This is a genomic window from Bacillus sp. AG4(2022) (assembly GCF_031844465.1).
GTDB lineage: Bacteria > Bacillota > Bacilli > Bacillales > Cytobacillaceae > Bacillus_AB > Bacillus_AB infantis.
This window is the reverse complement of the sequence record NZ_JAUZVH010000006.1, coordinates 288358-344748: the sequence shown is the minus strand read 5'-3', so window position 1 is coordinate 344748 and position 56391 is coordinate 288358. Positions and strand designations below refer to the sequence as shown.

At 46.7% G+C, this 56391-nt stretch carries 60 protein-coding genes, 1 pseudogene and 3 riboswitches (2 of these 64 cut by a window edge); of the genes and pseudogenes, 12 read left to right on the top strand and 49 right to left on the bottom strand.

The features are described from left to right. On the bottom strand, window positions 1-173 hold the 5' portion of the coding sequence (locus Q9R36_RS17965) for a DUF309 domain-containing protein (protein WP_022544336.1). 205 nt of this gene lie to the left of the window's left edge; 173 of the gene's 378 nt are visible here — the first part of the coding sequence; it begins with the start codon at window positions 171-173; its stop codon lies off the left edge, out of view. 216 nt (window positions 174-389) lie between these two features. Here Q9R36_RS17965 and Q9R36_RS17960 point away from each other — a divergent pair, with 216 nt between their 5' ends. Both Q9R36_RS17960 and Q9R36_RS17955 read left to right on the top strand, forming a co-directional pair. Continuing rightward, window positions 390-869 carry a divergent PAP2 family protein gene (locus Q9R36_RS17960; protein WP_009791424.1) on the top strand — a complete coding sequence of 160 codons (480 nt, stop codon included), beginning with the start codon at window positions 390-392 and terminating at the stop codon, window positions 867-869. 10 nt (window positions 870-879) lie between these two features. Beyond that, window positions 880-1656, top strand: a complete 777-nt coding sequence (locus Q9R36_RS17955) for a cobalamin-binding protein (protein WP_129613961.1) — start codon at window positions 880-882, stop codon at window positions 1654-1656. A 301-nt stretch (window positions 1657-1957) separates the two neighbouring features. Here the strand turns inward: Q9R36_RS17955 and Q9R36_RS17950 are convergent, their stop codons facing one another. From Q9R36_RS17950 to Q9R36_RS17930, 5 genes are all read right to left on the bottom strand, one after another. Beyond that, window positions 1958-2668 (bottom strand): 3D domain-containing protein, encoded by a 711-nt coding sequence (locus tag Q9R36_RS17950; protein ID WP_101549585.1) that lies wholly within the window; start codon window positions 2666-2668, stop codon window positions 1958-1960. Window positions 2669-3003: 335 nt separating this feature from the next. Beyond that, window positions 3004-3327 (bottom strand): YuiB family protein, encoded by a 324-nt coding sequence (locus tag Q9R36_RS17945; protein WP_022544338.1) that lies wholly within the window; start codon window positions 3325-3327, stop codon window positions 3004-3006. A 158-nt stretch (window positions 3328-3485) separates the two neighbouring features. Then, complete coding sequence (locus tag Q9R36_RS17940) at window positions 3486-3611, bottom strand: YuiA family protein (RefSeq protein ID WP_022544339.1); 126 nt, start codon at window positions 3609-3611, stop codon at window positions 3486-3488. Window positions 3612-3764: 153 nt separating this feature from the next. Further along, complete coding sequence (locus tag Q9R36_RS17935; RefSeq protein WP_022544340.1) at window positions 3765-4250, bottom strand: NUDIX domain-containing protein; 486 nt, start codon at window positions 4248-4250, stop codon at window positions 3765-3767. A 108-nt stretch (window positions 4251-4358) separates the two neighbouring features. Further along, the gene (locus Q9R36_RS17930) at window positions 4359-5576 is read right to left on the bottom strand and encodes an NAD(P)/FAD-dependent oxidoreductase (protein ID WP_311225648.1); all 1218 of its coding nucleotides are present in this window, start codon (window positions 5574-5576) and stop codon (window positions 4359-4361) included. A 356-nt stretch (window positions 5577-5932) separates the two neighbouring features. Here Q9R36_RS17930 and Q9R36_RS17925 point away from each other — a divergent pair, with 356 nt between their 5' ends. Beyond that, window positions 5933-6931 (top strand): NAD(P)/FAD-dependent oxidoreductase, encoded by a 999-nt coding sequence (locus Q9R36_RS17925; protein ID WP_022544341.1) that lies wholly within the window; start codon window positions 5933-5935, stop codon window positions 6929-6931. Window positions 6932-6983: 52 nt separating this feature from the next. On the opposite strand, the gene Q9R36_RS17920 is transcribed toward Q9R36_RS17925, so the two are convergent. The 3 genes from Q9R36_RS17920 to Q9R36_RS17910 all read right to left on the bottom strand — a co-directional run bounded on the left by Q9R36_RS17920 (window position 6984) and on the right by Q9R36_RS17910 (window position 8485). Next, window positions 6984-7220: a hypothetical protein gene (locus Q9R36_RS17920; protein ID WP_022544342.1), complete on the bottom strand. Its 237-nt coding sequence runs from the start codon at window positions 7218-7220 to the stop codon at window positions 6984-6986. A 110-nt stretch (window positions 7221-7330) separates the two neighbouring features. Further along, complete coding sequence (locus tag Q9R36_RS17915; RefSeq protein ID WP_129613960.1) at window positions 7331-8017, bottom strand: hypothetical protein; 687 nt, start codon at window positions 8015-8017, stop codon at window positions 7331-7333. 102 nt (window positions 8018-8119) lie between these two features. After that, the gene (locus Q9R36_RS17910) at window positions 8120-8485 is read right to left on the bottom strand and encodes a HesB/IscA family protein (RefSeq protein WP_009791435.1); all 366 of its coding nucleotides are present in this window, start codon (window positions 8483-8485) and stop codon (window positions 8120-8122) included. A 194-nt stretch (window positions 8486-8679) separates the two neighbouring features. Here Q9R36_RS17910 and Q9R36_RS17905 point away from each other — a divergent pair, with 194 nt between their 5' ends. After that, window positions 8680-9372, top strand: a complete 693-nt coding sequence (locus tag Q9R36_RS17905) for a DUF2225 domain-containing protein (RefSeq protein WP_311225647.1) — start codon at window positions 8680-8682, stop codon at window positions 9370-9372. Between the two features lie 232 nt (window positions 9373-9604). Here Q9R36_RS17905 and Q9R36_RS17900 read toward each other — a convergent pair whose 3' ends face one another. Beyond that, window positions 9605-9844 (bottom strand): YuzB family protein, encoded by a 240-nt coding sequence (locus Q9R36_RS17900; protein WP_009791437.1) that lies wholly within the window; start codon window positions 9842-9844, stop codon window positions 9605-9607. A gap of 343 nt (window positions 9845-10187) precedes the next feature. On the opposite strand from Q9R36_RS17900, the gene Q9R36_RS17895 reads away from it, so the two are divergent. Continuing rightward, a complete protein-coding gene (locus Q9R36_RS17895) occupies window positions 10188-11255 on the top strand; it encodes an NAD(P)/FAD-dependent oxidoreductase (RefSeq protein ID WP_009791438.1) in 1068 nt (355 codons plus the stop codon). 1281 nt (window positions 11256-12536) lie between these two features. On the opposite strand, the gene Q9R36_RS17890 is transcribed toward Q9R36_RS17895, so the two are convergent. Next, a complete protein-coding gene (locus Q9R36_RS17890; RefSeq protein ID WP_022544344.1) occupies window positions 12537-12866 on the bottom strand; it encodes a YuzD family protein in 330 nt (109 codons plus the stop codon). A 168-nt stretch (window positions 12867-13034) separates the two neighbouring features. Between Q9R36_RS17890 and Q9R36_RS17885 the strand changes: the two are divergent. Next, window positions 13035-13247: pseudogene (locus Q9R36_RS17885) on the top strand (NifU family protein); the annotation flags it as partial. A gap of 72 nt (window positions 13248-13319) precedes the next feature. Here Q9R36_RS17885 and thrB read toward each other — a convergent pair. The 5 genes from thrB to yutH all read right to left on the bottom strand — a co-directional run bounded on the left by thrB (window position 13320) and on the right by yutH (window position 20222). Next, entirely contained in the window at window positions 13320-14237 is a 918-nt protein-coding gene (gene thrB / locus Q9R36_RS17880; protein WP_009791441.1) for a homoserine kinase, read from the bottom strand. Continuing rightward, the gene (gene thrC, locus Q9R36_RS17875) at window positions 14234-15295 is read right to left on the bottom strand and encodes a threonine synthase (RefSeq protein WP_009791442.1); all 1062 of its coding nucleotides are present in this window, start codon (window positions 15293-15295) and stop codon (window positions 14234-14236) included. The genes thrB and thrC overlap by 4 nt, the downstream gene beginning before the upstream one ends. Beyond that, the gene (locus Q9R36_RS17870; RefSeq protein ID WP_311225646.1) at window positions 15295-16590 is read right to left on the bottom strand and encodes a homoserine dehydrogenase; all 1296 of its coding nucleotides are present in this window, start codon (window positions 16588-16590) and stop codon (window positions 15295-15297) included. Before Q9R36_RS17870 ends, thrC begins: the two co-directional genes overlap by 1 nt. A 1549-nt stretch (window positions 16591-18139) precedes the next feature. Then, window positions 18140-19108 carry a 2-hydroxyacid dehydrogenase gene (locus tag Q9R36_RS17865; protein WP_170939609.1) on the bottom strand — a complete coding sequence of 323 codons (969 nt, stop codon included), beginning with the start codon at window positions 19106-19108 and terminating at the stop codon, window positions 18140-18142. Between the two features lie 109 nt (window positions 19109-19217). Next, entirely contained in the window at window positions 19218-20222 is a 1005-nt protein-coding gene (gene yutH, locus Q9R36_RS17860; RefSeq protein WP_094769845.1) for a spore coat putative kinase YutH, read from the bottom strand. Window positions 20223-20420: 198 nt separating this feature from the next. On the opposite strand from yutH, the gene Q9R36_RS17855 reads away from it, so the two are divergent. Continuing rightward, window positions 20421-20927, top strand: a complete 507-nt coding sequence (locus Q9R36_RS17855) for a phosphatidylglycerophosphatase A family protein (RefSeq protein WP_009791447.1) — start codon at window positions 20421-20423, stop codon at window positions 20925-20927. 848 nt (window positions 20928-21775) lie between these two features. Continuing rightward, on the top strand, window positions 21776-22378 hold the full coding sequence (locus Q9R36_RS17850) for a kinase (RefSeq protein WP_311225645.1): 603 nt from the start codon (window positions 21776-21778) through the stop codon (window positions 22376-22378). Window positions 22379-22534: 156 nt separating this feature from the next. On the opposite strand, the gene Q9R36_RS17845 is transcribed toward Q9R36_RS17850, so the two are convergent. The 5 genes from Q9R36_RS17845 to Q9R36_RS17825 all read right to left on the bottom strand — a co-directional run bounded on the left by Q9R36_RS17845 (window position 22535) and on the right by Q9R36_RS17825 (window position 27594). Next, a complete protein-coding gene (locus Q9R36_RS17845; RefSeq protein ID WP_311225644.1) occupies window positions 22535-23416 on the bottom strand; it encodes a peptidylprolyl isomerase in 882 nt (293 codons plus the stop codon). A 56-nt stretch (window positions 23417-23472) separates the two neighbouring features. Further along, window positions 23473-24702 carry a S1C family serine protease gene (locus Q9R36_RS17840; RefSeq protein ID WP_311225643.1) on the bottom strand — a complete coding sequence of 410 codons (1230 nt, stop codon included), beginning with the start codon at window positions 24700-24702 and terminating at the stop codon, window positions 23473-23475. A gap of 166 nt (window positions 24703-24868) precedes the next feature. Further along, window positions 24869-25633, bottom strand: a complete 765-nt coding sequence (locus Q9R36_RS17835) for a TIGR01457 family HAD-type hydrolase (protein WP_022544346.1) — start codon at window positions 25631-25633, stop codon at window positions 24869-24871. Between the two features lie 193 nt (window positions 25634-25826). Next, the gene (locus Q9R36_RS17830) at window positions 25827-26264 is read right to left on the bottom strand and encodes a DUF86 domain-containing protein (RefSeq protein WP_101549564.1); all 438 of its coding nucleotides are present in this window, start codon (window positions 26262-26264) and stop codon (window positions 25827-25829) included. A 25-nt stretch (window positions 26265-26289) separates the two neighbouring features. Then, window positions 26290-27594, bottom strand: a complete 1305-nt coding sequence (locus tag Q9R36_RS17825; protein WP_311225642.1) for an EAL domain-containing protein — start codon at window positions 27592-27594, stop codon at window positions 26290-26292. Window positions 27595-27761: 167 nt separating this feature from the next. Between Q9R36_RS17825 and Q9R36_RS17820 the strand changes: the two genes are divergently transcribed. Both Q9R36_RS17820 and Q9R36_RS17815 read left to right on the top strand, forming a co-directional pair. Then, window positions 27762-28028 (top strand): DUF3055 domain-containing protein, encoded by a 267-nt coding sequence (locus tag Q9R36_RS17820; protein WP_009791456.1) that lies wholly within the window; start codon window positions 27762-27764, stop codon window positions 28026-28028. A gap of 69 nt (window positions 28029-28097) precedes the next feature. Beyond that, window positions 28098-28388 carry a hypothetical protein gene (locus Q9R36_RS17815; RefSeq protein ID WP_009791457.1) on the top strand — a complete coding sequence of 97 codons (291 nt, stop codon included), beginning with the start codon at window positions 28098-28100 and terminating at the stop codon, window positions 28386-28388. Between the two features lie 30 nt (window positions 28389-28418). On the opposite strand, the gene Q9R36_RS17810 is transcribed toward Q9R36_RS17815, so the two are convergent. Beyond that, the gene (locus Q9R36_RS17810) at window positions 28419-28694 is read right to left on the bottom strand and encodes a YutD family protein (RefSeq protein WP_009791458.1); all 276 of its coding nucleotides are present in this window, start codon (window positions 28692-28694) and stop codon (window positions 28419-28421) included. 126 nt (window positions 28695-28820) lie between these two features. Between Q9R36_RS17810 and Q9R36_RS17805 the strand changes: the two genes are divergently transcribed. Continuing rightward, window positions 28821-29519, top strand: a complete 699-nt coding sequence (locus Q9R36_RS17805) for a YhcN/YlaJ family sporulation lipoprotein (RefSeq protein ID WP_009791459.1) — start codon at window positions 28821-28823, stop codon at window positions 29517-29519. Between the two features lie 66 nt (window positions 29520-29585). Here the strand turns inward: Q9R36_RS17805 and lipA are convergent, their stop codons facing one another. Beyond that, window positions 29586-30524 carry a lipoyl synthase gene (gene lipA, locus Q9R36_RS17800; RefSeq protein ID WP_022544347.1) on the bottom strand — a complete coding sequence of 313 codons (939 nt, stop codon included), beginning with the start codon at window positions 30522-30524 and terminating at the stop codon, window positions 29586-29588. Between the two features lie 170 nt (window positions 30525-30694). Between lipA and Q9R36_RS17795 the strand changes: the two genes are divergently transcribed. Continuing rightward, entirely contained in the window at window positions 30695-31687 is a 993-nt protein-coding gene (locus Q9R36_RS17795; RefSeq protein ID WP_129613954.1) for a M23 family metallopeptidase, read from the top strand. A 65-nt stretch (window positions 31688-31752) separates the two neighbouring features. On the opposite strand, the gene Q9R36_RS17790 is transcribed toward Q9R36_RS17795, so the two are convergent. From Q9R36_RS17790 to Q9R36_RS17665, 26 genes are all read right to left on the bottom strand, one after another. Continuing rightward, a complete protein-coding gene (locus Q9R36_RS17790) occupies window positions 31753-31857 on the bottom strand; it encodes a methionine/alanine import family NSS transporter small subunit (protein ID WP_022544349.1) in 105 nt (34 codons plus the stop codon). Then, window positions 31857-33368, bottom strand: coding sequence for a sodium-dependent transporter (locus Q9R36_RS17785; RefSeq protein WP_035401234.1), 1512 nt, complete (start codon window positions 33366-33368; stop codon window positions 31857-31859). The genes Q9R36_RS17790 and Q9R36_RS17785 overlap by 1 nt, the downstream gene beginning before the upstream one ends. 330 nt (window positions 33369-33698) lie before the next feature. Then, window positions 33699-35273 carry a Na+/H+ antiporter NhaC family protein gene (locus tag Q9R36_RS17780; RefSeq protein WP_094769837.1) on the bottom strand — a complete coding sequence of 525 codons (1575 nt, stop codon included), beginning with the start codon at window positions 35271-35273 and terminating at the stop codon, window positions 33699-33701. Between the two features lie 143 nt (window positions 35274-35416). Next, a riboswitch (Lysine riboswitch) is annotated at window positions 35417-35621 on the bottom strand. A gap of 65 nt (window positions 35622-35686) precedes the next feature. Continuing rightward, complete coding sequence (yunB, locus tag Q9R36_RS17775) at window positions 35687-36436, bottom strand: sporulation protein YunB (RefSeq protein WP_101549560.1); 750 nt, start codon at window positions 36434-36436, stop codon at window positions 35687-35689. A gap of 60 nt (window positions 36437-36496) precedes the next feature. After that, window positions 36497-37603 (bottom strand): HD-GYP domain-containing protein, encoded by a 1107-nt coding sequence (locus Q9R36_RS17770; protein ID WP_009791470.1) that lies wholly within the window; start codon window positions 37601-37603, stop codon window positions 36497-36499. A 183-nt stretch (window positions 37604-37786) separates the two neighbouring features. Beyond that, the gene (locus Q9R36_RS17765; protein WP_129613953.1) at window positions 37787-38089 is read right to left on the bottom strand and encodes a YunC family protein; all 303 of its coding nucleotides are present in this window, start codon (window positions 38087-38089) and stop codon (window positions 37787-37789) included. 63 nt (window positions 38090-38152) lie between these two features. Continuing rightward, window positions 38153-39505: a bifunctional metallophosphatase/5'-nucleotidase gene (locus Q9R36_RS17760; protein ID WP_311225641.1), complete on the bottom strand. Its 1353-nt coding sequence runs from the start codon at window positions 39503-39505 to the stop codon at window positions 38153-38155. A gap of 75 nt (window positions 39506-39580) precedes the next feature. Then, window positions 39581-40426, bottom strand: coding sequence for a DUF72 domain-containing protein (locus Q9R36_RS17755; RefSeq protein ID WP_311225640.1), 846 nt, complete (start codon window positions 40424-40426; stop codon window positions 39581-39583). A 175-nt stretch (window positions 40427-40601) separates the two neighbouring features. After that, complete coding sequence (gene sufB, locus Q9R36_RS17750; protein ID WP_009791475.1) at window positions 40602-41999, bottom strand: Fe-S cluster assembly protein SufB; 1398 nt, start codon at window positions 41997-41999, stop codon at window positions 40602-40604. Between the two features lie 52 nt (window positions 42000-42051). Further along, a complete protein-coding gene (sufU, locus tag Q9R36_RS17745; RefSeq protein ID WP_311225639.1) occupies window positions 42052-42495 on the bottom strand; it encodes a Fe-S cluster assembly sulfur transfer protein SufU in 444 nt (147 codons plus the stop codon). Next, a complete protein-coding gene (locus tag Q9R36_RS17740; RefSeq protein ID WP_009791477.1) occupies window positions 42485-43714 on the bottom strand; it encodes a cysteine desulfurase in 1230 nt (409 codons plus the stop codon). The genes sufU and Q9R36_RS17740 overlap by 11 nt, the downstream gene beginning before the upstream one ends. After that, on the bottom strand, window positions 43714-45024 hold the full coding sequence (sufD, locus tag Q9R36_RS17735) for a Fe-S cluster assembly protein SufD (RefSeq protein ID WP_311225638.1): 1311 nt from the start codon (window positions 45022-45024) through the stop codon (window positions 43714-43716). The genes Q9R36_RS17740 and sufD overlap by 1 nt, the downstream gene beginning before the upstream one ends. A 17-nt stretch (window positions 45025-45041) precedes the next feature. Further along, complete coding sequence (gene sufC / locus Q9R36_RS17730; RefSeq protein ID WP_009791479.1) at window positions 45042-45827, bottom strand: Fe-S cluster assembly ATPase SufC; 786 nt, start codon at window positions 45825-45827, stop codon at window positions 45042-45044. Window positions 45828-46236: 409 nt separating this feature from the next. Then, complete coding sequence (locus tag Q9R36_RS17725) at window positions 46237-46389, bottom strand: YuzK family famiily protein (protein WP_009791480.1); 153 nt, start codon at window positions 46387-46389, stop codon at window positions 46237-46239. 309 nt (window positions 46390-46698) lie between these two features. Beyond that, window positions 46699-47076, bottom strand: a complete 378-nt coding sequence (locus Q9R36_RS17720; RefSeq protein WP_022544352.1) for a carboxymuconolactone decarboxylase family protein — start codon at window positions 47074-47076, stop codon at window positions 46699-46701. A 137-nt stretch (window positions 47077-47213) separates the two neighbouring features. Further along, window positions 47214-48062 carry a MetQ/NlpA family ABC transporter substrate-binding protein gene (locus tag Q9R36_RS17715; RefSeq protein ID WP_009791483.1) on the bottom strand — a complete coding sequence of 283 codons (849 nt, stop codon included), beginning with the start codon at window positions 48060-48062 and terminating at the stop codon, window positions 47214-47216. Window positions 48063-48077: 15 nt separating this feature from the next. Further along, window positions 48078-48746 (bottom strand): methionine ABC transporter permease, encoded by a 669-nt coding sequence (locus tag Q9R36_RS17710; RefSeq protein WP_009791484.1) that lies wholly within the window; start codon window positions 48744-48746, stop codon window positions 48078-48080. After that, window positions 48739-49764: a methionine ABC transporter ATP-binding protein gene (locus tag Q9R36_RS17705; RefSeq protein ID WP_009791485.1), complete on the bottom strand. Its 1026-nt coding sequence runs from the start codon at window positions 49762-49764 to the stop codon at window positions 48739-48741. Before Q9R36_RS17705 ends, Q9R36_RS17710 begins: the two co-directional genes overlap by 8 nt. A 193-nt stretch (window positions 49765-49957) precedes the next feature. After that, a riboswitch (SAM riboswitch) is annotated at window positions 49958-50065 on the bottom strand. 127 nt (window positions 50066-50192) lie between these two features. Beyond that, on the bottom strand, window positions 50193-51509 hold the full coding sequence (locus Q9R36_RS17700) for an O-acetylhomoserine aminocarboxypropyltransferase/cysteine synthase family protein (RefSeq protein WP_094769831.1): 1317 nt from the start codon (window positions 51507-51509) through the stop codon (window positions 50193-50195). 96 nt (window positions 51510-51605) lie between these two features. Beyond that, window positions 51606-51705, bottom strand: a riboswitch (SAM riboswitch). Window positions 51706-51858: 153 nt separating this feature from the next. After that, a complete protein-coding gene (locus Q9R36_RS17695) occupies window positions 51859-53127 on the bottom strand; it encodes an MFS transporter (RefSeq protein WP_094769830.1) in 1269 nt (422 codons plus the stop codon). A gap of 225 nt (window positions 53128-53352) precedes the next feature. Next, window positions 53353-53670 (bottom strand): thioredoxin family protein, encoded by a 318-nt coding sequence (locus Q9R36_RS17690; protein WP_371931670.1) that lies wholly within the window; start codon window positions 53668-53670, stop codon window positions 53353-53355. Beyond that, a complete protein-coding gene (locus Q9R36_RS17685; RefSeq protein WP_022544356.1) occupies window positions 53670-54026 on the bottom strand; it encodes a toprim domain-containing protein in 357 nt (118 codons plus the stop codon). The genes Q9R36_RS17690 and Q9R36_RS17685 overlap by 1 nt, the downstream gene beginning before the upstream one ends. Before the next feature lie 224 nt (window positions 54027-54250). After that, window positions 54251-54490: a YusG family protein gene (locus Q9R36_RS17680; RefSeq protein WP_009791492.1), complete on the bottom strand. Its 240-nt coding sequence runs from the start codon at window positions 54488-54490 to the stop codon at window positions 54251-54253. Between the two features lie 144 nt (window positions 54491-54634). Beyond that, window positions 54635-55021 carry a glycine cleavage system protein GcvH gene (gcvH, locus tag Q9R36_RS17675; protein WP_009791493.1) on the bottom strand — a complete coding sequence of 129 codons (387 nt, stop codon included), beginning with the start codon at window positions 55019-55021 and terminating at the stop codon, window positions 54635-54637. 72 nt (window positions 55022-55093) lie between these two features. Further along, window positions 55094-55450 (bottom strand): arsenate reductase family protein, encoded by a 357-nt coding sequence (locus Q9R36_RS17670; RefSeq protein WP_009791494.1) that lies wholly within the window; start codon window positions 55448-55450, stop codon window positions 55094-55096. A 207-nt stretch (window positions 55451-55657) separates the two neighbouring features. Continuing rightward, window positions 55658-56391 carry the end of an acyl-CoA dehydrogenase family protein gene (locus Q9R36_RS17665; RefSeq protein ID WP_009791496.1) on the bottom strand. 1051 nt of this gene lie beyond the right edge of the window, so only the last 734 of its 1785 coding nucleotides appear in the window; the start codon falls outside the window, past its right edge; the stop codon is at window positions 55658-55660.

Here is a 56391-nt window from a genome sequence, read left to right as displayed (position 1 = left end):
TTTACATTGCCGTACTCGTAATGGTAGATGGCCACACTCATTTGCAGCAGCCCTTTGAAGAACAGATTGGCTTTATCTTCCATCCACATTTCCTCCAAAAGGTCATGGCAAGTGTAATAGTCGCCTTCATTGAAACAGATGAAGAACTCATAATATTCTTTGGGATAAAGCATGCAATCACCCCTGCACAGAATGTATTCATACTCCTGGTTATCCATATCATATCAGATGTACATAAATTACAGTATTCAACTTCCGCCCCGGCGGGTATAAAAAACAAAAGGGCACTCCGCCCTGCAGCTGAGGCATAATGGAAGTTCCAGCTCCACTTGCTTCCTGTCAGCCCAGGCAGCTGCAAAACAGCAAAAAAATGAAAAGGTGGTTTCCCGATGGATTTATTGCTCAACTTCCCTTTATGGTCTGCACTGGCCGCAATCTTTTTTGCACAGTTTGTAAAGGTGCCCATTCAGTATATTGCGACGAGGAGACTGGACTGGTCACTCTTGACAAGCACGGGAGGCATGCCCAGCTCCCACTCGGCCGCCGTCACTGCCCTTTCCACGGGAGTCGCCCTGGAAACCGGGATGGATTCTGCTGTATTCGCGGTGGCGGCTGTATTTGCCATCATCACGATGTTTGATGCAACCGGTGTAAGAAGGCAGGCAGGTGAACAGGCCATTGTCCTGAATCAGCTTGTGAACGATTTTAATAAATTCGTCGAAGAAGCGAAAGTATGGCAGAAAAAGGCCGAAAAAGAAAAACAGAAAGAACTGAAGGAGCTCCTCGGCCACAAACCGATTGAAGTGTTTTTCGGGGGCCTGACAGGGATTGCTTTGACCCTTGTTCTCGATATGCTAGTTAATCTATAAGGAGACTTTTATGAGAATAGTATCTATCTGTCCCAGCAACACAGAAATTATCGCTTACCTCGGGCTGACACATCTTCTGGTCGGAATCGATGACTATTCTGACTGGCCGGAGGAAGTGCTTCATCTGCCAAGGCTCGGACCTGATTTGTCAATTGATATGGATAAGGTTGAAGCGCTGAAGCCTGATCTCGTACTGGCATCCTTGAGCGTGCCGGGGATGGAGAAAAATATCGGGGAATTAAGGAATAGGAACCTGCCTTTCATTACCCTTAATCCCCAAAGCCTTGAGGATATTGCACGGGACCTGGGTACAGCAGCCGAGGCTGCCGGATATCCTGGATTGGGTGAAAAGGCAGCCGGCGAATTCAGGACGAAAATTAAAAGCCTGCAGGAAAAATCGGCAGGCGCCGGGTACAAACCCTCCCTCTACTGGGAATGGTGGCCAAAGCCGGTTTTCACCCCTGGAAGCATCAACTGGCTCACTGAAATCAGCGAGCTTGCCGGCGCCGTCAATCTGTTCAGGGATGTGGAACTCGCCAGCGTCCAGACAGATTGGGATGACGTCCTCCGCCGCCAGCCTGATTATATCTGCCTTGCATGGGTAGGCGTCCGCAAAGAAAAGATAAAGCCGGAGATTGTCGTGAAAAGGCCAGGATGGAAGGAACTTGAGGCAGTCAAACATGAAAGAATCCTCGTACTGGAGGAAGAACTGTATTGCCGCCCTTCCCCCCGCCTGATTGAAGGCGCTGAAAGGCTCGCCCGTATACTGCATCCGGAATGCTTTTAGCGATAAAAAGAGGGAGGCCGTTTGATCCGGCCTCCCTCTTTCTTGGTTTTATTTTCTTTTTGGCTTTTATTTGCGACTTTTTTTGATTTATTTGCGACTTTCCGGATTTATTTGCGACTGCCTCAAATTCGGACTTTCAATTCCTCGTTCCTCTACTGAACAAGGCTTATCAGCTTTGCTTGATCCAGCTCCGGCGTCTAGGGCCTCGAGTCATAAGCCACTTTAGGATTGAAGGCAAAGACCGCCTTCTATCCTAAAGCGTCTTATGCTTGTCTGCCTCGGGCAAGCGCCTCCGCTTTTCCTATTCCTCCACAGCCCTGTACTGGTGGCGGAATACCTGCATGGATTCGTTTTCGTTAAGGGCGCTTAGTTCCTCTTCAGTCAGGCTTCCGTCTCCCTCTTCAATCACATAAACATCAAGCGTTTTTTTGCCCCAGCTGCTGTAGACGTCTTCGACGGTTTCATAATATAGATCAAGTTTATTACCTTTGATGGCGCCGCCTTTGTCAGCTACGACCCCGTATCCATAACCCGGTATGAACAGGATGGTGCCGATCGGGAAAACGTTCAGGTCTGCTGCTACTGTAGAGTACAGATCTCGTTTTACCTTGACCCCAGAGTATGTAATGCCAAAGGACGGGTGCCCCGGATTCTTTCCTGTTGATTCATAATAGGCCGTATAGCCGGTCGCCACTACAGATTTGGCGGGATATTCTGACCAATTGAATGCTTCTTCCAAGGACTGTGGCTCGGCAGTAACCGCCTCCGCTGAGGAAATCAGCTCATTCGCTTCCAGCCTCGGAAGATATTTGTAGGCAAGTCCCATTGTTTTATATGTATGGTCTGAGAAAGCATAATCTTCCATTTCAGCTGCTGCCCCGCCGCCTTCGTACTGATAGGACTCAAGGGTTTTCGCGCCTACTCCGGATATGGATTGAAAGGTGGTAAGCAGTGCCCCTAAAAATAAAACTGACATGATGATGCGCTTTGTCCATTTTTTTAGTCTATTCATATAATAATTCACTCCTCCCAAGTTAATCATTTCCCAACTTTAGAAAAAGTATTCCTGGGAGGATTGGAATTAAGGCAATACCGCGGCTTCTGTATTAGAAGTAAAATTCATATAAAGCCTGCTGTATCAAGGTTTTAGTACAGGAAGGGTATTTCCTAAAAAAAAATTATAAAATTTATGATTCTGAAGTTTTTCAGTCGCCTATCTCAGCCTTTTGTTATATTTTTTAATAGTAGGGTCTGTTTGTATTCTGTATTGATTTTAGACTCATTCATATGAAAAGGTGTGTTTCACAGAACAAAAAAAAACACTCCCAATATGGGAATGCTTTTACATTAAAACATTCTGTAGCCTTTGCTTCTCAGCAGTTTAATAGTAATACCTGCTGCAACTGCACCAGCCATCCCGCTGCTTAAAATCAGGACATCAGCCATGGCGAGCTCTGACAAAAGCCTTCCCAGCTCAGGAAATGCTTCACCGCTGTTGGTGAAATATTCTATGAAACGGACCTGGTCAACAATCAGGATAGCGATGATTGGATAAATAATGGCCATGATCCAGGACATTCTAAGCAGCATATTCAATATAAAACCGATTCCAAAAAATAAAACGAAAAATAGCAGCATTGAAATTGGCAACACAAAAATAGTCATCTGCACAGGCAGTACCCCCTTAAAACATCACTTTTAAGTGTACTGAATGGCCGAAAGGTAGTCAATTTTAATTTTGTGAACACTTTTTAACAACTATAACTGTTCAGCCCTTGCCGAAGGAAAATCCAGCCACGGAAAAACCCTGCAGTCAGCAGGGTTTTATTTTATCCTTTCTTTTTGCCGGAACCGTTGCAGCAGGTGCATGTTTCAGAGCCGCCTAATAAAAGCTGGAAATAGCCCTTCCCTGAACAATAGTCGCATTCTTTGGTTTCATAAGTCATTGCTGCCATCCTGCTCATCCCCTTTAGACACTGAATTTTCTGATAATATATCAAGGATTGAGGAAAATGGAAAGCTTCATATTAGCCGGAAAAGCCCTTCTGTAAACGCATACATGTTAGATTATCTTACAATATCTAATGAATTCTAATAATTTCTGAAAATTATAAAAATAGTTTATATGCGGAGTATCCGAAGTGGTCGCCAGGGTTTACGCCGTCTATCAGCTGTTTGGCAGCCCCTTCATTAAGTTCTGTCAAATACTTGAGGAGGATCGAGGCATCTTCATGGACCGCTGCTTCTCCAGGGTCCATAAACTGCACATCCATCAGCTCGCTTTCCTGGACAGTGATGCTTTGGCCTTTTTCAGGCGCCATAAGAAAAAGGATCATATTGTCGCTGACCTCGCCGCGGATCACACCAGTCCTCAGCCCTATCATGCCGACCGGCCTGCTTGCAATGCCCGTTTCTTCCTTTACTTCCCTTACAGCTGCTTCATCGGCAGTCTCCCCTGGATTAACAAAGCCTGCAGGCAGCGACCATTTGCCCTTCAGCCCGCCGTATTTTTTCTTAACTAAAAGCCACTTTCCCTCCGGTGAAATAACCAGGCCTGAAACAGCAAGCCACACTTTGCCACGTTTGCTCTCCATTACGTTTATGACCTCCATGCATAATGATCTTTCTATTGTAGCAGAGCTCTGCTTCTAATTGGTTTTTGGACACAAAAATACCGGGGAAATGATCCCCGGCAGTTTTTATTAAAAGATATTGAATTTGCCTTTTTTCAGGACAAGTCCAGGTCCGCCAATCATGAAGAGGGCACGGTTGTCGATCATCTTCTTCATGAAGGAAGCCTTTGATCCTACCAATTTCTTGCCGAAAGCCACACCAATGGCATCGTCTTCGCCCAATGAACATACTGTACCTTTGATATCAGGAGTGAAGGTCTCAAGCTCACCCTTGTTGCGGATCAGTGCAACGATATTGCGCGCGCATACCTCTCCCTGCTGCATGGCGATTTGGGCAGTAGGAGGATAAGGACGGTTGATTTCTTCATTGATGATCAATGAGCAGTCGCCGATGATGAATAGATCTTCATGGCCAGGAGCCCTTAGGTCAGGCTGAACCTTTACACGTCCGCGCATCGCTTCAATGCCGGAATTTTCGATGATGGAGTTCCCGCGAACACCTGCAGCCCAGACGACAGTGCCTGCTTTGATGTGCTCAACTTCTTCGTCGCCTTTTCCGACCGTGATTCCATCTTCATTGCATTCTTTGATGGCAGTGCCAATCAGGAATTGAACACCCTTTTTCTCCAGGTGGGAGACTGCATAGTTGACAAGCTCAGGGTCAAAGCCAGGAAGGACCGTAGGAGCAGCTTCAACACAGATGATCTTAACCTTGCTGTAGTCCACATCATATTCCTTGCACAGCTCAGGCACTCTGTTTGCCAGCTCGCCAAGGAATTCAATGCCTGTGAAGCCGGCGCCTCCGACTACAATTGTCAGCCTTTCATCCTTTTTCTCTTCTTCAGTATTGTAAGTGGCAAATTGATATTCAATATGCTCGCGGATCTGTCTTGCAGCATTCACATTTATAATAGAGAAAGCATGTACATCCAGGCCTTTGATGCCGAATGTTTCCGGCTCAGCACCAAGTGAAACGACCAAGTAGTCATAGGTTACTTCGCCTTCCTCGAGGATGACCTTCTTTTCTTCAGTTTTAATTTCAACAGCAGTACCCTGGACAAATTCGATTTTGTTTCGGTCAATGACATTTTTAACATCATAGCGAACTCGATCGTGATGAAGAGTACCTGCAGAAGCTTCGTGCAGCCAAGTCGTTTCATAGTGATAGTCATTCTTGTTCACTAATACGATTTCTGCTTCATTCACTCCAACCTGCTTTTGCAAACGTGTTGCCACCATCAATCCGCCGTAGCCGGCACCTAGAATTACTATTTTTGGCTTTTTCAAAGCGTATCACTTCCACCTTTATTAGTATTTTCGAAAACTCTTCTGCTTTTTCTTATCTTCCACTGCTTTATGAGTTTTTATTTTATAAGTACAAGAAAAAGTTTGTGATATTCTTCACGAAGCAGAGCAAAAAAATGTCCGAAATTTGTCACAAAGTTTATGTCTATAATACATAATATTCTTTTTTTCGCGGTTTTTCAAGGTTAAAAGCAGAATATATCCTATTGAGAAAATTAAGATTTTTACGCAATTTTTCTCATTATTCCAACAACTTTCAGTTCTGCTATGTGAGGTTTTTCATTATTTATGATATGATGAAGGCTAGAAATGTTACTACATATGTTGAGGTGATTAGTGTGAAGGAAGATCAGACAATCTATGATATAACGATTATCGGCGGAGGGCCTGTCGGGCTGTTCACTGCTTTTTACGGCGGCATGAGGCAGGCCTCTGTTAAAATAATTGAAAGCCTTCCCCAGCTTGGCGGGCAGCTGTCAGCTCTTTATCCGGAGAAATACATATATGATGTAGCCGGTTTCCCCAAAGTGCGGGCACAGGAGCTCGTCGATAATTTAAAAGAGCAGATGAAGAAATTCGAACCTACGGTATCGCTTGAGCAGTCGGTTGAAAAGCTCGAAAAACAGCCGGACGGCATTTTCAAGCTAACCACCAACAGCGAAATCCACTATACAAAGACGGTCATCATCACGGCCGGAAATGGCGCATTCCAGCCGCGCCGCCTTGAGCTTGACTCGGCTCCGCAATATGAAGGCAAGAACCTGCACTACTTCATTGATGACCTGAATCATTTCTCCGGGAAGAAAGTGGTTGTATTCGGAGGAGGCGATTCAGCAGTAGACTGGGCCTTGATGCTTGAGCCTATCGCAGAGAACGTAAAGATCATCCACCGCCGCGACAAGTTCCGCGCCCACGAGCACAGTGTAGAAAACCTTCACAATTCCAAGGTTGAAATCAAGACTCCGTTTGTTCCTGCCGAACTGATCGGCAATGAGGAGGGCATTTCCCAGGTGATCATCCAGGATGCCAAAGGGGAAGAAAAAGAAGCCATCGATGTTGATGCCGTCATCGTCAACTACGGCTTTGTTTCATCGCTTGGCCCGATCAAAGAGTGGGGCCTGGAAATTGAAAAAAATAATATTGTCGTCAACAGCAAAATGGAGACAAATATCCCGGGCATTTACGCAGCCGGCGATATTTGCACCTATGACGGCAAAGTGAAGCTGATTGCTTCCGGTTTCGGAGAAGCGCCGACTGCAGTGAACAATGCTAAGGCCCTTATTGATCCTAAAGCACGGGTGCAGCCTCTGCACAGCACGTCCATGTTTGATAAATAATCAATAAAATGGCCCCGCCGGAGAGAAACTCCGGCGGGGCCGCTTTTATTTCTTACCAATAGTGTCTGCGTTTTCTGCGGCGGTCTGTTTCTGCCCCGGCTACGTCATCAGCCAGGCAGCGCCTTACAGCCCTGCAAAATTCCTCACTGTCAATAAAGGCCTCAACCCTTACCTTAAAGTCATCATCGCGTTTCTTGTGATGACAGTCAGATGCACCAGCCACATCATCCTGCTTCCAGTGCCTGTTGCCCGATAAGCCTGCTACATTGTCATTATACCAGCAGCCCATAGATTCACCCCCTCTGCAGCAAGATATGTTTCATCTTATGCATGAGGGAGACAAGCCGGCAGTGCGAACATCCTTTTTCTGAAAAAATGGATGCTGCCCGGCAGCCCAATTTAGTACAATCCTGACCCTTCGAGGATTTCCCCTCCTGTTCTATCTACAGCAAACCATGCGGAAGCATCCCCATCTTCCTTCGGGCGGCTCCACGCTGCCACAAAATGGACCTGGCAAAGTTCACCCTTTCTTATTTCCGGGATTGGAACTGCAATCGCATTTGGCAAATACCTGACGATTTGGAGCTGTGAAATTTCATCTTCAGCATAGAATGAGTCCGGCATCATATCCTTTATTCTTGACCTTTGAACTAAGGCAGCCCCATCCTCTGTGCCAAGAGTGAGCTTCCATTCCCCATACTCCCAGGTCATCGCCTCGAGCCTTTCTCCGCTGTCCGGCCACCCGGCGCTTCCTATTGGTTCCATCTCTGCTTGAAATATACAGTCCCTTAAATTATGACAAGCTCTCAGCCTCCAGACGGCAGCAGCTGCTTTTTCTATTTTCATATGTGATGGAATCCTGATGTCAGGTTCGCAGAGGAGAAGCTCGGCTATGTAATCCTTATGTGAATATCTCAGCAAGAGTTCTCCATTTTCCAGCCTATAGCAGGAAGGTTTGCTATGGCACCTGGATGGGACTTGGCCATTGATTCGGAGGTCAAATGCAATGGCTCCTGCCGGCGTCTGGATAATCGGGCTGCACCCAAACTCGCTCTCAGACTCCTGCGTATTTTGAAAAAGCTTCATTTTTTAACCCCCCCTTCTCTTTTTCCATGTAAAAAACGCTTCCTGATATGCTCGATTGAGGTCAGGAAGCGTTCTGTAAGGTATATGATGACAATTAAGGAATCAGCAATTTTCAGGTGTCCCTGCATTCTTGGCCGTTCTAAACGAAGAACCGCAGCCGCAGGAAGCAATGGCATTAGGGTTGTCGATCGTGAATCCGCCGCCCATCATGGATTGCTTATAGTCGATCTTTGTGCCGTTAAGGATGGCAGCATCTTCCTTGCTTACAAGGATTTGCAGGCCATGGAGCTCGAACTGGGCATCGTTTTCTTCAACTTCATGCGCAAAGCCCATGCCGTATGACAACCCGCTGCAGCCCCCGCCTTTTACTGCAACACGCAGGAATGCATTTTCCTCTTCATTTTGCTTCATCATATCTTTAATTTGAAAAGCCGCAGCTTCAGTAATTTCAACAATTTGGTTTTCCATTTTACATCCTCCTTAATCTTGAGGTTTATACTCTTATATATAGTATATACAGACTTTGAGCGGGACTCAACTGAGCAGGCTTCAATTTTAGGGCCCTTTTATCAAATCCGCTCCCGAATTAGAACTTATTACCTAAAACACCCTGTTGTTTATGGTATAATAAACCTGCTATTTTATAATGGAAGGTGAGAAAATTGGCCATACTGGAGCCATTGTATGAAAAAAGCTGCAGCTGCCCTGTATGCAAGAACAACTTTACAAGCCAGAAGGTTCGTTCCCGCTTCGTAAAAATCAAAGGCTATGACACTGATTTTCTTCCTTTTTATGACTCAGATGAAAGCAATCCGATATTCTATTATATACAAGTATGTCCTCAATGCGGCTTTTCGTTTTCCGAGGAATTCAGCCCATATTTCCCCCCGGGTTCAAAGGAACAGATCGATGAAAAGATCACGAGCCAATGGAAGCCCAGGGACTTCGGCAGGAAGAGGAGCAGGAATGAAGCAATCCAGACATACAAGCTGGCTGTCTACTCAGCACTTTTGAAGAAGGAAAAGCATGTGTCCATCGCGGGATTGTATATGCGGCTTGCCTGGCTGTACAGAAATGGCGGCGATAAGACACAGGAACAGCGCTTTATGAAATTGGCTGCCCATGAATATGTGGAATCCTATTCAAGCGGTGATTACCAGGGCACGCAGATCTCTGAAACCAGACTTCTATACCTCATTGCAGAACTTTCAAGGAAAATAGGCAGCGATGGGCAGGCAATCAAGTTTTTCTCCAAGGTAATCGAACAGCAAAGCCGTTCGCTTGAGCCGGGGATCATTGATATGGCAAGAGAACGCTGGCATGAAATGAGGGAAAGCAGAAGGCAGACCTGCTGATGTCTGCTCCTTCAAGAACAAAAGCGCAGGCGCCTTGATCACCCCCGACAAGCATAAGACGAACCTCCCGGAAAGGCATTCTTTGCCTTTTTGGGAGGTTTGGCTTATGACCACGAGGGGGTAGGCGGTGGAGCTGGACGTGGATCAAGCATTGAAAAGTATCCACAAGTCTTCCAATTTATAAATTCCTTAACTATAAGAAAAAGGCCGCATCGATATGCGGCCTTTTATATTAAAACATCGGATTTTCATCCAGGAATTGATATATGTTTTCCACCAGTTCCTCCGGCGTCTCTCCTGTTACAACCTCACCGTTCACCAGGGCATATAAAGAGCTTGCACATTTTCCGCAGTACCCAAGGCAGCCATACTCAATCACATCCAGATCCGGGTCCTTTTCAAGGATTTCCAGGGCCTTCTGCGCACCGCTTGCCAGGTTGCTGATGCAAAATTCTATGATTGGCTGAATCACATCTATTCACCTCTCTACTAATTGTTAATGTACTTGGTTTCAGGCAAAAACGCAAGCAAAGGCATACTGTCATATACACAGTAAGCGCTGGATTATCATTATTGGATGATTGAAGGGCGTATAATGTCGACTTTTGCCTGGATTATTCAGATATGTGTTGTGATTTAGCTATAATTTCGTTATACTTTTTATGTTGTTTCATGAATATTCTTGTGAATTAATATTCTAATTATTTTGCTAATATAATAATGTAAACGTTTAATTCTTATTCTGTCATTGTGTTCTATTATTTTAATATATTACTATAGCTGCTTACATACTGGACAAAAGGGGAAATTTGGTTATGAAAAATCTTGTCATACTTGGCGGAGGATATGGCGGCATGAGAGCTCTTGCCCGTCTGCTGCCAAACTCATTGCCGGAAGATACAAGCATTACACTGATTGACCGGGTACCTTACCACTGCCTTAAAACTGAATATTATGCACTAGCAGCAGGAACGATCTCTGATCAGCATGTCCGGGTTGCTTTCCCTGAGCATCCGCGCCTTAAGATTAAATATGGAGAAATCTCGGGGATCGACCTTGAAAAACAGCAGGTAAACCTGGCAAATGAAACTCCTGTTTCCTATGATGACCTTATCATTGGACTTGGATGCGAGGATAAGTACCATAATGTCCCTGGGGCAGATGTACACACCTACAGCATCCAGACAATCGAAAAATCACGCCGCACTTATGAAACATTGAACAATCTGTCGCCGGGGTCTGTCGTTGCCATCGTTGGGGCAGGACTGAGCGGCGTTGAACTGGCATCCGAGCTGAATGAAAGCCGGCCGGATCTGAAAGTGAAGCTGTTTGACAGGGGAAATCATATTCTTTCCGCTTTCCCTGAAAGATTAAGCACTTATGTAGAAAATTGGTTTGACAATCACGGAGTGGAAATCATCAACAATTCCAACATTACCCGTGTAGAAGAAAACATCCTTTATAACCATGACGAGCCCCTTCAGTGCGATGCCATTGTATGGACAGCAGGCATTCAGCCAAGCAAGGTTGTCCGTGACCTGCCGGTGGAAAAAGATGCACAGGGCCGTGTCGTGCTTACCAAGCACCATAACATTCCCGGCAATGAGCATGTGTATGTTGTAGGAGACTGCGCAAGCCTGCCGCATGCACCAAGTGCACAGCTTGCCGAAGGCCAGGCAGAACAAATTGTCCAGATCCTCCTGAAGCGCTGGAAAGGCGAAGAGCTGCCAGAATCCCTGCCGGTCATCAAGCTGAAAGGCGTCCTTGGCTCACTCGGCAAAAAGCATGGCTTCGGCCTTGTCGCCGAAAGACCGATCACAGGCCGCGTCGCCAGACTGCTTAAATCCGGAATTTTATGGATGTACAAATATCATAATGGCTGATCAAGCAAAGCAAAGGAGTACGGATGGAAGATCCGTACTCCTTTTTAATTTAAATGTGAATGTATAACTGACCTTATTTATAGATCTGAAAAATGCCACAGAGTGCATAATCTCTGTCATTCAATTCAAAGCCGATTGAATGAAGTGTGCCTGGAACGGAAATCAAAAGACACCATTTAGGAGGATACTCATTCAGATGGATTAGAGGATTGCCCAAAATTTTGGAGACCTGTTGATTGCAGTGGAAGGCACGAAGACTCCTGCGGGATTGAAGCGGCAATGCTGAGACCCCGCAGGAGCTTGCTCTGAGGAGGCTCAGCGCCGCCCCGCGGAAAGCGGAGTGCCTGGAAGATTTAACAATTAATAACGAAGAGACGTTAAGATAAGCGACCTTCCCCTTTTATTTGAATGACCTAATTAGGAAAGGGGAATTGCCCAATTAATTTTCAGAACCTGGTGATTGGAGTGCAAGGCACGCAGACTCCTGCGGGATTGAAGCGGCAGAGCTGAGACCCCGCAGGAGCTTGCTCTGAGGAGGCTCAGCGCCGCCCCGCGGAAAGCGAAGTGCCTGGAACGGAAATTAAAAGACACCATTTAGGAGGATATCTCATTCAGATGGATTAGAGGATTGCCCAAAAATTTTAGAGACCTGTTGATTGCAGTGGAAGGCACGAAGACTCCTGCGGGATTGAAGCGGCAATGCTGAGACCCCGCAGGAGCTTGCTCTGAGGAGGCTCAGCGTCGCCCCGCGGAAAGCGGAGTGCCTGGAAGATTTAACAATTAATAACGAAGAGACGTTAAGATAAGCGACCTTCCCCTTTTATTTGAATGACCTAATTAGGAAAGGGGAAATGCCCAATTAATTTTCAGAACCTGGTGATTGGAGTGCAAGGCACGCAGACTCCTGCGGGATTGAAGCGGCAGAGCTGAGACCCCGCAGGAACTTGCTCTGAGGAGGCTCAGCGCCGCCCCGCGGAAAGCGGAGTGCCTGGAACGGAAATCACCAGTCCCCATTTAGGAGGATATCTCATTCAGATGGATTAGAGAATTGCCCAAAATTTTAGAGACCTGTTGATTGCAGTGGAAGGCACGCAGACTCCTGCGGGACTGCAGCGGCAATGCTGAGACCCCGCAGGAGCTTGCTCTGAGGAGGCTCAGCGTCGCCCCGCGGAAAGCGGAGTGCCTGGAACGGAGATCAACAGCCCCCATTCAATACCATTTTTCGTATTTTCAAACAAAAAAGCGAGCCAGATTCAGAAATCCCGGCTCGCTTTTTCCTATTCATGAAGCTGGCGTGTAACCGCAGTCCTCCATCTTGGCAAAAATCGTTTTCAGCTTCGGATTGCCCTCACCGACCACTTCATCGCCGATCAAAACGACCGGATAAAACATATCCTCCTCAATCACCCGCATCGCAAAGTCCCTCTTTGCCTCATCATCAGGAGGATTATGTATATCCACATAACTGATGGAAAAAGGCTGATCAGCAAACTTCCGGCTGACCGCAGCCTCCAGCCATTCATACGTCTCTTTAGATGATGGCAGATTCACACAGCTTGGGCATAACTGCTCTGCCCCGTATACAACGATTTCAACTGACCTTCTGTCCATTTTTTCCACCCCTTTATGTCTATTTTAACTGATGGAAGTTTAATATTCATATAGAAAAAAAATTAACGATTATTGGATTTGGGGATTGGGGAATAGATTTTTGGCTCGACAGTGATTATAATAAGAGTAGGAAAGGAGTCGATTTTAATGGAACAAGATATCATTTCAGATGTTCAGGAAGTATTAGATAAATTGCGTCCGTTTCTTCTTCGGGATGGAGGAGACTGTGAATTGGTTGATGTAGAAGATGGCATTGTTAAGCTTCGTTTACTTGGAGCTTGCGGCAGCTGCCCTAGTTCAACCATTACTTTAAAAGCAGGGATTGAACGTGCTCTTTTAGAAGAAGTTCCTGGAGTTGTCGAAGTAGAACAGGTATTCTAAGAAATTCCAATAATAAAGCGATCACGCCTCGGGCGGATCGCTTTTTTTTATGGGAATCTCAGCTCTTGCATATTAACGGCCTGAAACTGCATGCCGGGATACTGTACTGCCCTTTTGATCAATGGATAAGCGCAGCACATCCATCTGCGGCAGTATCCTGCTGAGAGCATCTGCAGCTTGATCTCCCTTTTCAGGGGCAATGAAGCAAACCACTGCAGGCCCCGCTCCGCTCAAGGCGGTTCCGAAGACGCCAAGAGCTGCTGCTTTCTCTTCAATCATGTCAAGATGGGGAACAAGCTTCCTCCTGTAGGGCTGGTGATACAAATCTTTCTGCATCATCTTCCCAGCCAGCTCATAATTGCCCTGAAGAAGAGCAGCAATGAGTAGATTGGCCGCAGCGCCGGCCTGAACCGACTCCTGGTGGGTCAAGCTTGCCGGAAGAGCCCCCCTCGATTCTTTTGTCAGCAGCTCCTCCTGGGGAACGACTGCCAGCACCTCAATGCCAAGATGTTGGAAAGCGGCTGCCAGCACCTCTTCCCCTGTCTGATAACCAATCACCAGCCCGCCAAAGAGAGAGGCCCCCACATTGTCCGGATGCCCCTCCATCCGCCCTGCGATGGACAGCTTTTCATGCCGGGAAAGCCCTAAGCCGCATAACGAGTCAGCCAGTTCAATACCGGCGACAATGGCTGCTCCGCTTGAACCAAGCCCCCTGGCCAGGGGAATGTCGCTTTTCACCCTTAAAATACAGGGCGGGAGATCCGCTGAATAATGTTCGGCTGCCTTCTTTGCAGCCTGGACAATCAGATGCCGGCTGTCCCTTGGGAAGCCCTCCAGGCAGCTGCTTTCCGGCACGACCTCCCATTGGCCGGCACGCTCTGCTTCAACCGTCAAATATAGACTCAGGGCAAGGCCGACAGAATCAAAGCCAGGCCCAAGATTGGCCGTACTTGCCGGCACCCTGATGGTAAGCATCTCTCCCTCCATCATGTATGCACGGCTCCCCTGATATGGCCCGCAACCGCTTCAAGCTCGTTTGGAAGAAGGATCGGCTTCACAAGGCTTGTATCGATTGCGGTGTTCGGATCTTTCAGCCCGTTCCCTGTAAGAACTGCAACAACTCTGCTGCCATGCGGTATTTCCCCTTGGCGCAGCTTTTTATAGATGCCGGCCAGCGATGCACAGGAAGCCGGCTCTGCAAAAATGCCCTCTGAAGCTGCAAGCTTGCGGTATGCCCCAAGGATTTCCGTATCGCTGACTTCATCGATTTTCCCTTCTGACTCGTCCCTCGCATCCACGGCCAGCTGCCAGCTCGCCGGGTTTCCGATCCTGATGGCGGTAGCGATTGTTTCGGGCTCTGCAAAGATTCTGTCATGGACAATGGCCGCCGCCCCTTCCGCCTCAAAGCCAAACATCCTTGGAAGGCCGGTCTGTTTTGCGCGGTTGTACTCTTTAAAGCCTTTCCAGTAGGCACTGATATTTCCGGCATTGCCTACAGGGATTGCGAGAATATCAGGGGCACTCCCAAGCTGGTCGCAAATCTCGAAGGCAGCCGTTTTCTGCCCTTCCAGCCTGTATGGATTGACAGAATTCACAAGAGTGACAGGCTCCGTTTCGCTGATGCTGCGGACCATGGCAAGAGCCTCGTCAAAATTGCCTTCAATTGATATAATTTCCGCTCCGTACATGATTGCCTGTGCAAGCTTACCCATGGCAATCTTGCCTTCAGGAATGACAACTATGCATCTCATCCCGGCCCTTGCCGCATATGCTGCCGCTGCGGCAGATGTATTCCCTGTTGATGCACAAATGACCGTACTGCTGCCGGCTTCCTTTGCTTTGGCAACAGCCATGACCATGCCGCGGTCCTTGAATGAGCCGGTCGGATTGCTGCCCTCCGTTTTCACATACAGTTCGATGCCCCATTCCTGGGATATCCGGTTCAGCTTGATCAGCGGTGTATTGCCTTCATTTAGGGAGAGCATCGGTGTTTCATCATTCACCGGCAGATATTCCTTGTAGGCAGACAAAAGTCCTTCCCATCGCATCAGCTTCCACTCCCCTCTACTCTGTATGAGCTCTCAATCGTTTTTACAGCAGGCAGGTCCTCTAAGCTGGACAGGATGTCCTCATAATCCTTCAAAGAAGATTGATGGGTGACGAGGACGATTTCGGCCAGCCCCTTTTCTTCCACAGGCAGCTGCAGGATTTTTTCAAGACTGACGGAATGCTTGGAAAAAATAGATGTCAATTCGCCAAAGACACCCACTTCATCTTTAACATGAAGCCGCAGGAAGTATTTAGAGTATATTTCGGACGGGTCTTTAAGCTTCTTCGGATACTGCGGGCTGACAGCGCTCTTCCCGTTCACGCCCAGCCTCAGATTTTTCATGACACCGACAAGGTCCGAGACAACTGCTGTAGCAGTCGGCAGGCTCCCTGCACCAGGGCCGTAAAACATCGTTTCTCCAACCGCTTCCCCGTATACATAGACTGCATTATACTCATTATTCACCCCGGCAAGCGGATGGGATTCTGCCAAAAGCGCCGGCTGCACGCTGACCTCAACCTTCTCCCCTTCGCGGTGGGCAATGCCGATCAGCTTCATAGTATAGCCGAGCTGCTTTCCGTACTGCAGATCTTCTTCCGTTACCCCTGTGATTCCTTTTACTTTCACATCATCCAGATCAACTTTCATCGAGAAGCCGAGTGTGGCCAGGATCGCCATTTTCCTTGCAGCATCCAGCCCCTCCACATCTGAGGTCGGGTCGCTTTCGGCGTATCCGAGCTCCTGGGCTTCCTTCAGCACATCTCCATAGGCGCTGCCATCCTGGCTCATCTTCGTTAAAATATAATTGGTTGTCCCATTAACGATGCCCATCATTTTAGTTATCCGGTCAGAGGCCAATCCATCTGCAAGTCCTCTTAAAATAGGGATTCCCCCGGCAACACTGGCTTCATAAAACAAATCGCAGCCATTTTCTGAAGCAGCAGTCAAAAGCTCCGAACCGTACAATGCCATTAAATCTTTATTGGCTGTTACAATATGCTTTTTATTCGCAAGCGCCTTAAGGAGATGCTTCCTTGTATCCTCAATCCCCCCCATGACCTCAATGATGATATCGATATCCGGATCATCAATAATTTCCTCCGGGCTTCCTGTGAGCAGGGAGGCTTCAATATCCACTTCGCGCTGCTTATTCAAATCCTGCACCAGCACTTTTTTAACCTCAACCGGACAGCCTACCTGATGCATCAGCTTATCCTGGTGGTTTTTAATGATTTTCACAACACCTGATCCGACAGTTCCCAATCCTAACAACCCAACTGAAATAGCTTCCACTCTATATCCCCCTCACCGTTGTTCTTTTTAGGTGTACATTTGTATTTGTATAGTAGACATTATAGAATTTGGCAGATAATTTTACAATAGTAAATATTCAGAATTATATTTGTGGAATCGCTTACTGTGCTGAGACTGTAGGTGTTTGGCGATTTGAGATTTTTTCTTTAGACGAAGGCTGTGTAGTGGATTATAGCTTACATGGATGAGAAATCTATGGCATGTTGCCCCCTGTCCATGACACTACGGTTTTCGCTCTGTCATGTAAGGGGCTTTTTCGGAATACATGTCATATGCTTTTTTCGCTCGGTCATGTATCTACTGACTCCTCCCGGATACATGACACCTCCATTTTTTACTTGGTCATGTATCCAGTAGCTTTTTCGGGGTACATGACACCCGTTTTTTTCGCTCGGTCATGTATCCAGTGACTTCTCCCGGATACATGACACCTCCATTTTTTACTTGGTCATGTATCCAGTAGCCTTTTCGGGATACATGACACCCGTTTTTTTCGCTCGGTCATGTATCCAGTGGCTCCTCCCGGATACATGACACTTCCATTTTTTACTTGGTCATGTATCCAGTAGCCTTTTCGGGATACATGACACCCGTTTTTTTCGCTCGGTCATGTATCCAGTGGCTCCTCCCGGATACATGACACCTCCATTTTTTACTCCGTCATGTATCCAGTAGCCTTTTCGGGATACATGACACCCGTTTTTTTCGCTCGGTCATGTATCCAGTGACTCCTCCCGGATACATGGCACCTCCATCTTTTACTCCATCATGTATCCAGTAGCCTTTTCGGGATACATGACACCCGTTTTTTTCGCTCGGTCATGTATCCAGTGACTCCTCCCGGATACATGACACCTCCATTTTTTACTCCATCATGTATCCAGTAGCTTTTTCGGGGTACATGACACCCGTTTTTTTCGCTCGACCATGTATCCAGTGACTCCTCCCGGATACACGACACCTCCATTTTTTACTTGGTCATGTATCTAGTAGCCTTTTCGGGATACATGACACCCGTTTTTTTCGCTCGACCATGTATCCAGTGACTCCTCCCGGATACATGACACCTCCATCTTTTACTCCGTCATGTATCCAGTAGCTTTTTCGGGGTACATGACACCCGTTTTTTTCGCTCGGTCATGTATCCAGTGACTCCTCCCGGATACATGACACCTCCACTTTTTACTCGGTCATGTATCCAGTAGCTTTTTCGGGGTACATGACACCCGTTTTTTTCGCTCGGTCATGTATCCAGTGACTCCTCCCGGATACATGACACCTCCATTTTTTACTCGATCATGTATCCAGTAACTTTTTTGGGATACATGACATCCGCTTTTTTCGCTCGGTCATGTGTCCAGTGGCTCCTCCCGGATACATGACATTGAAATTCATGATCTGACTTACCCCTGACAATCCTATGGAAACACCAGCCTGTATCTCCGCCAATAGCAATATCCCCCTCCACAGCCCGGCCACTCCTCCACTAAACCAAAAGCCCGGCAAAAAGCCGGGCCTCCTTCAATCATTAAATATGTACCGGCGTTTTTGCCTGCTTGCCTGATAAAACAAGATTGATGTTTTCAGCGCAAAGCCTGGCCATCTCCATTCTGGTTTCCGTGCTGGAGCTGCCGATATGCGGAAGGGCGACAACATTGGACAGACTGAGGAGAGGATGGTCCTTTCCAATTGGTTCTTTTACAAAGACGTCAAGCCCGGCTCCGCTGATTTCCCCATCAAGAAGAGCACGGTAAAGTGCGTCTTCATCCACAATGGCGCCGCGGCCTGCATTAATGAAGATGGCGGAGTTCTTCATTCTTCGGAAGGCCTCTTCGGTGAAAAGATTTTTCGTCGACTCATTCAGCGGTGCAAGGCATACAACATAATCCGACTGCTCGCACAGCTCCTCGAATGAAGCGTAGACAGCTCCGAGCTTTTCTTCCGCCTCAGGCCTTCTTGATCTGTTATGATAAAGGATGTTCATGTCAAAGCCTTTTGCCCGCTTTGCCACAGCCTGGCCGATATTCCCCATTCCAACAATCCCGATGGTCTTATGATGGATATCCTGGCCGGCAAGAAGGAGCGGACTCCAGCTCTTCCATTTCCCCTCTTTCACATATTCTGCGCTTTCCGTGATCCTCCGGGCTGCCGCCATTAATAAAGCAAAGGTCAGATCAGCTGTAGTATCAGTAAGCACATCAGGGGTATTCGCCACAGTGATCCCTTTTTCCGCTGCAGCCTTCACATCAATATTGTCATAACCGACTGCAAGGTTGGCTACAACCTTCAATCGGTGCGCTTCCGCCAGCAAATCACCATCTATGGAATCTGAAAGCATCGTAAGCAGCGCCGATGCCTCTTTAGCCTTTTCCCTGAGAACCTCTGCCGGAACAGGTATGTCTTCCTTATCCCACATCTCCACATGATAATGCTCTTTTAAGCCGGAAATCGTTTCTTCCGGCAGCTTTCTTGTAATATACACTCTATCCTTCATCAATCATATGCCTCCCAGCAGTTTGCCGTAAAAGTTCAGTACCTCCCCATTATAAAAGGAAGAAATGGCAATTCAAAGGAAAAGCCCTTTCACAGCCCTGCTGAGTCCGCTATCATTTCAGCCAGTCTACAGGAGGGAGTTTCATTTTGGCAGCAGGGACTTCTGCCATCTCAAAAAACTTTCCCAGAAACTCTTCATGGTCGCCTGTATGCTGCAGGAAACGGCCCAGCTGCTCTTCTGAAAGATGCCTTTGATGCTCTGTCGGATTCCCATAATAATTCTCAATGCACTCAAAATAGTGAAGCGGGAACAGAAGGCGTGCATACAGCAGCCGCCACGAAAAAGAGGTCAGCGGCTCAACTGTCTGGTACTCCTTCAGATACTGTGATAGCCCTGGCTGATAAGTTTTGATGTTCCGGAAGTACCTTTCCCTGGACCATTCTGCCAGATCGCGGCTTGCATGATCAAAGACCCAGTCAAACGGGCTTTTGATCAGATAATCATCACTTCCCCATGTGGAGGAAACAAAACGCTCATGGCAGACAGTCCCGCTGTCCGCAGGCCCTGGCTCATCATCCAGCTCTGCATCAGCCAGATATTGGATGGAGTTCTCGGCCAGGCCCATATAGTAGGGGAATGTTTCCAGAAACATCCGGTCCAGTTCATGCTCCGGCTGCTGAAAAAGCATGCTATTCCAAACCTTCTCCATCTGATCCAGCCTCTTTTCCCAGAGCTGCTTCCACTGCCCGATCCTGCTTGTCCGGGTGATCGGTGAGGAAATAAGCCTGCCGCGATAATGGAACTTGGCAAGCTTCCTGCCAGACTGATAGCCTTTGCGCGGCTGGGCATTCGGGCACTTCAATACACAATAGCTCTTTTGCTCCCACACGCTTGAGTGTTTACCTTCAGTTGTCTGCAGGAAAGTGCTTACAGTCTTATCGCCGGTTTGCTGCAGATGGCTGGCAATCAGGCTAAGCTCCGCCAGATCCTCTTCCTCCAGGCCAACCTCCATCGGTATATAAAGCTGGTTATCCTTTTTGAACGCTTCATGCAGCCCGATTCTCAATTCTTCCTCCGCCTGTATGCCAAAATGTTGCTTAAGCATTTGCCTGAGCATAGAAACACCTCTTCATTCGCTAATCGCTTATATCTCATTTATATGTGCCCGCCGCAAAAACTTGTTTGTTTCTTGCATAACCCATGCCTTCAGGGAAAAAATGAAGTAGACAGGCCACGGGAGCCGCATGTCCTGTTTAGGTATATTTGCGGCTGTGCCGGTATATACATTAGAAAAAAACAAGAAAAGGTGAGGCAAATGTCTGAAGAACAAAAAGAAGTTGTTGACCTGACAGAACAGACAGCCCGCAGATGGCTGCTTGAAAGAGGGGTAACCGTACAGGATATCGCAGATTTAGTTTTCTTTCTTCAGGAAAAGTACCACCCTAATCTTGAAATGAAGGACTGCCTTCACAACGTTGAGCGCGTCCTGTCCAAAAGGGAAGTCCAAAACGCCATCCTGACCGGGATCCAGCTTGATATGCTCGGTGAAAAAGGAATGCTTGACCAGCCTCTCCAAAAAATCATAGAAACCGATGAAAGTCTCTATGGCGTCGACGAAGTACTCGCTTTCTCCATCGTCAATGTCTATGGCAGCATCGGTTTTACCAACTACGGATATATCGATAAACTGAAGCCCGGCATCCTAAAAGACCTAAACGATAAATCCTCCGGCAAATGCCACACCTTCCTGGACGACATCGTAGGCGCCATCGCAGCAGCCGCCTCAAGCCGCCTGGCCCATGGCGCTGCTAAAGTCGAATAGAAGAATAAACAGCCTTCTGTTGGTAAGGTTTCGGTTTTGAAGTGCCAAGTGCGGATTGGCAGTGCATTTCGCAGACTTTTTAGCAATAATATTTACACACAAAAAAGCTCGGAGCCATTATGCTCTGAGCCTTTTTATAAAAATAGCATGCTGTTGAAGGTAAGCACCCTCATTGTTTAATAACCGATTCATTGTGAGTCAAGAATACCTTTTAAAAGAGCAATTTTTCCCCATACCCCCCCCTGACCAAAAGAGCCGACTCCAGGAACAGGATGAGGTTCAGCGCGGGTTGACAATAAGCGGAGAAATTCCCGCTAATTTAAATAGAGCTCTAAAATCAGCTTAAATAGAAGGAGAAATTCCGCCTATCGACCCAAAAAAAAGGATAATCGACCATTTTGCTTCGCTTAACCGGAAAATCTCCGCTTATATAGACCCATTCATGGCATATTAACAATTTAACAGGAAAATCTCCGCTTATTAATAGCCCGAGGAAATTTAGCTTTCCCCCACGGAAAGCAAAGTGCCTGCAACGCCCCTTTAAAAACAAAAACTCATCAAAAAAACGTCCTGTTTTTCCTAAAGAGAAATCACCCAAAAAATGATAAAACCCTGTTGATTAGAGTGGAAGGCACGCAGACTCCTGCGGGATCGCAGCGAAAATGTTGAGACCCCACAGCGCGCAGCGCGAGGACGCTCAACTTCGCCCCGCGGAAAAGCGAAGTGCCTGCAACGCAAATCAACAGCCCCCATTTAGGCAGTGTTTTTACAGTCCTGGAAAAATTGTACACAATAAAAATTCCATGCTACGATTTTAGATAGATAATTAAGAAACTGGAGGAGCAAAAATGGATATTAAACCTCTGAAACAAGCTCTCAAACAAGGGCTCCAAAACGACCGGTTCATCCTCGGAATAGATGGACTCAGCCGCTCAGGAAAAACCACACTCGTCAATAGGCTCAAACAATGGCTGCAGGCAGAAGGACACCCCGCAATCATCTTTCATCTCGATGATTATATAGAAGACCGCAATAAAAGATACAACACAGGAAACGAAGAATGGTACGAATACTACTCCCTTCAATGGGATGCAGAACACTTAAAGCAGGAGCTGTTTTCAAAAGTACATACCGGAAAAGAACTTACCTTAAGGTTCTATGTCGAACAAAATGACAGCCATTTTCTTAAAAATACCACCATTCCCCGGAAATGCCTCATCATCATCGAAGGCGTCTTTCTGCAGCGTCCCGAATGGAAAAACCATCTTGATTATATCGTTTACCTGGACTGTCCGAGAGAGACAAGATTCAAACGCGAAAAAGAAGCCACCAGACAAAAAGTGGACAAGTTTGAAAACAGATACTGGAAGGCGGAAGATCATTACTTAGAAACTGTCCGGCCGCTGGAAGGGGCAGACTTGGTCGTCAGCCAGCCGGTGCAGCCTGTTTAAACTTACATGAAAAAGCCTGATAGACTGTCTATCAGGCTTTGTCAAACATGATTTCTCTAATTAAATCGGGAGCCACTTCCCCATATTGGAACCCAAGCTCTTCCGTTTTGCTAATTGTCTATTATCCAGGAATAAGAGGAAAGGCTGCTCCAAATCTTAGGCATTCATATTTTTCTCGATTTTATATTCTTCCTTTTTCTCTTCAAGCCAGTTATAGTACTCAGTCTGCATCCTTTCGTCAAAAAGTGCCTTTTTCGCTGCTTCTTTGCTGTCTTCGTACACAGCTTCTTTTGCTTCCTTTTTATCTTCCACTTTAATGATATGGTAGCCGTAATCGGTTTTGACTGGCCCGCTTATTTCATTAGCTTTCAACGCAAAGGCAGCTTCCTCAAACGCGGCTTCCATTTCTCCCTTTCCGAAATAGCCGAGCTCGCCGCCTGATTCGGCATTGGAAGCATCGGTGGAGTATTCTTTTGCCAGATCGGCAAATTCTTCTCCTTTGTCCAGCTTGGATTTGACTTCTTTTGCTGTCGCTTCATCTTCAACTAGGATATGGCTTGCCTTTACCTGCTCCTGCTGGGCATACTGATCTTTATTTTCTTCAAAATAAGCTTTGATTTCATCTTCTTTTAAATCAATTCGCGGCTCGAGGAGCTTTTCTGTTTTTAAGTATTTTTCAATATCCTCTGCTATTCCGGCTTCTGTAACACCACTCTGTTCAAGTGCAGCTTTGAAGCCCTCCTCCCCGCCATATGATTCTTTCAGATTTTTCAGCTCTTCTTCTTTTTCCTTGTCGCTTATTGTTACTTTTTCCTTCTTTGCCTCCATTTCAATGATCTTGTCCGTTACAAGCGCGTCCAGAGCCTCATCTCCATATTGCTTGACCAGCAGGCTGTAGAGCTCTTCTTTTTTTATACTTTCGCTGCCCACACTTGCTACAGCCGGCTCCTTTGAAAGAAAGAAGGCAGCAGTACCTGCAGCTGCCAAAATAAGCACCAATATCCCTAATCCGATTTTCTTTGTTAAAAACCCCATCATAACTTCCTTTCCATTCTATTATTTAAAATGTCGGCATACAGTCCGGCGGCGGACTTTTAATCTGTAATTGTTTTTGTCCCCAATTCCATAGTGATATTCATTTTTTCACCATTTCGGTAAAGTGACAGCTCCGCTTTATCGCCTGTTTTCAGCTTGGTATACAGATACTTCCTAAAGTCATCCGGACTGCCAATCTCTGTATCATTAATGGCAATAATCACGTCTCCCGTTTTCAGGCCTGCCTTGGCTGCAGCAGATTCAGGATCAATATTGGCAATGAATGCTCCTTTGGTTACATTCTGCGGCAGGTTTTGCAGATACCCTTGAGGGACTTCCTGAAGACCGGCAAGACCGACCCCTGCATAAGGACGCTCTACCTTGCCATTTGCCATGATTTCCTCCACGATCGGCTGAAGATCATTGGAAGGGATGGCAAAACCAAGGCCTTCTACCCCGCTTTCGGAAATTTTCAGACTGTTGATGCCGATTACTTCCCCTGCAGTATTTATCAATGCCCCGCCGCTGTTCCCCGGATTGATTGCTGCATCTGTCTGGATGACATTCATATCCCAGCTGCCGGCAGAAGTATCAACAGAGATTGAGCGGTCCACCGCACTGACAATCCCCTGTGTGACTGTTCTTGAAAGGTCAAGACCGAGCGGGTTTCCTATCGCGAGCACCTGGTCTCCAGGCCTCAGCTTGGATGAATCACCAAAGCCCAGCAGAGTATCGGCATACTTTTCATCCATCCTCAACACTGCCAAATCTGTCAGTGCATCTGCTCCGACTAGCTCTGCAGTTGTTTTCTGGCCGTCATGAAGGGAAATATCAATCTTGCTGGCCCCCTCGACAACATGGTTGTTTGTCAGGATATAGGCGCTTCCATTCTCTTTTTTAAATATCACACCTGAGCCTGAACCGCTTTCCACCGTTTGGCTGGTGTTTGAAAATTGATTGGCTCGATTCTCCGATTTCACGATTCCCACAATCGCTTTTGATGCACCTTCGACTATATCAGCAAGAGAGCCTTCTGTATGAGCACTAGTCTGCTCAGGAATGATGCCCGTTTTATTGGCATCAGCGGCGCTGGATGCCTGTCCTCCTGAAACATCCTGGCTTGCGGCTGCCTGAGGGAATTGCTCCCTAATATAATCAGTGTAAGGTGCCGCATACAATGTCAGAGCAGAACCGACCACCCCGGCTGCAACAACTGACAGTATGCCTTTGCCCTTCCTTAGCTTTGATTTAGTTTCTTCCTGGTTATATTTATCATTGGAATCCATCATTCTGAATCCTCCTAATAGATTATTTAATACTTTGCTTGATTTTTATATTACCGGGCAAATATGACCAAACTGTTACCAAATTGGGAAGGGATGCAGAAGAATATGGGAAGAAATCATACAAAAAAAAAGACCGCAGAATTTCTGCAGCCATTCTTTCGTGCCTTTATTAAAACTTCCATTGGTCGAGCGAATCCATGACATATGTCGGCTTCTTTTCATAACCTTCGAGCAGTTCCTTTGTTGTCACGCCGGTATGGACAAGAAGGGTATCCATTCCCGCATTCATCCCTGCCAGAATGTCGGTATCATAGTTGTCGCCTACCATCAATGTCTCGTCCTTGCTGGTGCCGATTACCTTTAATGCCTGCTCCATGATGATTGACTCCGGCTTGCCGATGAACAGCGGTTCGGTTTGAGTTGAAACAGTGATTACAGAGGTGATGGATCCATTGCCCGGAAGAAAGCCCCTTTCAGTCGGCAGCGCGATATCTCCATTTGTGGAAATGAATTTTGCGCCCCTGCGCACGGCCAGACAGCCGATGGCAAGCTTTTCATAGTTGATTGAACGGTCGATTCCCACAACAACATAATCTGCATCTTCATTTGCAAATGAAAGGCCTTCATCTTCAATCGCCGTGCGGATCCCTTCTTCTCCAATGACATATACAGAGGCATCCTTCTTTTCTTCCGCAATAAAGCTTGCTGTTGCCATGCTTGTCGTAAAGACCTGCTCTTCTTCAGCAGGTATATCAAAATCCCTCAGCTTCGCAGCAACCTGCTGGGGAGTGCGTGAAGAGTTATTGGTCACGAACAAATAAGGAATGCCTCTCTCTTTGAGCTTTTTGACGAAATCAGCGGCTTCCTGGATCAATTCTGTTCCACGGTACATAGTCCCATCCAAATCAATTAAATAGCCTTTATAATCCTTCAAAATATCCAACTCCTGCCTGTAATTGCCTCATTCAATTTTGTTTTGCCCCTGTTTAAAATTAAAATGCAAAAAAAGCTCTTTTCCAAGAGCCTTTTTTGACTAGCGTCTTATTCTGCCAAGGCCAAAACCATAAGGTCATGGCTTTAGTATAAAGGAAAAGGCTTTTCCCTCCAAAGGATTCAGCTTTCTCCGGTCAGTTCTTGAATGCCGATACCGGTCCAAGTTCATTGAGGATATATGACCTTACAGCGGGTGCGAATCTTTTAATATCATCCAGATGATCAGCAAAAGCTTTCTGCAGCTCCGTGTGGCTGATGCTTGTATAGTTTTGGACCAGTTCCTTGCGGTATTGGATGATCGCTTTATAGCTGCCTGCCATATCACTTGAGATCACTTTTTCATCTTCAAGGATATCCACGATATCTTCATAGCTGCCCGGGTCCCTCATAATAAAGCCGTCTATTATGCTGTTGCCGACATCAAGGATCGCTTCGATCAGCAGATGGGAAACCCGTTCCAGTGCTGCCCTTTCAATCTCACTGTCCCAATTGTCCTTTCCCTCGAAAAGGGCAGTTTGCTTTTCAAAAAATACGAGTATCTCTTCAATCTTTTCCCTGTCCACAAAATACATAAAGGTTCATCCTTTCAATTGACCCCTATGATGACAACAGGCCTTTTTGAAGCAGATCAGGCCGGGCATAAAAATAACCCTGTGCCAGGTCCACTTTATTGCGGAAGAGGACAATCGCCTCCTCTTCGCTTTCAATACCTTCTGCCACCACCAGGGAGCCGGTTTCTTTTGCCACCAGGAGCAGGCCTTTAAGCATGGATTCCTTTACCGTATTTTTGTCGATATTCTGAATGACGGAACGGTCGATCTTGATGATGTCCGGCATGATTTCCGTAATAGAGTTCAAGCTGGCATATCCTGCTCCTGTATCATCGATGGCAATCCGGAATCCGAAAGTCCTGAGTACCTTTATATTGTAAATAAAATACTCCATTCCTTCAATTGAATCCCTTTCAGTCACCTCGATTGTCATCTGGCGAGGGCTGATCCCTTTATGCCTGGCAAGCAGTTTTTTAATGTCCCTGACAAAAAGCTGGTTGCCCAGGGTGATCGGTGTGAAGTTAATGAAAATATCCTGCTGGCAGCCGGTCGTTTCAATCTGTTCGAGTATCTTTTCCATCACGATCATTTCAAGGTCATAAAGCATGCCTGTCTGCCTTGCGACTGAAAAGAGCTGAAGCGGATTTTCAAGCGGGGTCCCTTCCGGACCGCGGGTCAGCATCTCCCATGCCTTCACTTCCTTTGTAGCCACATCAAGAATAGGCTGGGCGAGAAGGCGGATCTCTTTCTTTGCGACGATTTTGCTCATGCTGTACAGCATTTCATTGAAATCGGACTGCACCCTTTTTTCCGCCATGGCAAGTGCCTGCTGATGGGCCTTCAGTACGGCTTCTTCTATAGAATAATGCTTTTTCTCAATAAACATGTATCCGGTTTCAATCTGAGGATTGACTGTCGGATGGCTCAGCAGGAGATTCCGTTCTGATTCCCTGAGGATTTTCTTCATAATTCCCTCAATCTCCGAGATGCAATAGCGTTCATGCCCTACCTCAATGAAAAGAGTAAGCCCGTCGCTGTAATGATCATGAAGGAGAATAACCTCCTCTTCCTTCAATTCCCCCTGGATTGTATGGCAGAACTCCCTTTTAATGCTGGATATGTAAGCAAAATAGCCGGTTTGGCCAAGCTGGTCTGAAATCTCTCTCAGATTCTTGATAGTAAAGACCGCGACAGCTACCTCAGATCCTTTACGGAATGCCCGTTTGACACCCTGGATGATCGGGTCCCTAAGGATGAACTGGGGAGGATAATAACGGATGCTGGATAGCGGGAATACAATCTTTCCCCAGTTGAAAAAATTGCGGAGCTTTTGTCTGCTTTTATGGACCATTTGTCTCATTCCTCTCAGGAGTCGGCATTTTTCATGAATCTATTGTACCATAATTTTCAAGGATCCGTTTTTTTCATTACGGTAAAATAGAATAAAATCACAGTGCTTCAAGTGGGCAGCTTCTGATAAGATAAGGATAATAAGAAGCTCAAGGAGGAATCTGCAGGATGTCCGAAAGATTTTTTTTATATGATGATTTAGAAGAAACGAAAACAAGATTCGTCAGTTTTATGGGTGAAAACCAGCGCTTCGACCTCGCCATTATCCAGTCGTCCCGCTATTATGGAAAGCAGCTTGTCCTTGATATCCAGGGCAGCCGGTTTGCCATCATCGGTCCCGATGACCTGAAAGAAGAAGGATACCTTGAATTTGCCTTTAAGCTATCTGAAGAAGATGCGGAAGAGCTGCGGTCATTCTTATATGAAATGATTTAATGCCTTTTTGCGCCATCTTGCCCCTTATATCTTGTGAAGGAATGCAGATACTAGGCAGGAGGTGATAGAATGAGCGATGATAAAGAAAAAGAAACTTATACTGACTTTTCAAACGTGGAGACCCAGCGCAATTTCCTTGTACCTGAAACGCTTCCGGAAGGTCCTTATGGCTCTCCGAGAGGGAAGGATCAGCCTGTCGAGAATAAAAGTACCCCTTGGCGGGAGGGCCAGCGCTATTACAGCGCCTTTAATTATGAGTTCAAATCCCTCCATCAAAACCTCCCGAGGCAGATGGAGGGGGCCCACCCGACCCATGATGATCCAGATAAGAATGAAGAGCCGCCATATACCTCAAAATAAGACAAAACAAGAGCCGTTCATCGGCTCTTGTCAGGCTTTTATCTTTTTTACAACAAAGTATGGGCACCCAAAATTGCAATACTCATAAAGATATTCAGTCAGCGTGCTTATCTTCGTATCAAAAGTGGCTTTCTGGTTCTGGTCGTCAAAAAAGCCCCTGAGCCTCAGCTGCCCATAGCCCCAGTCCCCCACAATATAATCATACTTTGTCAGGATCTCGCTGTACCTTCCTCGGAAGGCCTCTTCATTAAACCCATCTGTTCTCTCTTCAATCAGCTCATAACAGATATTATTGATGCAAACCATGTCTATCACCTCTCATGTCTCTTTGCCTTTTCCCTTCCTGCTACTTAAATTATAACTGATTCCCCATCAATTACTAAGAAAAAAAAGTATACACATGGTCATGATAGTAATGAGGGGGTGTTTCAATTGAAGAAGTCCATCATCATAATAGGTATCTGCAGCCTTTCAGCTCTTGCTGCCTGCCAGAACTTTTCCTCCAAGGATGAAATGTATGAGGAAAGCGGCAATACGATCAACGTGAATGATCAGCGTCCTGAATTGTACAACCAGAATTACAGGCGCGGCAATAATATGAGCGAAAGCTATGGTTATGTCCGCCACCAAAGAAGCCCGATCCCGGGAGACAACTCTTCCAATGACCATTATGCTGCCATCAACCGGGAGCAGGTTGCCGATATCATCGCCAAATATTGCACAGATGTCCCTAATGTCGATGATGTATCAGCTCTTGTAACGGATGAAGAGGTCCTGCTTGTATATGATACAGATTCAAAGGACCGTGCTGAAACAGCAGACCAGGTGAAAAAAATGGCCATGTCAGTCATACCGCGCTGGTACCATGTATACGTTTCCGACAACACCAACTTACGCAAAAATGTGGAAAATTATGCGACCATGGATTCAGACAGCCGCAACATGGAATATGCCATCAATGAAACGATTAAAGAAATGCTTCAGTCGCCACAGGGCAGAAAAATGTCCTCAGGCGAAAATGAAAACGGTGAAGCACAGGGTGAAATGAATGACGATACTGATCATGACGATATTAGCGAAGCTTTGGACAAAACGAAAGCAAAAAAGGGCAGCAGCCCTCAAATGAAATAATGATATGACTGAAAAAGAGTTCAGCAAGCGCTGAACTCTTTTACTATTTTTACCCATTTTCCCGCTTTAAGCCTGCTGGACGCTTTGCTCCTCGCCCATCAGCTGCTTTTGCTTCGCTGCAGCGTTGACCTGCTCATCGGCATGGTAGGAAGAGCGCACCAGAGGGCCTGCCTCGCAATGGCTGAAACCTTTGCTCATAGCAATTTCCTTCAGCTCCTGGAATTCATCCGGATGGTAGTATTTCTGGACCTTTATGTGCTTCTTGGTAGGCTGCAGATACTGGCCGATTGTCATGATATCTACATCATGGGCGCGAAGGTCATCCATCGTTGCGATGATTTCTTCTTTTGTTTCGCCAAGGCCGATCATCAGGCTGGATTTTGTAGGGATATCAGGCTGCATTTCTTTTGCGCGCTTCAGGAATTCCAATGAGCGCTTATATGTAGCACGTGCACGGACTCTTGGAGTCAGCCTTTCAACCGTTTCTATATTATGGTTCAGGATATCAGGGCGGGCATCCATCAGCATTTTAAGGTTTTCATAAACACCGCCCATATCTGAAGGCAGCACCTCAATGCTTGTGAATGGGCTCTTGCGGCGGATCGCCCTTACGGTTTCAGCAAATACAGCTGCGCCTCCGTCCTTAAGGTCATCCCTTGCTACAGCTGTAACAACTGCATGCTTAAGGTTCATCAGGGCAACAGAGTCTGCCACTCTTTCCGGCTCCTGTAAGTCCAGCTCATTCGGAAGGCCTGTTTTAACCGCACAAAAACGGCATGCACGTGTGCATACGCCACCCAGGATCATGAAAGTTGCCGTTCTTCTGACTGCCCAGCATTCATGAATATTCGGACACTTTGCTTCCTCACAGACGGTATGAAGGTTTTTTTCCCTCATCATTTTTTTGAGGCCATTGTAATTTTCATTCGTATTTAATTTTATTTTCAGCCATTCAGGCTTGCGGATATATTCTTCTTTTTGGCTCACTATTCCCACTCCATCCATTCAATCTTGTCCCCAGAAAACCGGACTGATTTAGACTTCATGATGTCACTTTAACATAATGAAGAAGGCAGAACAAGCCATTCCTCTCATCATTACCATTAATTGATATAGATGAAAAGGCGCGCTCCTTCACAAACTAAACTGCAAACAAGACCGAAAGGAAGGTTTCCATGCGCATACTTTTGACCCTTCTGCTGCTGTTCTCCCTTTATCCGGCCAGGACAGATGCGGCTGAGAGCACGGATCTGGCGGAGATTTACAGCAAAAGAATGCAATTATACAAGAATACTGAGGCCATCACCAATATACCCTGGTATTATTTGGCGGCTGTCGACCAGTATGAGCGCAGCATCCGCAAGGCGCGCCGGGACCTCCCGAAAGCAGAGGGACTGACAGGAATTTATTTTAAGCCGGAAGAATGGGCCGGCCTGTTAAACCCTGATCTGGAGGACGATAATCCTGCTTCCATCCAATTTTTCGGAGGCATGGGAGTCGATGGCAATGGTGATGGCAAAGCTTCATTGAAGGATGACCAGGATGTCATTTATGCTTTTGCCCACTTTCTTCTTTCTTATGGAGTTGACCATGATAATATAAAAATTGGGTTATGGGATTATTATAAACGGGATAAAACCGTCGGGATCATCATAGGGCATGCTGAGATCTATAAACACTTCGGCCGGCTGGACCTTGACGGCCATGCCTTTCCCGTTCCCTTCAGAAGCAATCACAGCTACAAAAATACCTGGGGGGATGCAAGGGGCTGGGGAGGCAGGAGGATTCATGAAGGAACAGATATTTTTGCCGACTACGGCGTCCCCGTGAGGGCCACCAGCTACGGCATTATAGAAATGAAAGGCTGGAACAAGTATGGCGGCTGGAGAATCGGCATCCGGGATATCAATAATAACTATCATTATTTTGCGCATTTGAGCGGCTTTGCTAAGGATTTGAAAGCAGGGCAGATTGTTGAACCGGGCATGCTGATCGGGGGTGTAGGCAGCTCCGGCTATGGCCCGCCGGGAACATCCGGGAAGTTCCCGCCTCATCTTCACTACGGAATGTACAAAGACAATGGGTATACGGAATGGTCCTATGATCCCTATCCGCACCTAAGGCTGTGGGAGAGGCAGGATAAGATTCAGTCCCGGAAAAAGAAATAAGGGCCGGAACCATTGTCCCCGGATAATAAATAAAGGCTGCCGAAAAGATTCGGCAGCCTTTGCTTTCATGACTTTTTTGCTTTTGAAACTGCAAAGGAAATGCTTGCAGCAAGTCCTCCCCAAATGATAAGCATCCCAACGATCATCATTGTTATTGCACTAGCAGACATTATTGAGAAACCCCCTTCTTATCCGGGACAGAAATGGTGCCTTTATCCCACTTGAATGCCATGAAGATGAATCCGAGTACAATGGCGCCGACCGCGACTGCCCATCCTGAATAGATGATAAAGCCTGTCGGGTAGCCCTCGTAATTGTCCTTGATATTAGTGTAGATGTTCTGGATCATCATATAGCCAAGGATCAGCGGTGTAATAACAGTCAGACAGATCCTCCACCACGCGCCTAGAAGGATATCTGAGACGCTGTCCGCATGCGACTGGATGCTTTTCAGCTCCCTCAATACCCATGCAATTACGACTACTTCCACAAGCCCTGCAAGCGCTACTCCAAACTGGTTGATGAAATAATCAGCTGCATCAAGGAAATAGAGGCCGCTGTCTGTCGCAAACAATACGGAAATGATGGCAGAAGCCCCGCCTCCAAATAATACTGCTTTTGTACGGGACACTTTGAACTTATCCTGTACACCAGCAACAAAAGTTTCCACGATTGAGATGAGTGATGTAAGACCTGCAAGGACCAGGCATAGGAAGAAGAAGAAGCCAAACAGTCCGTTTAAAGCAGGGAATTCACTAATGATCTGCGGGAATACCACGAAAGCAAGGCCCACACCTGAACTAACAACCTCATTGATTGGCACGCCTTGCTGTGCAGCCATGAAGCCCAGTGCAGCAAAGACGCCGATCCCGGCGAGAAGCTCAAACCCGGAATTTGCAAATCCAGTGATGAATGCACTGTTTGTCAGATCCGTCTTCTTTGGAAGATAGCTGGAGTACGTGATCATGATCGCAAATCCGATTGATAAGCTGAAGAAGATCTGGCCATATGCGGCCACCCATACTCCAGGATCTGCAATCTTGCTCCAATCCGGCTTGAAGAAGGCATCAAGCCCCTGGACAGCTCCATCAAGTGTCAGCGCGCGAACAACAATGATTAAAAATAAGATAACAAGGGCTGGAATAAAGATTTTGTTCGCTACTTCTATCCCTTTTTTCACGCCTTTAAACAATACGCCAAGAGTAATGAGCCATACAAGGATCAATGGGAAGAATACGCCTGGGACGATCGTGCTGATTGATCCCGGTGCATCTGAAAGCTTAAGATATTCTCCGAAAAAGAAACCGTTCGGGTCATCTCCCCAATTCTGGTTAAAGGAAAACCCTGCAAATGACATGGCCCACGCAATGATGACCGCATAATATGTGGAGATGACAAAGGAAACAGCTACCTGCCACCAGCCGAGCCATTCAAATTTTTTGTTCAGCCTTGCATACGTAAGCGGAGCGGAGCCGCGGTACTTATGGCCCAGTGTAAATTCAAGGATGAGAATTGGGATCCCTGCTGTCAGAAGTGCAAACAGATAAGGAAAGAAGAAAGCTCCTCCTCCATTATCATACGCCACGGCAGGGAATCTCCATATATTCCCCAGCCCGATCGCTGATCCGACAGCTGCCATAATGAAACCTGCTCTCGTTCCCCATTGAGGACGATTATCCATAATTCAATTTACCCCCATTTCATTTCCAGTTCTTTTGAAATGCACGTCTCAAGAGTTGGAAACTTTTATATTTTCTGATTTTTTAGTATAATCTAAACATAGTATAGCCACATTTCCCTACGGTGTCAAAGCTTTATTTTTTGAAAATTATTATTTTTAAATAATAACTCCCAAGCCCCTTAATGCCCATCCACCTCCTTAATATACTAATATTCCCCCGCCGGATAGACTATCCATGAAATTCTGGCATTTTCATATAAATCGTTTTTCAGAATGCACTTTCCAATGGCAATTAAAAAAGAGGCACCCTATGCGGGATGCCTCTCAATATCAATCTGTAAATTCAGCAGATGTTCCCTGCCCGCGCCCCGCAATGAAGGCAAAGGCAGCTAAAAGGACTGCCACTGAAATTAAAGCAAAAATGGTGCTGCCGGTAAATCCGATCACCAGGTATCCCACAGCTGCGATCAGCGCTGATATGAGTGCATACGGCAGCTGAGTCAGCACATGGTCGATATGGTTGCACCCGGCCCCTGTGGATGAAAGGATGGTTGTATCTGAAATAGGAGAACAGTGGTCTCCAAATACCGCTCCAGCCAAAACGGCTGCCATTGCAGGCAGAAGAAGCGAAATATCGGTCGCTGCTACAACGTCGCCGGCAATAGGAAGCAGGATGCCAAAGGAGCCCCATGATGTTCCTGTACTGAATGCCATGATCCCTGCAATTACAAACAATATGATTGGCAGCAGTGAAAGGCTTATATTGCTGTTTTCCACGACACCTGCAAGATAGGTCCCGGTTTCCAGCTGGCCGATCAGATCAACAATCGCCCAGGCAAAGATCAAAATATAGACCGCAGGGAGCATGGATTTAACTCCTTCCCAGATCCCTTTTCCGAAAACGCCTGCACTTACTCCCTTCAATACGACAGCCTGGCGAAGGAACAGCAGCAGTGTGAGAGCAAGCCCGATCAGGCTTCCGATGATCAGGGATTTCGCTACATCGGTATTTTCGAAGATCTTCAGGATCGTTGCGCTTCCCTCTGTTGCTGTGTATCCAGTCCAGACCATGCTGCCGACTGTTCCGAGAATCAACGCAATGATCGGCCAGACAAGATCTCCGACTGACCCGGTTGTGCTTGTTGGAAGATCATCCTTCAGCTCTCCAGGAGCAGGCTTATCAGGATCCAGAACCAGTCCTTCTTTTACAGCCCGCTCTTCATGGGCTTTCATCGGCCCGATTTGGATATTCCTGAATGCCACAATGAATACCATGGCAAGAGCAGTCCATACATAAAGGTTCATCGGCACCATCTGCATGAAAGCTGAGAATGCCGAGTATTCTGTCACCCCATGACCGGCTAGGATCGTCCCGATTAGGGCAATGATATAGGCGCCCCAGCTCGAAACAGGGGAAACGACACATACCGGAGCAGATGTAGAATCAATCAGATACGCAAGCTTTGCCCTTGAAACTTTATGCCGGTCCGTTATCGGCCGTGAGATCTGGCCGACCGCCAGTGCATTGAAATAATCATCAATGAAAATAATGATGCCAAGCACTGCACCGACAAGCTGGGCTCCAGCCCGGGTTTTCACCCGTTTCATCGCCCATTCCCCGAATGCGCGGCTTCCTCCGGAAATGTTGATAAAAGCGGTAATGATGCCAAGAACCAGCAAAAATAAAATAATATATACATTCCAGGTATTCAGGGCTCCATCAGCCACAAAAATGCCTTTGACGGCCTCCCAGATGATGCTCAGGGTTTTCCCGATGCCAAAGTCGGCAAGCAGGAAGGCAGCGGTTATAATCCCGACACCTAAAGATAACAATACTCTTCTTGTCAGAACGACCATTAAAATGGCCACAAGCGGCGGCAAAAGTGAAAATATCGTGTTTGCCAATTTCTCTCCTCCTCCTTGTATGATGACAGGGGGGAACTTCCAGACGAAGATGCAGTTTCAGCTGCTGTGCAGCTGCAGATAATAAAAAAGAGCAATGATAGAAAATCCATCATTACTCTTTCTAAGTAATAGGTTTCTCCATCACGATCTGTAGCTCCCCATTATAAGGCTTTTCTAAGCATATACCTGCTTTGCCTTTATAATGACAGTGCTGCCCTTCTTCAAAGCAGCCCCAGCAATGGAATGCGGACACATGTCAATTGCTTCGGCAAAAATTCCCTTTCTGATGCGGTCAACGTTGTCATCCTCGCACATCTTACTCTTGAATTTTGCACCTCTACCCCACCGGATATGATAAGGTCATATTAATTTCTATAATACTATAACAGGCACCCTTCTTTTTAGCAAATCCATTAATTAGCAGGCAGCTCAATGGAAGGGGCAGAATCACCGCCGCCCCCGTTATAGAATTGGGGCACATCTCCCGGGATGACTCCCATGGCCACCGGCACATCCTCCTGCACATGTATAACTTTTGTAGCAAATGGTATGATGATCTGGACCTGGACATCCAGGCGGACAAACACTTCCACCAGTACATTATTGATTCCATGGTCTTCACTTTTTCTGATCACATTTGATGTAACAGATCCCACGGAATTGAATTTCACCGGTATCCGGGGTCCGAGATTCCCTAAAAGGGCGTTGTTAGTTGCCTGGCCCAATGGCACATAGTAGATGATCCCATCCTGCTTTTTGGAGCCTTCTGTTTCAATTTCTATTTCTGTGAATGATTCCAGGGCTGATAGATCGCCCTGTTCAGCTTTTTTGATATTATCCTGGACCATTTCCGTAACCTCTGCCTTCACACGGTTTAACTTCTCGGTATTGATGGTGATGACAGAACCATCGCCGCTTTTAACAAACATCTCCTCAAGGTCCATTACATTCGTGATTTTTTTGTTGATGGCATTGTTAATGACCAGCGATGCGATTTTCCTCGTCTGAGAGTCAGCGTAACTCATCAGGGTAGGTTCAAGCCCCTTATTGATGATCCATATTCCGGCTGCGGTCGAGAACATAAAAAACACAAAAGTCAGCAGAAAAACATACCGGAAAGGAAGCGGGCCTTTCCTTGGGAGCCGGCCGCCGAATTTAGCCAAAGCAAATCCCCCCTTTACAAGCTATATGTATGCTGCAAAGGGGGGAACTAGCAGAAAAACTTAGATTTTATTTGCTGTTTCCGGCATCCGCATTTCACAGCCGGTGACAATCACGGTAAGCTCTTCTGACAAGTCGAGATCGAATGGTTCAACCGGAAGGCCCTCTTTTTCAAGAATACGGACCACGGGCCTGTCAGACACTCCTTTATTCTGGCGGACCACCACTCCTGACCTGCCATCATTCAAATGGACCATCATCCCGGAAGGATAGACAGCAACAGACCGCCGAAAAGCTTCTACCACAGCCGTATCAAATTGTTTCCCTGAGCCTGCATACAATATCTCGAGCCCCTCATGCGGCAGCATGGCCCCCCTGTATACACGGTTGGAGGTGACGGCATCGAATACATCAGCGACGGCAATGATTTTGGCAAACAGATGGATTTCATCTTCCACCAGCCTCCTTGGGTAGCCGCTGCCGTTCAGCCGTTCATGATGCTGAAAGGCGCAATGGGCAGCAAGGAGAGGCAATGTATGTACCCTGCGCAAAATTTCAAAGCCTGCTTCTGCATGCTTTTGGATTTCTGCAAATTCATCTTCTGTCAGCTTTCCCGTCTTAAAGAGAATTTCAGAGGGCACCTTCATTTTGCCGACATCATGGAGAATAGCCCCGATCCCCAGCATATCCAGCTCCTGCGGCTTCAGCTTCAGCTCTATGCCGATCGCCAGGGAATAGAGCGTCACATTCAGCGAATGGGAGAAAATATAACTGTCATATGTACACACGTCCGCCAATATGCCAAACAGATCTTTATTATCATTAATCTGCTGCACCAGATCCCTGATGATCTGTTTAAAGCTTTTCGACGATTTTTCAATAATGATCGAGTCTGACAGCTTGTTCCCTTTCTTTATCTGGGTAAAAGTTTCCTCAATGGAAGATACCGCTTTCCTTTTCATCGCCGAATCGATCGAGCTGCCGGATTCTATATCATCTGTCCTCGGGTCTTTTACATATATATAGGTGACGCCAAGATCCCCGAGCCTTGCAAGCAGCTTCTCCGAAAGCTCCACTCCGTCGCTGACAAGCACAACACCCTTATCGCTTAAAACCGCTTTTGCAAGAATGGCCCCCGGATGTACTGATGAGGTAGCTACTAATCTCATATAAAAGCTCCAATCATTTCTGTCTCAATTTACGTCCTTCATCCTACCCACATTATAGTAGAAAATTCTACAAAATACGACTGATAATGGTAATCTTTGCATAAGTAAGTATCTTCGGCTTCTATTTGGAGTGGAATGCTCCGTTAAAGAAAAAAAAAAGAGCCGCCTGCTGCGGCTGGCTCTCTACAGCATTTTCAGCAGGGCGTCCTTGCCGATCATGCCTTTATGGATTCCAAGTTCTTCAGCCTCAAAGGTCACCGATTCCAGCGGTGCCTCCAGGAGCTGCTCGATCGTGCGGACACCAACAGCCCTTCCAGCAATCACTTTCCGGTCCTTCAGCTTTTCATTGAGCAGGGCGATGTCCAGCGCTCCGCACATAACATAGCCCTTTTCGCTCGAGACAGCGAGCAGGGTCGTTTTCGGCAGCTGAACGGATACGCTTAAAAAGGTATGGCCGTCGATGATGACAGGTGACAGTTCCATCATAAGTATCCACTCCTTTCGCTTCATAACAGATTATGTCAGCAAAAGAAAAAGGGTGCCGGCATATTACTGAAGCTGCTGCAGTTTCCATTCCAGCAGATGCCGCAGGAAATCGGGAAAGAAATATTCCTTTTCGGCAGCCCTGCGGATTTCAGGGAAAAAGGGACCGAATGTAAACATGTCCGGGATGGCAAGGGAATAGCTTTTTTCATTGTCGAGCACCTGACCGCCAATCTGCATATTTCCCGAAGTATCCATTTCTGCACCGGTACTGATCATTCTTCCCATGAGGGTCCCGCGGAAACCAAGTCCCTTGACCTGTAACTGCTCCCACTCATCACTTTGTGCATGCCGGAGCACTTCCTTCAGCTCAGTCCCTGTCAGCACAACTTTGCTTGGATTGATCGGATGCGGACAGATTCTATGGAGGTCATACAGAGTTGCCTCATTCTTTTCCAGCCCCTCAAGGATCAAGCCTTCATTAAGAAGGGCTGCATCCGCCCCGCACTTCTCCTGGAGTGCTTTACACAAAAGAATGGCAAGCTGCTTTTTGCTCATGCCGCCGTTTGGCAGAGGTGCTGCCGGTACATCAAGGAGGCTTTTTCCCTTCCGATAAAGATTTTCAATGATATGCTCTTCATCATCAGCAGGTGGCAGCTCATTTGTATCATACAGCTGCGCCTTTTTGCCGATGACTGTTTTCGTTTCCGTGTCTATTTCGAGCATAACATGCCCGGCATAAAACCCGTGCTTGCCGGCGGCTGCCAGCAGGCAGCCTTCCGCCATTTTCCCTTCATGCAGAATATGATGGGTATGGCCGCCAAGAATCACATCGGCTTCCGGAAATTCCGCCGCCAGCCTTTCATCATCATGAATGCCCAGATGTGACAGGATGACGATAATATCGGCCTGTCCCCTTACCTCTGCAAGTACCTTTCGAAGCTCTTCAAAGGGGTCTGTCAGCTTCCAGCCGAGCAAATCATAGAAATGTTCATAGTTTGCTGTTGCACCGGCAGCAGCCACCTTAAGTCCGCTTACAGTCTCATAAATTGCATAAGGTTTAGCCCAGTCCGGCCGCCTTCCATCTTTGTAAAAAAGGTTGGCGGTGATAACATCAAAACCCGCTTTCTCATAGAGAGTGTCAAGAGAGTCAAAAGGAAGGGTAATTCCTTCATTATTGCCGATGGCAGCAGCAGTGCAGCCTGCCTGATTGAGCAGGTCTGTGTTGCACTTCCCCCCAGTAGCCTCTGTCAGCGGATGCCAGCGGTCCACATGGTCGCCGATATCGAAAAAGAAGACATCTTCTCCTGCCTCTTCATGCCATTTGCGTCTTTCTGTTAAAAGGCTGTGAATCCTCGGCCAGCGGCTAAAATGGCTGTGCAAATCATTTGTATGGTATATATGAATAACTTCTTTCAAAGATGAAACCTTCTTTCCTTTTCCCATCAGGCCAATGCAGGCCGAACATCACGGAGGTGCAAGCCTCGCCTCATTTTAGAACAAATCAAGCTGCCGGGGAGCCAGGCCTGTATACTCAATCCCCATCATATCGACCAGCTGGAGTGCATTGCCTGCCGCATCCCCGCCTGAATTATTATTAAAGACAGCATATACCTTCTTTGTGCTTTTTTCCAGTTCCCTGAGGGCCGGGGCCCAGCCGGAAAGCTCCTCCTCATTATAGCGGTAGAGATATCTCACTTCCCTCCAGTTCTCCGCATTCTTTTTCTGCCAGCCGTGCACATTCCTTCCATGGAAGCGGACCAGCACCTTTCCCGGATGGGTACTCTCCATGACTGTCGGGACAGACCCCTCGCCGGACTGTGGTTCATCGCAGATACTGTGAATCCATTCTTCCTGCTCCATGAACCTTAAGGTCTTGTCCTTCATTTCCGGATAGAACCAAGTCTGATTGCGGAATTCCAGGGCACAAGGGATATCATCCATCTGATCCTTGCACCAGCGCAGATAATCAACATTTTCCCTGCGGCAGTCAAACCATGGAGGAAATTGAAACAGCGCCATGCCGAGCTTATCCTTAGCGATATAAGGCTGCAAGGACTCCTTAAAAGCTGTAAACATCTCTTCCTTGCTGTCAAAGGGGATTTCTCCGCGCTGATGCCCAGTCATACCCTGATAGGCTTTAACGATGAATTCAAAGCCGTCGGGCGTTTCTTCCGTCCATTTATGTGCATTCCTCAGAGGCTGGACAGCATAAAAAGAAGCATCCACCTCTACAATGGGGAAATATGCTGCATATTCCTTCAGCTTATCACGCGGGGAAATGCCCTTCTTATAAAGACTGTCATGATCCCCCCAGCCTGTGATTCCAATATTAATCATGCTGCCGCCTCCTTTCTGTTCTCTATGTAACGTTCTATTTTCCCTCTTTCACGTCTGGAAAAACCACGAAGCACTCCTGCCTTCATTATACAAGAACAACCGCCAGGCCGCTTTTAAGGTGCCTTTAAAAGAGCAAAAAACCCATCCGGCAATAACCGGATGGGACCAAGCTTGATCAGCCGATGGAACCTTCCATCTCGAACTTGATCAGGCGGTTCATTTCAACTGCATATTCCATTGGAAGCTCTTTTGTAAATGGCTCGATGAAGCCCATTACGATCATTTCAGTTGCTTCTTCTTCGGAGATGCCGCGGCTCATCAGATAGAACAGCTGCTCTTCCGAAACCTTTGATACCTTCGCTTCGTGTTCAAGCGAGATGTTATCATTCAGGATTTCATTGTAAGGGATTGTATCAGAAGTAGACTGATTATCCATGATCAACGTATCGCACTCAATGTTTGCACGAGCGCCTTCCGCTTTGCGGCCGAAGTGCACGATCCCGCGGTATGTTACTTTACCGCCCTGCTTGGAGATTGATTTTGATACGATTGTAGAAGAAGTATTTGGAGCAAGGTGGATCATTTTTGCCCCGGCATCCTGGTGCTGGCCTTTCCCTGCAAGTGCAATGGAAAGGGTCATTCCGCGGGCGCCTTCTCCTTTAAGGATAACTGCCGGATATTTCATTGTCAGCTTGGAGCCGATATTTCCGTCAATCCATTCCATTGTAGCATTGGCTTCACATACAGCCCTTTTTGTTACAAGGTTGTATACGTTGTTTGCCCAGTTCTGGATTGTCGTATAGCGGCAGTACGCATCCTTTTTGATGATGATTTCTACAACGGCACTATGAAGAGAGTTCGTTGTGTAGACTGGAGCTGTACATCCTTCAACATAGTGGACATGGGCGCCTTCATCCACGATGATGAGCGTGCGCTCGAACTGCCCCATATTTTCTGAGTTGATGCGGAAGTAAGCCTGAAGCGGAGTGTCTACCTTTACGCCTTTTGGCACGTAGATGAAAGAACCGCCTGACCATACCGCAGAGTTCAGAGCCGCAAACTTATTGTCGGTCGGAGGGATTACCTTCGCCCAGTGCTCGCGGAAAAGATCTTCGTTTTCCCTCAAAGCAGAATCTGTATCCTTGAATACGATTCCTTTTGCTTCAAGGTCTTCCTGCATATTATGGTAAACAACCTCTGACTCGTACTGCGCAGAAACACCTGCAAGGTATTTTTGCTCTGCTTCCGGGATGCCAAGCTTGTCAAACGTCTGCTTGATCTCTTCAGGCACTTCGTCCCATGAGCGTTCTGTCTTTTCAGAAGGCTTTACATAATAAGTGATTTCATCAAAGTTTAATGACGCTAGATCTCCGCCCCATTGAGGCATTGGCATGTTGTAGAAATGTTCAAGAGATTTTAAACGGAAGTCAAGCATCCACTGAGGCTCTTCTTTCAGCTTTGAAATTTCCTCTACGATTTCCTTCGTCAAACCACGTTTTGAGCGGAAAATGGAAACGTCTTTATCGGCAAATCCGTATTTATAATCACCGATTTCAGGCATCTTTTTTGCCATCGTCGTTTTCCTCCATTCAGGGCAGACAGGGCCTTGGACCCTGTATTGCCGTTTATTGTTGTTCTTCTTCCTTCAGGCCCTTTTCCATGGCCTTCCATGAAAGAGTCGCACATTTGATGCGTGCCGGAAACTTTGAAACGCCCTGCAGTACTTCAATATCACCCAAATCCAAATCTTCATCATACTCTTTGCCCTGCATCATATCTGAAAAGATCTTTGAGAGCTTTAAGGCATCTTCCACTTTCTGGCCCTTGATTGCCTGGGTCATCATCGATGCCGAAGACATGGAGATGGAGCAGCCTTCACCGTCAAATCTGGCGTCCGCCACCTTCCCATCCTCAACCTTAAGCGTCAGCTGGATCCTGTCTCCGCAGGTTGGATTGTTCATATTGATCGTCAAGCTGTTATCTTCTTCAAGAACCCCTTTATTGCGGGGGTTTTTGTAATGATCCATAATGACTTGCCTGTACAGGGTATCTAAATTATTAAAAGACATCGCTGAAATACTCCTTTGTTTTAACAAGTCCTTCAACAAGCTTATCAATATCTTCTTCCGTGTTGTACAGGTAAAAACTGGCCCGTGCCGTTGCGGAAGCCTTCAGCCATTTCATCAGCGGCTGTGCACAGTGATGGCCTGCCCTTACCGCTATTCCTTCAGCATCAAGGACAGTCGCCACATCATGCGGATGGACATCATCAAGATTGAAGGTTACAAGTCCGGCTCTTTCGCCGGCATTCTTCGGTCCATAGATGGTCATGCCTTCAACTGATGACATTTTTTCCATTGCGTATGCGGCAAGCCTATGCTCATGTGCTTCAATGTTTTCAAGGCCGACTTCCTGTAGGAAATCGATTGCTGCACCAAGGCCGATGGCTCCTGCAATAATCGGGGTGCCGGCCTCGAACTTCCAGGGAAGCTCTTTCCAGGTAGAGTCATAGAGATCAACAAAATCGATCATCTCTCCTCCGAAAAGGACAGGCTCCATGTTTTCAAGAAGCTGCTTTTTGCCGTACAAGACGCCGATACCGGTAGGGCCGCACATCTTATGTCCTGAAAAAGCAAGGAAGTCGCAGTCAAGATCCTGGACATCCACCTTCATATGAGGTGCAGCCTGTGCGCCGTCCACTACCATGATCGCGCCATTCTCATGGGCAATCCTTGCGATGTCCTTGATCGGGTTCATAACGCCAAGGACATTGGACACCATCATAATGCTGACAATTTTCGTATTGCTTGTAACCGTCTTGCGGACATCCTCCAGTGAAATGGTGCCGTCCTCCTGAAGAGGGACATATTTCAGCACCGCTCCGGCTCTTTTGGCTGCCTGCTGCCACGGAATGATATTGCTGTGGTGCTCCATATAGGTAATGACAATTTCATCCCCTTCGGAGAGATTGTCTCCTCCATAGCTTGAAGCAACCATATTCAATGCGCTTGTTGTCCCGCTCGTGAAGATCACTTCCTCAATCGAACGGGCATTAATGAATTTCCTGGCCTTTTCCCTCGCACCTTCATACGCATCCGTCGCTTTTGTACCGAGGGTATGCACCCCGCGGTGAACATTGGAGTTATACCCGCGGTAATACTCGTTCAATGCCTCGATGACCTGTACGGGCTTCTGGGAAGTTGCGGCGCTGTCAAGGTAAACCAAAGGCCTTCCGTTGACTTCCTGGTTCAGAATAGGGAAATGTTCACGGATATTCTTGAAATCCATTACTTAACTTTCCTTTCAATCACATCAACAAGCTGCTTTTTGACTCCTTCGATCGGAAGCTCTTTCACGACCGGAGCAAGGAATCCGTGGATGACAAGGCGCTCTGCCTCTGTCTGCGGAATTCCCCGGCTCATCAGGTAGTACAGCTGGGTCGGATCCACACGGCCGACAGATGCTGCGTGGCCTGCCGTTACATCATCCTCATCGATGAGAAGGATCGGGTTTGCGTCTCCGCGTGCCTTTTCGCTCAGCATCAGAACGCGGGACTCCTGCTCTGCATTCGACTTCGTTGCACCGTGTTCGATTTTGCCGATGCCATTGAAGATAGAGGAGGCACTTTCTTTCATAACGCCATGCTTCAGGATATAGCCTTCTGTATTTTTACCGAAATGGACAACACTTGTCGTGAAGTTCTGCTTCTGCTCACCGCGTCCGACGACAACAGTCTTCGTATCACCGACAGAACCGTCGCCAATCAGGTTCGTTACGTTTTCGGAAATCGTGTTTCCATCATTCATGAGCCCGAGAGCCCATTCAATGCGGGAATCCCGTTCCGCCATGCCGCGGCGGTTAACATACGTAGTGATTCCTTTTGCAAGGTTATCAACTGTTCCGTACTGCACCCTGCTGTTAGTGCCTGCAAGCACTTCAGTGACGATATTGAAAACACCTTCTGCTGAATCGATCGTTGAAAGGTATGTTTCAACATAAGTAACACTGCTGTTATCTTCAGTTACGATCAGTACATGGTTGAAGACATTCGCTTCTTTGTCATCATGCAGATAGATCGCCTGGATCGGCTCAGACACCTCAACATTGCGCGGCACATATAAGAATGCCCCGCCGTTCAGGAGTGCTGCATGAAGTGCTGTCAGGCGGTGTTCATCCACCTTAACGCCATCCTTCATGAAATACTTCTGCAAAAGGTCGCCGTATTCGCGGGCAGCTGTGAAGATATCCGCAAAAATGACTCCCTGGTCCTGCAGTTCTTTCGAAAGGGAAAGATGTGTCGGACGGTTATTTCTCTGGATATAAAGGTTCTTGCTTTCTTTATCCAGGTCAATCAAAGATTTGGCTTCCTCCGGAAGGTTGTCAAGTGAGCCAAAATCTTCGCTTTCCACTATATGCTTTTCAAACTGTGTAAAGTTCCATTTATCGATCTTTGTTTTATCAGGCCGCGGCATTGGCAGCGTCTCAGCGTCAGCAAGAGCTTTCACACGCAGTTCTGTCAGCCAGGCCGGTTCACCCATTTCTTTTGAAAAAGAGCTGATATACTCTTTGTCAAACGGCAATTTCGTTTCAATAGTCATCGTGATCCCCCTAACGCTTACGCTTCTTGCCCTACAGTTTCGTCTTCAATGCCAAGTTCTTTCTTGATCCAGTCATAACCTTCAGCCTCAAGGCGCTGTGCCAGCTCAGGCCCGCCAGATTTAACGATGCGGCCCTGCATCATGACATGCACATGGTCAGGAGTGATGTAGTTAAGAAGGCGCTGATAGTGAGTGATGATCAGGCAGCCGAAGTCTTCTCCGCGCATTTCATTGATCCCTTTGGAAACAACCTTCAGGGCATCGATATCCAATCCGGAGTCGATCTCATCAAGAATGGCGATTTTAGGTTCGATCATCATCAGCTGAAGGATTTCGTTCCGCTTTTTCTCGCCTCCGGAGAAGCCTTCGTTCAGATAGCGCTGTGCCATATCCTGGTCCATTTCAAGGAAGTCCATCTTGCTGTCCATCTTGCGGATGAATTTCATCAATGAAATTTCATTGCCTTCTTCCATGCGGCTGTTGATTGCAGAACGCAGGAAGTCCGCATTTGTAACTCCGCTGATTTCACTTGGATACTGCATGGCAAGAAACAGGCCTGCACGCGCACGCTCATCCACTTCCATCTCAAGTACATCTTCGTTATCCAATTCAATGCTTCCTGAGGTTACCTCATATTTAGGATGTCCCATGATTGCAGAAGAAAGGGTTGATTTACCAGTTCCGTTAGGACCCATAATCGCATGGATTTCTCCGCCTTTCACTTCAAGGTTGACCCCTTTAAGAATTTCTTTGTCCTCAATAGAAACATGAAGATCATTAATTTTAAGTGTAGATCCAGCCATCATTATACCTCCGTCAATAAAAAAGATTTGTATATACCGGCAAGAGCCGCAAATCTCTATTCTCATTTTATTCTCATTACAATCTTATAACAAATAGAAAGTGTTAGCAACTCTTTAACAACACGCAGATAGTATTAATTATCTGGTAAGAACTTTTATTGGCTAAACCCTTTCCGCTTCCCTGGATCCAAAACTGGAAATCCAGGCATGTCCAAACTATTTTTCCCTGCAGAGCGGCTTTCAATGTACATGAATTCAGTTGCAGCCCCTTCAGTTTAACATAAGTATGGACCGGGCTCCTACTGTTCAGGAAAAAACGGGCTATATTGTTACTGCTTTATACTAAAAGAAAAACCAGTGCGGCATCACACTGGTTTCAACTGTTTTTCTTCCTTATTATATATAATTCTTAAGAATGTACTTTTCTTTCCAGATCCGCTACCATACGCTGGCTTTTCAGATAGTCCTGCTCGCGCCGTTTTTCTACGCTCATCCTTACATCATGTTTCCGGCTGTATACCTCATAGCCGACACCGTGGGCACTGTGCATCGCTTTTTCCATTTCACTTGTGTAATTCAAGTCCAGCTGACTGATAGTAAATCAATCCTTTCAATTTTGTCGCTTCCGCGATTTATTTTACTCATGGAATATCGTAACACTACTTCTATACCACGCTCAAACAGGAAAAAACCTCATTTTGTATAATTCATTAAGGTATCCCCTCTTGAAGGGACCTCATCTCCGCCATCCTTACAATTCCGGCTGAATTCTTCCAAATAAAGGTTGTCTCTCCCCCAAGAGTCCATAACGCATGCAAAAAAGGAAACAGCCCTGCTTCAGACAGGGCTGCTTTATCATATAGATTGGCTTTTACTGCTTCATCTGCCCCTGATTCAATTCATCCATTGCTTCCTGCACAAGGGTGACTGCCTGGCTCATCGCTGCGCCGCCGCCAAAAGCCGCTGTGACGCCGACTGCTTCGAGCACCTCTTCCTCACTAGCCCCCTGGTCAAGGCAGCCTTTCACATGATAAATAATGCAGTATTCATCCTGTGAATACAGGCTGATTCCAAGGGCAATCAGCTGCTTTTGCTTTTGGGAGAGGCTGCCTTCTTTAAAGCATGCCTCAGTGAATGCATTATAATGCTGGGCAAGGTCCGGCATTTTTTGTGTAAATGTGCCAAGGCCCATTTTATAGTCATGAAGAGCTGCTTCGATTGAATTTGACGGTTCGTATGAATGCTCCATTCGTGTCCACTCCATTCCTGAAATCTTTAACATCATTAGTATGTTTTATTTTCAGAAATGCTATGCGGGCTCGACATGGCTGTTTTTTGGCATAAGAAAAGGCAGCCTGCATTCTCAGCGGCTGCCTTTTTCTATTATTACTCAGATACAGGAACGACTGCACCTTCGTATTTTTCAAGGATGAAATCCTGGATTTCTTTAGAGTGGAGCACTTCGACAAGTGCCTTAACCGCTTCTTTATCTTCGTCGCCGCTCTTAACAGCGATGACGTTCACATATGGAGATTCCTTGTCTTCGATTGCAATTGAATCTTCAATTGGGTTTAAGCCTGCATCAATAGCATAGTTAGAGTTGATCAGAACTGCATCGCCTTCATCGTTGTTGTAGATCTGCGGAAGGAGGGAAGCTTCATATTCTGTATCAAACTCAAGGTTTTTCTCGTTCGTTTCAATATCGTCAATTGTTGCCTTGATTTTATCTACGCCTTCTTTAAGCGTGATAAGGCCTTCTTTTTCAAGCATAGTCAGGATACGGCCGTGATCAGCAACTGAATTGCTCATCAGGACTTTCGCACCGTCTGGAAGTTCATCAAGGCTCTTGTATTTCTTTGAATACACACCGATCGGCTCAATGTGGATTCCGCCTGCATTGACGAAATCATAGTCATTTTCTTCAATTTGCGCTTCAAGGTACGGGATATGCTGGAAATAGTTTGCATCAAGCTCTCCGGAATTCAATGCTTGGTTAGGCAGGATATAGTCCTGGAATGTTACGACTTCAAGTTCAATGCCCTTTTCTTCCAAAAGCGGCTTAGCTTCTTCAAGAATTTCAGCGTGCGGGACATTGGAAGCTCCCACAACCAGTTTGGATGTTTCTTCTTTCCCGCTGTCCGCATTTCCGCCGTCAGCATTATCTTCAGATGTTCCGCATGCTGAAATGACGAGCGCTACGGCAAGTGCCAATACAAGTGATAACCATTTTTTCATTAGTTAAGTCTCCTTTTATCGTTTGTCTAGTTTAGAAGTTATGATATCTCCAATTACTTGGAGGATAAACACAATCAGCAGGATGACGATGGTCGCCATCAAGGTTACATCAAAGCGGTTCCGCTGGAAGCCTTCCAGATAAGCAAGGTTCCCAAGTCCTCCTGCACCGATGACTCCTGCCATTGCGGTAAAGCCCACAAGCGAGATGGCTGTAACAGTAATGCCCGATACAAGAGCCGGCATGGATTCAGGGAGGAGCACCTTAAAGATGATTGTGCTCGTTCTTGCACCCATTGACTTGGCTGCTTCAATGACGCCTTTATCAATTTCCCGCAAAGCAATTTCAACCATACGGGCATAAAATGGTGCCGCACCGATGATCAGTGCAGGCAAGGCGGCATTTTCTCCGATCATGCTGCCCACAAGGAATTTCGTGAACGGGATCAGCAATACGATTAAAATGATGAACGGGATGGACCTGAATACATTGACAAACGCCGCTATAATTTTATTGATGAGTGCATTTTGCCAGATGTTCCCCCTGGAAGTAAGGAAAAGCAGCAGGCCGAGCACAATCCCCAATACGAATGTAACCAGTACAGAAATGCCAGTCATATAAAGCGTTTCATTCGTTGCTTCCCACATCTTATCCCAGTTAACATTTGGGAAAAATTCATTAAGCATTCGAAATCACCTCCACGCCAACCTGCTGTGCATGGATATATTCAATCGCTTTGGCAATTTCGTCAGCCTGCCCATCTAGATGGATGAACAATGTTCCATAAGAGCCGTTTTGAGTCTGCGAGATTTTCCCTTGAAGGATATTAACTGTCAACTCAAAGGAACGGATCAGATTCGTGATGAGCGGCTGTTCAGCCGATTCCCCGACGAAGGACAGCTGTACGACTTTTCCATGCGGATACAATCCAAGCAAGGCCTCTGCTGTCTCTTTTGTTTCCTCAGGTTCTGTGACCTGCTGGACGAATCTCTTTGTGATCTGCTCGCGCGGATTTTTAAACACTTCCAGGACAGGGCCGATTTCCACGGCCTTTCCGCCTTCCATGACAGCTACCCGATGGCAGATCTTCCTGATTACATGCATTTCATGGGTAATAAGTACAATGGTCAGTCCCAGGCGGCTGTTGATGTCCACTAGCAGATCCAGAATGGAATCCGTTGTCTGCGGGTCAAGCGCCGAGGTTGCCTCATCGCACAGAAGCACCTTCGGGTTATTCGCAAGCGCCCTGGCAATCCCGACGCGCTGCTTCTGCCCGCCGCTCAGCTGGGAAGGGTAAGCATCCTCACGGCCGTCAAGGCCGACAAGGTTGATGAGCTCATTGACTCTTTTTTCTCTTTCCTGGCGAGCAACCCCCGCAATTTCCAGCGGGAATGCAATATTGTCTCTTACGGTCCTTGACCAGAGAAGGTTAAAGTGCTGGAAAATCATGCTGATTTCCTGGCGCGCTTTGCGCAGCTCCGCACCCCTGATTTTTGAGATCTCCCTGCCGGCTACCGTAACCGTTCCCTCTGAGGGAAGCTCAAGCCCGTTCAGCATCCGTATCAAGGTGCTTTTCCCTGCACCGCTGTAGCCGATCACTCCGAAGATTTCACCTTCCTTGATTTCAAGGTTGACATCATCAACTGCTTTGACCGGGCCTTTTTTTGACGAATATATCTTTTTAACATCTTTTATTGAAATCAATTGCCGTATTCACCTCTTTTATATCCAATTAGACAAATGGCTTTACAGAGATATATCATCCTGCCAATCCCCATAAGAGTAGTTTCCTGAAACCAGGGCAAGATTATTCCATGGCTTCAAGACAGGAGACTTTTCTGTAAAAATAAAAATGCCTTTCTGCATGTGAGCAGAAAGGCATGATGGAAAAACCTTTCTCTCATCTGCCAAAGCTAAAAGCTTTGTGTGAATTGGCACCATTTCAATAAACATTGACGGTTGCCGGGCTTCATCGGGCACATCCCTCCACCTCTCTTGATAAGAGCTATCATATATGAAGTTCATTTTCATTCATTAGCCATTTTTGAATTACGAGTGCTATCGTATCATGGATGAAAAAGGGTGTCAACAACAAAGTTTAATTCTAAAAATTACCGGCTGAATCCTGAAGTTCACACCTTCCCTGCCAGTGAATGGCTTCCGGTTGCGGCTTCAATTGCCTGCTCCAGGTCCTCGATCAGATCTTCGGCATTTTCTATGCCAACAGAAATGCGGATTAGATCCTCCGGCACCCCTGCTGACTTCAGGCCTTCTGAATCAAGCTGCTGGTGAGTGGTGCTGGCAGGATGGATGATGAGGCTTTTGGCATCGCCGACATTGGCTACATGCGCCCACAGTTCCAGGCTGTTGATCAGCTTGGCACCGGCCTCCCTGCCTCCCTCAATTCCAAATACAGCCACAGCTCCGGCTCCTTTAGGCAAATACTTATCAGCAAGTGCCTTATCAGGATGGCCTTCATCCCCCGGATAAAGCACCCAGGTCACAGCAGGGTGATTCTTTAGATACTCTGTCACTTTCTTTGTATTGCTGATATGCTCCTTCATCCTCACATGCAGTGTTTCAAGACCGAGAGTGAACTGGAATGCGTTCTGCGGGCTGAGTGCCGGCCCCAGGTCCCTCAGCAGCTGGACTCTGGCTTTGACGATAAAAGCTGCCGCGCCGATTGCTTCACTGTACACCAGGTTATTGTAGCTTGGGTCCGGATTGGTGAAGCCAGGGAATTTGACTGAATTCCAGTCAAAACGACCTGCGTCTACTATGACGCCCCCCATTGTCGTCCCATTTCCCAGCAGCCATTTTGTCGCTGAATGGATCACGATGTCTGCCCCAAAATCAATCGGCCTGCAGAGATATGGAGTGGCAAAGGTATTATCAACTATCAGCGGAATACCTGCTTCATGGGCAATTTCCGCCACTTTCTCAATATCGAGGACCTTTAAGCTTGGATTGCCGATTGTTTCAGCGAATACAGCTTTTGTTTTTTCATTGATGGCCTCCCTGAAATTTTCCGGGTCCTCGGGATTGACCAGCTTTACATTGATCCCGTATTTAGGAAGAGTGACGGCAAATAAATTATATGTCCCTCCATAAAGATTTGAAGCTGCTACAATTTCATCTCCGGCCTGGGCAATGTTCAGGATGGCAAGAGTGATGGCAGCCTGGCCGCTTGCAACAGCAAGTGCCCCTACGCCGCCTTCAAGCAGTGAGACCCTTTCCTCAAATACAGTAACTGTCGGATTATGGATTCTTGTATAGATATAGCCCGGCTCCTTTAAGCCGAACAGATTGGCGGCGTGCTCTGTATTCTGGAACTGATAAGCATTATTCTGATAGATTGGCACTGCCCTTGCCCCTGTTGCAGGGTCAGGCTGCAGTCCTCCATGTACACCAAGTGTTTCAAATCGATAGTTCTTTTGCTTCTCTGCCATTGTTATCTCTCCTTCGGGTTATCAGATATTTTCATTATGCCGGATCACTGCTGGTAACAATAAAAGCCCCTCTGCAGAAGAGGGGCTTTTTCGCTCAACTTATCTGCCAGAGATCATGCTCTGCTGGAATTAGCACCGTTCTATTGCCGGTTGCCGGGTTTCATCGGGCCAGTCCCTCCACCTCTCTTGATAAGAAATATGAAATTTTTAGCGTGCTTGAAGTTAAAATGATAGTATCATAACCAGCAAAAAAGAGTCAACTGATTTTTTAGAAAGTTCAGTTTTATATTTCTATGAATGTTCGACAAATAGAAAGGCTTATGACAATTTCCCGAGAAATATCCGCTTATCATACAATCTTTGCTGTATTTGTTCTTCCAGAAGGCTCTGAAAGCCTTCTGAATACGACAAAAAAGTATGTAGAGCCTATTAAATATAAGACTGCAGTTATGGTGAAGACAATAGAATATCCCCAATAGTCTCCGTATTTGATGACAAGGCCTGTAGAGACAGGGCCCATCACTGCCCAGCCCAGATTGAACACCATCTGATTCACCGAGCTGGCCAGGCCTCTTTTGGAATCATCCACCTTCGACATCATCAAAGACATCTGGATCGGATTTCCCGCATTCATTAAAGCCTGCCTGAATAGAAAGCCAATGGCGGCCAGCCATAAATTCTCTGTGTAAGCAGTCAGTAGAAGGAAAGGCAGGGAGGAAAGCTGCAGGAAAACGACTGCCTTTACCTCCCCGATCCTCCTTACCACCTGGGGACCAATGATCATGGCCGCGGCCGTAGCTGCCTGACCGAGGGAAATAATCAGCCCGATTGCAGAATTCGACGCATGGAAACGGTCTGCAAAATATAGATTCAGGTAAGGTATGACAAGCCCTGCCCCAAATCCGATAAACAGCTGTGCTGCAGCGAACAGGATGATGATCTTGAAACCATCATCCTTCAGAGAAAACCGTGTGCTTCCTTTAGCTCCGCCGATTTGCGGGATTTTATCGCTTCGGTTTTCCTGAAAGCGGAGTATCGGAAATATTCCCGCCAGATAGATGGCTCCTCCCAGCAGTAAAGTAAACCGTATGCTCGCCAGCTCCGAGAAATAAAAAGCAAACAAGTCAGTCAGCAGTCCGCCGCTTAAATTGCCGATGACATTGGCTCCTGTCATAACAGCGAAATGGATGCTGAACAAATGAACCCTCTGCTCTGGCTTGGAATTCTCTGTCAGCCAGGGAATGGAGGATACCTGAATGAAGGCCGTCCCCAGCCCTGTGCCAAAGGCAAACACGATAAGCAGGCTCTGCATGTCAACCATGCTCCTGGCAAGCAGAATCACACCGGTTGCAGCAGCCCCGAACTGCATAGCCTTCTTCCGGCCGATCCTGTCGCTCATAATGCCTGCGGGGATCAGCACAAGGGCTGTCGCCAATGCAGTCATCGCTATGATCTGGCCATTCACCTGCTCTGAATAGCCAAGCTCCCGTATATAAAAATTATAAATGACCATAAAAATGCCCATTCCGATCTGCGTGAAAATATTGGCTGCAAAAGCCCGGCGTATATTACTGTTATATCCGCGGATCTGTTCAGCCCATTCCTGATAAAAAGCCATTTTATATGCCCCTCGCATTTATTTCGTTTCCCTAAATAATCATAATATCGTTTAGAGAAAAAATCCATCCTTTTCCTTTGAATCTTCTGGTTTTTCTGCTAAATAATCCGGAACATTTTATCCATTGACCATGATAATCCCTGGACACTGGCCGCGGACAGATGCGCAAACAGTAAAAAGCCTGTACCAGCCGGGTGTCCTACCCTCTAGTACAGGCTTTATTATTTACAGCAGATATTCTTTTGTTTTTTCCAGCAGGTATGGAACAGAGTGGAATGCGTATATTTTTTCTGCCAGCTGTCCCTCCCGGAAAAATAGCAGGCAGGGGACACTTTCTACTGACCACTTGCCGGCCAGGTCAGGAAAATAGTTCAAGTTTGCCTTTCTGCATTCAATTCCCGGGAGTACCTCAAGGGTCACTTCCAGCATCCGTCCAGCCATCTGGCATGTTCCGCACATCGGTGTGTAAAGATAGAGCATCCATGTCTCCCTGTCTTTTTCATACCGTTCCAAATCCCCAAGCATCAGTTCTTGCAACCCCATCATCCTCTATCTAAAAACTCAGCATAAACGTCTATATTGGCGCCAAGCAGAACCGTTGCAAGATGCTGCTCCGGTGCAGTGGCCACTTCCCGGTACATTTTATCAATATAAAGATGTGCTGCTTCCGGGAATTCCCGTTTGAACTGCTTTCTCAGCTTTTCGCCGGATTCATCTGCATCCACCAGAATATAAACATCACGGTCAAATAATTCGTCAATCAATTCATCCAGGCGGGTTATGCTGATTGTCCCGTTCGTACAAATGATTTCAACAGGCTCCTTAATAATATTCTTAACCTTGCGCTTATCAGAAGTGCCTTCGACAATAATTACCTTTTCTATGTTTTCTGCATGCATATTCATCACCTGACGGGAGTTGATATTTTTACTTTACCTTATTCTATGTTCGGCAAAATGGTGTTGAACTCCTGCCTTGCTTTCGGAAAACGGGCAGGCGGTCACTTGCTGAAAAACACCATCCCCGCATTCCGCCTGATCAAAATCCGCCCATAAAAGAGCCGGCAGATCCTTATTTACCCTTTTTTCTGCAAAAAAAACAGCGGCAATGCCCGCTGCTTTCTTTAGCACCAGCCGCCTTCATCGCAGTCCGTATAACGGGCTTCCGGCTGCTCTGTTGAAGTAATATGCTGGTAGATTTTCTGTTCATTCTGTTCAAAGTGATGATCAAGGGTAAATGAAGCACCTTCAGGCATCGGCGCTTCCCCGATCATCTCATTTCCAAGATAAAGCTCCAGCTTACCGTCCTTCAGCCTTCCTGTGACCCGATCGGTAATATCGATCTTTTGCTGTTTCAGTGTCATTAGAATCCCACCTTTTTTACTTTCTTACCAATAGAATGCCCTTCTAATGGAAAGAAACTATGGGAAATTAATTACATTGAGTGAAGTAAGAAAATAACGGAAAGAGAAAGCATAAAAAGCGCCTGCAGCAGGCGCTTATCTCTTTTAATCTTCGTTGGTCATCTCTTCATATTGTTCAGCAGTCATCAGCTTGTCCACTTCGCTGCTGTCTGCAGGCTCAACAACAACCATCCAGGCCTTTTCATAAGGAGATTCATTTACAAATTCAGGGCTGTCATTCAGCTCTTCGTTGATTTCAACCACCTTGCCGCTGATTGGAGCATATAATTCAGATACAGTCTTTACAGACTCAACGCTTCCAAAAGGCTCATTTACCGTGATGCTGTCCCCGACTTCAGGAAGCTCAACGAAAACGATGTCCCCGAGCTCTGATTGAGCAAAATCGGTAATGCCGACCCGTACTTTTTCTCCTTCAACTTTTACCCATTCATGTTCTTCTGAGTAACGCAATTCCTTAGGTATGCTGCTCACAATAATCCCTCCAAGATTCTAGTTCTTTACCGGGCTTAAGCCTTCGCTATAAAGGAAATAGCAGATGATGCCTTAAAGCCATGTTTTAGCAAAATCCTCTTCTTTGAAACCGACTGTCGCTTTTTGGCCGTCGAATGCCAAAGGCCGCTTTATCAGCATTCCGTCAGATGCAAGCAAGTCCAGCAGCTCTGTGTCGGACATGGTTTTCACCTTGTCCTTCAAACCTAGCTCCCTGTACTTCTGGCCGCTCGTATTAAAGAATTTTTTAATATCGAGGCCGCTTTTTCTATAAGCATCTTCAAGCTCAGTGCGTGAAGGAGGATTTTCGACAATATGTACTTCATGGTAAGGAACGCCGTTTTCTTCAAGCCATTTTTTGGCCTTGCGGCATGTCCCGCATTTCGGATACCAGTAAAAATTCAGCAGCAAATTCTGCACCACCCAATCGTTTCTATCCAAACTCACAGGCTGATCACCCATTTAATTGCATACTATCATATTTTCGGCAAAATTCATAACCTTGAGTTTTAAAAATTTCGTCAGATTGAAGTGTCCAAAAACAGCAATTGCCCCTCCGGATAGAGGAGCAATGCGTATTTGCATTTTCAGTTAAGGATAACTCCTATTTATTTCTGATTACAGTACATAACGCTCAGCGTCGATCAGCTTCTCTGAAGCCTCGCGCTTTTTGGCGATCAGATTGATCGGTGTGTGGCGGGTAAATTTACGGAGAGCGGAAAGCATCATGCGCAGTGCGTCCCCATCCTCTGCAGCAACCAAAGTCTCTTTCGCATCCTGTTCGATCTTATTGAATGCCTCCTGGCAGAAAATCTGTGTGTAGAGAAGCTTTTGCTTGCTCTTTTCAGCGCCGTCCTTGCTGATAGCCTTTTCTGTACGGAGAACCGCTGATTCCATTGCATAGGCATTGGAAACGATGTCTGCAATATTGACCAGGATTTCCTGCTCTTTTTCAATCGCTTTGCCAAACTTCTGTGCTGCAAGCCCTGCTGCAAGCAAGCCGATTTTCTTGGCATTCTTCACCAAATATTTTTCCTGTGCCAAAGGCTCATCTCCAGGCTCCTCAGGCATCAGCATCATCAGCTCTTCCTGGAGCGCCTGAGCTTTCTGGAATAATGGCAGCTCTCCTTTGAAAGCCTTGCGCAGGTAAGTGCCAGGCACAAGAAGGCGGTTGATTTCGTTTGTACCTTCAAAAATCCTGTTGATGCGGGAATCGCGGTAGATCCTTTCAATTTCATATTCAGCCATGAAACCATAGCCGCCATGCAGCTGCACGCCTTCATCGGCAATATAGTCAAGGACTTCTGTGGCAAAAAACTTGTTCAGGGAGCATTCGATTGCGTACTCTGCAA

Excerpts from the sequence above, each read along its gene's own strand:
- Q9R36_RS17960 (WP_009791424.1), top strand. The coding sequence starts at position 390 with ATGGATTTATTGCTCAACTTCCCTTTATGGTCTGCACTGGCCGCAATC.
- Q9R36_RS17955 (WP_129613961.1), top strand. The coding sequence starts at position 880 with ATGAGAATAGTATCTATCTGTCCCAGCAACACAGAAATTATCGCTTAC.
- Q9R36_RS17950 (WP_101549585.1), bottom strand. The coding sequence starts at position 2,668 with ATGAATAGACTAAAAAAATGGACAAAGCGCATCATCATGTCAGTTTTA.
- Q9R36_RS17940 (WP_022544339.1), bottom strand. The coding sequence starts at position 3,611 with ATGGCAGCAATGACTTATGAAACCAAAGAATGCGACTATTGTTCAGGG.
- Q9R36_RS17935 (WP_022544340.1), bottom strand. The coding sequence starts at position 4,250 with ATGGAGAGCAAACGTGGCAAAGTGTGGCTTGCTGTTTCAGGCCTGGTT.
- Q9R36_RS17920 (WP_022544342.1), bottom strand. The coding sequence starts at position 7,220 with ATGGGCTGCTGGTATAATGACAATGTAGCAGGCTTATCGGGCAACAGG.
- Q9R36_RS17915 (WP_129613960.1), bottom strand. The coding sequence starts at position 8,017 with ATGAAGCTTTTTCAAAATACGCAGGAGTCTGAGAGCGAGTTTGGGTGC.
- Q9R36_RS17910 (WP_009791435.1), bottom strand. The coding sequence starts at position 8,485 with ATGGAAAACCAAATTGTTGAAATTACTGAAGCTGCGGCTTTTCAAATT.
- Q9R36_RS17895 (WP_009791438.1), top strand. The coding sequence starts at position 10,188 with ATGAAAAATCTTGTCATACTTGGCGGAGGATATGGCGGCATGAGAGCT.
- Q9R36_RS17890 (WP_022544344.1), bottom strand. The coding sequence starts at position 12,866 with ATGGACAGAAGGTCAGTTGAAATCGTTGTATACGGGGCAGAGCAGTTA.
- thrB (WP_009791441.1), bottom strand. The coding sequence starts at position 14,237 with ATGATGGAGGGAGAGATGCTTACCATCAGGGTGCCGGCAAGTACGGCC.
- thrC (WP_009791442.1), bottom strand. The coding sequence starts at position 15,295 with ATGCGATGGGAAGGACTTTTGTCTGCCTACAAGGAATATCTGCCGGTG.
- yutH (WP_094769845.1), bottom strand. The coding sequence starts at position 20,222 with ATGCTCAGGCAAATGCTTAAGCAACATTTTGGCATACAGGCGGAGGAA.
- Q9R36_RS17855 (WP_009791447.1), top strand. The coding sequence starts at position 20,421 with ATGTCTGAAGAACAAAAAGAAGTTGTTGACCTGACAGAACAGACAGCC.
- Q9R36_RS17850 (WP_311225645.1), top strand. The coding sequence starts at position 21,776 with ATGGATATTAAACCTCTGAAACAAGCTCTCAAACAAGGGCTCCAAAAC.
- Q9R36_RS17845 (WP_311225644.1), bottom strand. The coding sequence starts at position 23,416 with ATGATGGGGTTTTTAACAAAGAAAATCGGATTAGGGATATTGGTGCTT.
- Q9R36_RS17840 (WP_311225643.1), bottom strand. The coding sequence starts at position 24,702 with ATGATGGATTCCAATGATAAATATAACCAGGAAGAAACTAAATCAAAG.
- Q9R36_RS17830 (WP_101549564.1), bottom strand. The coding sequence starts at position 26,264 with ATGTATTTTGTGGACAGGGAAAAGATTGAAGAGATACTCGTATTTTTT.
- Q9R36_RS17825 (WP_311225642.1), bottom strand. The coding sequence starts at position 27,594 with ATGGTCCATAAAAGCAGACAAAAGCTCCGCAATTTTTTCAACTGGGGA.
- Q9R36_RS17820 (WP_009791456.1), top strand. The coding sequence starts at position 27,762 with ATGTCCGAAAGATTTTTTTTATATGATGATTTAGAAGAAACGAAAACA.
- Q9R36_RS17815 (WP_009791457.1), top strand. The coding sequence starts at position 28,098 with ATGAGCGATGATAAAGAAAAAGAAACTTATACTGACTTTTCAAACGTG.
- Q9R36_RS17810 (WP_009791458.1), bottom strand. The coding sequence starts at position 28,694 with ATGGTTTGCATCAATAATATCTGTTATGAGCTGATTGAAGAGAGAACA.
- lipA (WP_022544347.1), bottom strand. The coding sequence starts at position 30,524 with ATGGATGGAGTGGGAATAGTGAGCCAAAAAGAAGAATATATCCGCAAG.
- Q9R36_RS17795 (WP_129613954.1), top strand. The coding sequence starts at position 30,695 with ATGCGCATACTTTTGACCCTTCTGCTGCTGTTCTCCCTTTATCCGGCC.
- Q9R36_RS17790 (WP_022544349.1), bottom strand. The coding sequence starts at position 31,857 with ATGTCTGCTAGTGCAATAACAATGATGATCGTTGGGATGCTTATCATT.
- Q9R36_RS17785 (WP_035401234.1), bottom strand. The coding sequence starts at position 33,368 with ATGGATAATCGTCCTCAATGGGGAACGAGAGCAGGTTTCATTATGGCA.
- Q9R36_RS17770 (WP_009791470.1), bottom strand. The coding sequence starts at position 37,603 with ATGAGATTAGTAGCTACCTCATCAGTACATCCGGGGGCCATTCTTGCA.
- Q9R36_RS17765 (WP_129613953.1), bottom strand. The coding sequence starts at position 38,089 with ATGATGGAACTGTCACCTGTCATCATCGACGGCCATACCTTTTTAAGC.
- Q9R36_RS17755 (WP_311225640.1), bottom strand. The coding sequence starts at position 40,426 with ATGATTAATATTGGAATCACAGGCTGGGGGGATCATGACAGTCTTTAT.
- sufB (WP_009791475.1), bottom strand. The coding sequence starts at position 41,999 with ATGGCAAAAAAGATGCCTGAAATCGGTGATTATAAATACGGATTTGCC.
- sufU (WP_311225639.1), bottom strand. The coding sequence starts at position 42,495 with ATGTCTTTTAATAATTTAGATACCCTGTACAGGCAAGTCATTATGGAT.
- Q9R36_RS17740 (WP_009791477.1), bottom strand. The coding sequence starts at position 43,714 with ATGGATTTCAAGAATATCCGTGAACATTTCCCTATTCTGAACCAGGAA.
- sufD (WP_311225638.1), bottom strand. The coding sequence starts at position 45,024 with ATGACTATTGAAACGAAATTGCCGTTTGACAAAGAGTATATCAGCTCT.
- sufC (WP_009791479.1), bottom strand. The coding sequence starts at position 45,827 with ATGGCTGGATCTACACTTAAAATTAATGATCTTCATGTTTCTATTGAG.
- Q9R36_RS17725 (WP_009791480.1), bottom strand. The coding sequence starts at position 46,389 with ATGGAAAAAGCGATGCACAGTGCCCACGGTGTCGGCTATGAGGTATAC.
- Q9R36_RS17720 (WP_022544352.1), bottom strand. The coding sequence starts at position 47,076 with ATGGAGCATTCATACGAACCGTCAAATTCAATCGAAGCAGCTCTTCAT.
- Q9R36_RS17715 (WP_009791483.1), bottom strand. The coding sequence starts at position 48,062 with ATGAAAAAATGGTTATCACTTGTATTGGCACTTGCCGTAGCGCTCGTC.
- Q9R36_RS17710 (WP_009791484.1), bottom strand. The coding sequence starts at position 48,746 with ATGCTTAATGAATTTTTCCCAAATGTTAACTGGGATAAGATGTGGGAA.
- Q9R36_RS17700 (WP_094769831.1), bottom strand. The coding sequence starts at position 51,509 with ATGGCAGAGAAGCAAAAGAACTATCGATTTGAAACACTTGGTGTACAT.
- Q9R36_RS17695 (WP_094769830.1), bottom strand. The coding sequence starts at position 53,127 with ATGGCTTTTTATCAGGAATGGGCTGAACAGATCCGCGGATATAACAGT.
- Q9R36_RS17690 (WP_371931670.1), bottom strand. The coding sequence starts at position 53,670 with ATGGGGTTGCAAGAACTGATGCTTGGGGATTTGGAACGGTATGAAAAA.
- Q9R36_RS17685 (WP_022544356.1), bottom strand. The coding sequence starts at position 54,026 with ATGCATGCAGAAAACATAGAAAAGGTAATTATTGTCGAAGGCACTTCT.
- Q9R36_RS17680 (WP_009791492.1), bottom strand. The coding sequence starts at position 54,490 with ATGACACTGAAACAGCAAAAGATCGATATTACCGATCGGGTCACAGGA.